This window comes from Pseudarthrobacter kochi, assembly GCF_055412805.1.
The window spans coordinates 1-56,172 of the sequence record NZ_JBVAYV010000007.1 but is presented as its reverse complement, the minus strand read 5'-3'; the positions used below and the strand labels follow the sequence as shown (position 1 = coordinate 56,172).

51 protein-coding genes, 1 pseudogene and 1 riboswitch (1 of these 53 only partly in view) are annotated in these 56,172 nt (G+C 67.1%); of the genes and pseudogenes, 30 read left to right on the top strand and 22 right to left on the bottom strand.

Going from position 1 to position 56,172, the window contains the following annotated elements; translation table 11 throughout:
• A protein-coding gene (locus ACZY0Y_RS05825; RefSeq protein WP_463957077.1) for an ABC transporter ATP-binding protein crosses the window boundary here: on the bottom strand, nt 1–878 show its 5' portion. Its footprint begins 196 nt before the window's first position; 878 of the gene's 1,074 nt are visible here — the first part of the coding sequence; it begins with the start codon at nt 876–878; its stop codon lies off the left edge, out of view.
• A 217-nt stretch (nt 879–1,095) separates the two neighbouring features.
• Between ACZY0Y_RS05825 and ACZY0Y_RS05820 the strand changes: the two genes are divergently transcribed.
• The 6 genes from ACZY0Y_RS05820 (at nt 1,096) to ACZY0Y_RS05795 (ending at nt 5,370) form a co-directional block, all read left to right on the top strand.
• Nucleotides 1,096–1,836 carry a FadR/GntR family transcriptional regulator gene (locus ACZY0Y_RS05820; protein WP_463885845.1) on the top strand — a complete coding sequence of 247 codons (741 nt, stop codon included), beginning with the start codon at nt 1,096–1,098 and terminating at the stop codon, nt 1,834–1,836.
• Between the two features lie 37 nt (nt 1,837–1,873).
• Nucleotides 1,874–2,587: a cache domain-containing protein gene (locus ACZY0Y_RS05815; protein ID WP_463957076.1), complete on the top strand. Its 714-nt coding sequence runs from the start codon at nt 1,874–1,876 to the stop codon at nt 2,585–2,587.
• A 157-nt stretch (nt 2,588–2,744) separates the two neighbouring features.
• Nucleotides 2,745–2,812, top strand: a riboswitch (guanidine-III (ykkC-III) riboswitch).
• A 9-nt stretch (nt 2,813–2,821) separates the two neighbouring features.
• The gene (locus tag ACZY0Y_RS05810) at nt 2,822–3,145 is read left to right on the top strand and encodes a DMT family transporter (protein WP_463957075.1); all 324 of its coding nucleotides are present in this window, start codon (nt 2,822–2,824) and stop codon (nt 3,143–3,145) included.
• A 2-nt stretch (nt 3,146–3,147) separates the two neighbouring features.
• Entirely contained in the window at nt 3,148–3,552 is a 405-nt protein-coding gene (locus ACZY0Y_RS05805) for a DMT family transporter (protein ID WP_463883183.1), read from the top strand.
• Between the two features lie 135 nt (nt 3,553–3,687).
• Entirely contained in the window at nt 3,688–4,698 is a 1,011-nt protein-coding gene (locus ACZY0Y_RS05800; RefSeq protein ID WP_463957074.1) for an aldo/keto reductase, read from the top strand.
• 21 nt (nt 4,699–4,719) lie between these two features.
• Entirely contained in the window at nt 4,720–5,370 is a 651-nt protein-coding gene (locus tag ACZY0Y_RS05795; protein ID WP_463957073.1) for an MBL fold metallo-hydrolase, read from the top strand.
• A 134-nt stretch (nt 5,371–5,504) separates the two neighbouring features.
• On the opposite strand, the gene ACZY0Y_RS05790 is transcribed toward ACZY0Y_RS05795, so the two are convergent.
• Both ACZY0Y_RS05790 and ACZY0Y_RS05785 read right to left on the bottom strand, forming a co-directional pair.
• The gene (locus tag ACZY0Y_RS05790) at nt 5,505–7,403 is read right to left on the bottom strand and encodes a DEAD/DEAH box helicase (protein WP_463957072.1); all 1,899 of its coding nucleotides are present in this window, start codon (nt 7,401–7,403) and stop codon (nt 5,505–5,507) included.
• Nucleotides 7,404–7,725: 322 nt separating this feature from the next.
• Complete coding sequence (locus ACZY0Y_RS05785) at nt 7,726–8,040, bottom strand: hypothetical protein (RefSeq protein ID WP_463957071.1); 315 nt, start codon at nt 8,038–8,040, stop codon at nt 7,726–7,728.
• 201 nt (nt 8,041–8,241) lie between these two features.
• On the opposite strand from ACZY0Y_RS05785, the gene ACZY0Y_RS05780 reads away from it, so the two are divergent.
• A complete protein-coding gene (locus tag ACZY0Y_RS05780) occupies nt 8,242–8,907 on the top strand; it encodes an SAM-dependent methyltransferase (RefSeq protein ID WP_463957070.1) in 666 nt (221 codons plus the stop codon).
• A 468-nt stretch (nt 8,908–9,375) separates the two neighbouring features.
• Nucleotides 9,376–10,857 carry an amino acid permease gene (locus tag ACZY0Y_RS05775; protein WP_463957069.1) on the top strand — a complete coding sequence of 494 codons (1,482 nt, stop codon included), beginning with the start codon at nt 9,376–9,378 and terminating at the stop codon, nt 10,855–10,857.
• A gap of 83 nt (nt 10,858–10,940) precedes the next feature.
• On the opposite strand, the gene ACZY0Y_RS05770 is transcribed toward ACZY0Y_RS05775, so the two are convergent.
• Nucleotides 10,941–12,380, bottom strand: coding sequence for an MFS transporter (locus tag ACZY0Y_RS05770; protein ID WP_463957068.1), 1,440 nt, complete (start codon nt 12,378–12,380; stop codon nt 10,941–10,943).
• Nucleotides 12,381–12,579: 199 nt separating this feature from the next.
• On the opposite strand from ACZY0Y_RS05770, the gene lhgD reads away from it, so the two are divergent.
• Nucleotides 12,580–13,785, top strand: coding sequence for an L-2-hydroxyglutarate dehydrogenase (gene lhgD / locus ACZY0Y_RS05765; protein ID WP_463957067.1), 1,206 nt, complete (start codon nt 12,580–12,582; stop codon nt 13,783–13,785).
• A 21-nt stretch (nt 13,786–13,806) separates the two neighbouring features.
• Here the strand turns inward: lhgD and ACZY0Y_RS05760 are convergent, their stop codons facing one another.
• Nucleotides 13,807–15,114, bottom strand: a complete 1,308-nt coding sequence (locus ACZY0Y_RS05760; RefSeq protein ID WP_463957066.1) for a CynX/NimT family MFS transporter — start codon at nt 15,112–15,114, stop codon at nt 13,807–13,809.
• 95 nt (nt 15,115–15,209) lie between these two features.
• On the opposite strand from ACZY0Y_RS05760, the gene trmB reads away from it, so the two are divergent.
• The 3 genes from trmB to ACZY0Y_RS05745 all read left to right on the top strand — a co-directional run bounded on the left by trmB (nt 15,210) and on the right by ACZY0Y_RS05745 (nt 18,342).
• Complete coding sequence (gene trmB / locus ACZY0Y_RS05755) at nt 15,210–16,133, top strand: tRNA (guanosine(46)-N7)-methyltransferase TrmB (RefSeq protein WP_463883162.1); 924 nt, start codon at nt 15,210–15,212, stop codon at nt 16,131–16,133.
• Nucleotides 16,134–16,261: 128 nt separating this feature from the next.
• Nucleotides 16,262–17,068 (top strand): DUF1206 domain-containing protein, encoded by an 807-nt coding sequence (locus tag ACZY0Y_RS05750; protein WP_463883182.1) that lies wholly within the window; start codon nt 16,262–16,264, stop codon nt 17,066–17,068.
• Nucleotides 17,068–18,342: an N-acetylglucosamine-6-phosphate deacetylase gene (locus ACZY0Y_RS05745; protein WP_463883160.1), complete on the top strand. Its 1,275-nt coding sequence runs from the start codon at nt 17,068–17,070 to the stop codon at nt 18,340–18,342. Before ACZY0Y_RS05750 ends, ACZY0Y_RS05745 begins: the two co-directional genes overlap by 1 nt.
• 19 nt (nt 18,343–18,361) lie before the next feature.
• Here the strand turns inward: ACZY0Y_RS05745 and ACZY0Y_RS05740 are convergent, their stop codons facing one another.
• Together ACZY0Y_RS05740 and ACZY0Y_RS05735 are read right to left on the bottom strand one after the other, a co-directional pair.
• Nucleotides 18,362–19,063, bottom strand: a complete 702-nt coding sequence (locus ACZY0Y_RS05740) for an anti-sigma factor family protein (protein WP_463957065.1) — start codon at nt 19,061–19,063, stop codon at nt 18,362–18,364.
• Nucleotides 19,060–19,551, bottom strand: a complete 492-nt coding sequence (locus ACZY0Y_RS05735) for a sigma-70 family RNA polymerase sigma factor (protein WP_463957064.1) — start codon at nt 19,549–19,551, stop codon at nt 19,060–19,062. The genes ACZY0Y_RS05740 and ACZY0Y_RS05735 overlap by 4 nt, the downstream gene beginning before the upstream one ends.
• A 173-nt stretch (nt 19,552–19,724) precedes the next feature.
• Here ACZY0Y_RS05735 and ACZY0Y_RS05730 point away from each other — a divergent pair, with 173 nt between their 5' ends.
• Nucleotides 19,725–20,264, top strand: coding sequence for a COG4315 family predicted lipoprotein (locus ACZY0Y_RS05730; RefSeq protein ID WP_463957063.1), 540 nt, complete (start codon nt 19,725–19,727; stop codon nt 20,262–20,264).
• A 50-nt stretch (nt 20,265–20,314) separates the two neighbouring features.
• On the opposite strand, the gene ACZY0Y_RS05725 is transcribed toward ACZY0Y_RS05730, so the two are convergent.
• Nucleotides 20,315–21,184 carry a DMP19 family protein gene (locus tag ACZY0Y_RS05725; RefSeq protein WP_463957062.1) on the bottom strand — a complete coding sequence of 290 codons (870 nt, stop codon included), beginning with the start codon at nt 21,182–21,184 and terminating at the stop codon, nt 20,315–20,317.
• Nucleotides 21,185–21,782: 598 nt separating this feature from the next.
• Here ACZY0Y_RS05725 and ACZY0Y_RS05720 point away from each other — a divergent pair.
• Together ACZY0Y_RS05720 and ACZY0Y_RS05715 are read left to right on the top strand one after the other, a co-directional pair.
• Complete coding sequence (locus ACZY0Y_RS05720; protein WP_463957061.1) at nt 21,783–22,181, top strand: DUF3846 domain-containing protein; 399 nt, start codon at nt 21,783–21,785, stop codon at nt 22,179–22,181.
• Nucleotides 22,182–22,280: 99 nt separating this feature from the next.
• Nucleotides 22,281–25,748 (top strand): DEAD/DEAH box helicase, encoded by a 3,468-nt coding sequence (locus ACZY0Y_RS05715; RefSeq protein ID WP_463957060.1) that lies wholly within the window; start codon nt 22,281–22,283, stop codon nt 25,746–25,748.
• Nucleotides 25,749–25,830: 82 nt separating this feature from the next.
• Here the strand turns inward: ACZY0Y_RS05715 and ACZY0Y_RS05710 are convergent, their stop codons facing one another.
• From ACZY0Y_RS05710 to ACZY0Y_RS05695, 4 genes are all read right to left on the bottom strand, one after another.
• Nucleotides 25,831–27,657, bottom strand: a complete 1,827-nt coding sequence (locus ACZY0Y_RS05710) for a helix-turn-helix domain-containing protein (protein WP_463957059.1) — start codon at nt 27,655–27,657, stop codon at nt 25,831–25,833.
• 158 nt (nt 27,658–27,815) lie between these two features.
• The gene (locus ACZY0Y_RS05705; RefSeq protein WP_463957058.1) at nt 27,816–29,177 is read right to left on the bottom strand and encodes an MFS transporter; all 1,362 of its coding nucleotides are present in this window, start codon (nt 29,175–29,177) and stop codon (nt 27,816–27,818) included.
• An 83-nt stretch (nt 29,178–29,260) separates the two neighbouring features.
• Nucleotides 29,261–30,640, bottom strand: a complete 1,380-nt coding sequence (locus tag ACZY0Y_RS05700) for an FAD-binding oxidoreductase (RefSeq protein WP_463957057.1) — start codon at nt 30,638–30,640, stop codon at nt 29,261–29,263.
• 549 nt (nt 30,641–31,189) lie between these two features.
• Nucleotides 31,190–33,091: an FAD-binding monooxygenase gene (locus ACZY0Y_RS05695; RefSeq protein ID WP_463957056.1), complete on the bottom strand. Its 1,902-nt coding sequence runs from the start codon at nt 33,089–33,091 to the stop codon at nt 31,190–31,192.
• Between the two features lie 237 nt (nt 33,092–33,328).
• On the opposite strand from ACZY0Y_RS05695, the gene ACZY0Y_RS05690 reads away from it, so the two are divergent.
• Genes ACZY0Y_RS05690 through ACZY0Y_RS05665 form a run of 6 tightly spaced genes read left to right on the top strand, consistent with a single transcriptional unit; the run spans nt 33,329 to nt 39,816 of the window.
• A complete protein-coding gene (locus ACZY0Y_RS05690) occupies nt 33,329–34,816 on the top strand; it encodes a fumarylacetoacetate hydrolase family protein (protein ID WP_463957055.1) in 1,488 nt (495 codons plus the stop codon).
• Nucleotides 34,809–35,525: a GntR family transcriptional regulator gene (locus tag ACZY0Y_RS05685; RefSeq protein WP_463883143.1), complete on the top strand. Its 717-nt coding sequence runs from the start codon at nt 34,809–34,811 to the stop codon at nt 35,523–35,525. The genes ACZY0Y_RS05690 and ACZY0Y_RS05685 overlap by 8 nt, the downstream gene beginning before the upstream one ends.
• A gap of 56 nt (nt 35,526–35,581) precedes the next feature.
• The gene (hpaE, locus tag ACZY0Y_RS05680) at nt 35,582–37,096 is read left to right on the top strand and encodes a 5-carboxymethyl-2-hydroxymuconate semialdehyde dehydrogenase (RefSeq protein ID WP_463957054.1); all 1,515 of its coding nucleotides are present in this window, start codon (nt 35,582–35,584) and stop codon (nt 37,094–37,096) included.
• A 37-nt stretch (nt 37,097–37,133) separates the two neighbouring features.
• Nucleotides 37,134–38,222 carry a 3,4-dihydroxyphenylacetate 2,3-dioxygenase gene (gene hpaD / locus ACZY0Y_RS05675; RefSeq protein WP_463883139.1) on the top strand — a complete coding sequence of 363 codons (1,089 nt, stop codon included), beginning with the start codon at nt 37,134–37,136 and terminating at the stop codon, nt 38,220–38,222.
• A 2-nt stretch (nt 38,223–38,224) separates the two neighbouring features.
• Nucleotides 38,225–39,010 (top strand): 2-oxo-hept-4-ene-1,7-dioate hydratase, encoded by a 786-nt coding sequence (gene hpaH, locus ACZY0Y_RS05670; RefSeq protein ID WP_463883137.1) that lies wholly within the window; start codon nt 38,225–38,227, stop codon nt 39,008–39,010.
• Nucleotides 38,995–39,816, top strand: a complete 822-nt coding sequence (locus ACZY0Y_RS05665) for an HpcH/HpaI aldolase family protein (RefSeq protein ID WP_463957053.1) — start codon at nt 38,995–38,997, stop codon at nt 39,814–39,816. The genes hpaH and ACZY0Y_RS05665 overlap by 16 nt, the downstream gene beginning before the upstream one ends.
• Before the next feature lie 96 nt (nt 39,817–39,912).
• Here the strand turns inward: ACZY0Y_RS05665 and ACZY0Y_RS05660 are convergent, their stop codons facing one another.
• Nucleotides 39,913–40,311: a hypothetical protein gene (locus tag ACZY0Y_RS05660; protein ID WP_463957052.1), complete on the bottom strand. Its 399-nt coding sequence runs from the start codon at nt 40,309–40,311 to the stop codon at nt 39,913–39,915.
• Nucleotides 40,312–40,855: 544 nt separating this feature from the next.
• Between ACZY0Y_RS05660 and ACZY0Y_RS05655 the strand changes: the two genes are divergently transcribed.
• From ACZY0Y_RS05655 to ACZY0Y_RS05640, 4 genes are all read left to right on the top strand, one after another.
• Nucleotides 40,856–41,308, top strand: a complete 453-nt coding sequence (locus ACZY0Y_RS05655) for a hypothetical protein (protein WP_024367775.1) — start codon at nt 40,856–40,858, stop codon at nt 41,306–41,308.
• A gap of 125 nt (nt 41,309–41,433) precedes the next feature.
• Nucleotides 41,434–42,267: a COG1470 family protein gene (locus ACZY0Y_RS05650; RefSeq protein WP_463957051.1), complete on the top strand. Its 834-nt coding sequence runs from the start codon at nt 41,434–41,436 to the stop codon at nt 42,265–42,267.
• A gap of 1 nt (nt 42,268) precedes the next feature.
• Nucleotides 42,269–42,778 carry a hypothetical protein gene (locus ACZY0Y_RS05645; RefSeq protein ID WP_463883128.1) on the top strand — a complete coding sequence of 170 codons (510 nt, stop codon included), beginning with the start codon at nt 42,269–42,271 and terminating at the stop codon, nt 42,776–42,778.
• Complete coding sequence (locus ACZY0Y_RS05640; protein WP_463957050.1) at nt 42,775–44,037, top strand: hypothetical protein; 1,263 nt, start codon at nt 42,775–42,777, stop codon at nt 44,035–44,037. Before ACZY0Y_RS05645 ends, ACZY0Y_RS05640 begins: the two co-directional genes overlap by 4 nt.
• A gap of 58 nt (nt 44,038–44,095) precedes the next feature.
• On the opposite strand, the gene ACZY0Y_RS05635 is transcribed toward ACZY0Y_RS05640, so the two are convergent.
• From ACZY0Y_RS05635 to ACZY0Y_RS05610, 6 genes are all read right to left on the bottom strand, one after another.
• Nucleotides 44,096–44,521 (bottom strand): heat shock protein transcriptional repressor HspR, encoded by a 426-nt coding sequence (locus ACZY0Y_RS05635; protein WP_463883124.1) that lies wholly within the window; start codon nt 44,519–44,521, stop codon nt 44,096–44,098.
• A gap of 15 nt (nt 44,522–44,536) precedes the next feature.
• The gene (locus tag ACZY0Y_RS05630) at nt 44,537–45,526 is read right to left on the bottom strand and encodes a DnaJ C-terminal domain-containing protein (RefSeq protein WP_463957049.1); all 990 of its coding nucleotides are present in this window, start codon (nt 45,524–45,526) and stop codon (nt 44,537–44,539) included.
• 94 nt (nt 45,527–45,620) lie between these two features.
• On the bottom strand, nt 45,621–46,301 hold the full coding sequence (locus ACZY0Y_RS05625) for a nucleotide exchange factor GrpE (RefSeq protein ID WP_463883120.1): 681 nt from the start codon (nt 46,299–46,301) through the stop codon (nt 45,621–45,623).
• A 2-nt stretch (nt 46,302–46,303) separates the two neighbouring features.
• Nucleotides 46,304–48,166 carry a molecular chaperone DnaK gene (gene dnaK / locus ACZY0Y_RS05620; protein ID WP_463883118.1) on the bottom strand — a complete coding sequence of 621 codons (1,863 nt, stop codon included), beginning with the start codon at nt 48,164–48,166 and terminating at the stop codon, nt 46,304–46,306.
• Between the two features lie 274 nt (nt 48,167–48,440).
• Nucleotides 48,441–48,842 (bottom strand): hypothetical protein, encoded by a 402-nt coding sequence (locus ACZY0Y_RS05615; protein WP_463957048.1) that lies wholly within the window; start codon nt 48,840–48,842, stop codon nt 48,441–48,443.
• A gap of 106 nt (nt 48,843–48,948) precedes the next feature.
• On the bottom strand, nt 48,949–49,719 hold the full coding sequence (locus ACZY0Y_RS05610) for a TetR/AcrR family transcriptional regulator (protein ID WP_463957047.1): 771 nt from the start codon (nt 49,717–49,719) through the stop codon (nt 48,949–48,951).
• A gap of 224 nt (nt 49,720–49,943) precedes the next feature.
• Between ACZY0Y_RS05610 and ACZY0Y_RS05605 the strand changes: the two genes are divergently transcribed.
• Nucleotides 49,944–50,867: an NAD-dependent epimerase/dehydratase family protein gene (locus ACZY0Y_RS05605; protein ID WP_463957114.1), complete on the top strand. Its 924-nt coding sequence runs from the start codon at nt 49,944–49,946 to the stop codon at nt 50,865–50,867.
• A 37-nt stretch (nt 50,868–50,904) separates the two neighbouring features.
• Here the strand turns inward: ACZY0Y_RS05605 and ACZY0Y_RS05600 are convergent, their stop codons facing one another.
• Complete coding sequence (locus ACZY0Y_RS05600) at nt 50,905–53,130, bottom strand: MMPL family transporter (protein WP_463883112.1); 2,226 nt, start codon at nt 53,128–53,130, stop codon at nt 50,905–50,907.
• Nucleotides 53,131–53,332: 202 nt separating this feature from the next.
• Here ACZY0Y_RS05600 and ACZY0Y_RS05595 point away from each other — a divergent pair, with 202 nt between their 5' ends.
• Both ACZY0Y_RS05595 and ACZY0Y_RS05590 read left to right on the top strand, forming a co-directional pair.
• Complete coding sequence (locus tag ACZY0Y_RS05595) at nt 53,333–53,884, top strand: MarR family winged helix-turn-helix transcriptional regulator (RefSeq protein WP_463957046.1); 552 nt, start codon at nt 53,333–53,335, stop codon at nt 53,882–53,884.
• Nucleotides 53,885–54,024: 140 nt separating this feature from the next.
• Nucleotides 54,025–54,180, top strand: a complete 156-nt coding sequence (locus ACZY0Y_RS05590; protein ID WP_463883110.1) for a hypothetical protein — start codon at nt 54,025–54,027, stop codon at nt 54,178–54,180.
• Between the two features lie 71 nt (nt 54,181–54,251).
• Here ACZY0Y_RS05590 and ACZY0Y_RS05585 read toward each other — a convergent pair whose 3' ends face one another.
• On the bottom strand, nt 54,252–54,680 hold the full coding sequence (locus tag ACZY0Y_RS05585) for a hypothetical protein (RefSeq protein ID WP_463883108.1): 429 nt from the start codon (nt 54,678–54,680) through the stop codon (nt 54,252–54,254).
• Nucleotides 54,681–55,218: 538 nt separating this feature from the next.
• Between ACZY0Y_RS05585 and ACZY0Y_RS05580 the strand changes: the two genes are divergently transcribed.
• Both ACZY0Y_RS05580 and ACZY0Y_RS05575 read left to right on the top strand, forming a co-directional pair.
• On the top strand, nt 55,219–55,647 hold the full coding sequence (locus ACZY0Y_RS05580) for a hypothetical protein (RefSeq protein WP_463957045.1): 429 nt from the start codon (nt 55,219–55,221) through the stop codon (nt 55,645–55,647).
• Nucleotides 55,648–55,708: 61 nt separating this feature from the next.
• Nucleotides 55,709–55,921 carry a hypothetical protein gene (locus ACZY0Y_RS05575; RefSeq protein ID WP_463957044.1) on the top strand — a complete coding sequence of 71 codons (213 nt, stop codon included), beginning with the start codon at nt 55,709–55,711 and terminating at the stop codon, nt 55,919–55,921.
• Between the two features lie 30 nt (nt 55,922–55,951).
• Here ACZY0Y_RS05575 and ACZY0Y_RS05570 read toward each other — a convergent pair.
• Nucleotides 55,952–56,172 (bottom strand): annotated as a pseudogene (locus tag ACZY0Y_RS05570) (IS110 family transposase); the annotation flags it as partial.

Below are 56,172 nucleotides of genomic sequence, written 5' to 3'. Positions count from 1 at the left end.
GCGGTGACGCCGGCGCGCGGTTCCGGGGCCCTAGTCCAGGACAGGCGCAGCCGTTCGGGCCGGATGCAGACCTGCTCCGCGCGGCCATAGAGCTTCTGGGCGTGGACGGCGTCGAAGATGTTGGAGGTCCCGACGAAGTTGGCCACAAACGCGCCTCCCGGGCGCTCGTAGATCTCGTGCGCGGTGCCGATCTGTTCCAGGCTGCCGTTGTTGAACACGCCGATCCGGTCGCTCATGGTCAGGGCCTCCTCCTGGTCGTGGGTGACGAAGATGAAGGTGATGCCGAGCGAGCGCTGCAGTTCCTTCAGTTCCACCTGCATCTGCTGCCGGAGTTTCAGGTCCAGCGCGCCGAGTGGCTCGTCCAGCAGCAGGACCTTGGGCTGCACCACCAGGGCCCGGGCCAGGGCCACCCGCTGGCGCTGGCCGCCGGAAAGCTGGGCCGGTTTGCGGCCGACAAACTTCCCCAGCTGTACGCGTTCCAGTGCTTCGCGGGCCCGCTCGTGGCGTTCCTTCCGGGGCATCCCCCGCACGCGCAGTCCGTAGGCAACGTTGTCGATGAGGGACATGTGCGGGAACAGTGCATAGTCCTGGAAGACGGTGTTGAGGTCACGTTCGAACGGCGCCATGCCGGTGACGTCCCTGCCCTCGAGTTCGACGCTTCCCGCGGTGGGCAGCTCGAAGCCCGCGATCAGGCGCAGGACCGTGGTTTTCCCGGATCCTGACGGGCCGAGCATGGAGAAGAATTCGCCCTGGCGGATGTCGAGGTCCACGGCGTTGACGGCGACGGTGTCCCCGAAGACCTTGGTGAGTTTGCGCAGGCGGATCGCCGGAACCGCGTCCTTTTCCGTCGGCCGGCCGGCCGCGAGCGTCTCGGTCATGGGTGCGCCTAACTCCGTTGCCGGATCATCGTAGATGCGACACAGCAGGGTGTGATCCGCGCCACAACAGGCTGCTGGGCCAAATACTATTACTCCATAGGTTTTGTGTATAGACCCCTGAAGAAGCCCGGATTAGGATGGCTGCTACCGGGCACGGGCAGCCCTCCGCGCCCTCCCCCGGATGCTGGATCGACACCGGAAATTGACAGGAGGCCCGATGCTGCTGACACCGCAGGGCGCCTCCCGGAGCCTGGCGGCCGTGTTCACGCCGATCAAGTCCCGCGGCCTGGTGGACGAGGTATGCGGCCGGATCGAACAGGCAGTGGAAACCGGGCTGCTCACGAGCGGGCAACGGCTGCCCAACGAGACGGAGCTCGCCGCCGCGCTGGGCGTCTCCGCGGTGACGGCCCGCGAGGCCCTGTCGCAACTGCGGACGTCGGGCATCATCCGCACGGCCCGGGGCCGCAGCGGCGGCAGCTTCATCGCCGACGACGTCCTGCCGTCCCGGGAACGCGCCCTGGACCAGCTGCAGGAGCTGACCAGGCTCCAGATCAGCGACCTGGGGCTGCACTACCAGGCCATGGCCGCGGCCTGCGCCAGCGTCGCGGCCCGGCGGTCCGATGCCGCGGACATGGCCACCTTGCGGTCCTTCATCCCGACGGCGGAGGCGGACCCGTTGCACTGGCGGCTGGCCCTCTCCGAGTTCCTGCTTGAGGTGGCCGCCATCGCCCGTTCGGCCCGGCTGGCGCGGGAGCTGATCCGGCTGCAGGCAGACTTGGGCACCCTCACCCTGCTGCCCTGCGCCGACTCCGGCTACCGGCTGACGACCGCCGGACTCCTCGAGGACGTCGCGGCCGCCGTCGAGGCCCACCAGCCGGCCGCCGCCGAAGCGGCGGTGAAGGCCCTGGTCACCGCCACGACGGACTGGCTGCTGAACGAGCAGTCCAAGCGCTACTGAGTATTCCCTGTTCCTTCGAGCTAAGGCAGCGACCCCGATGATTAAAGCCACCGCTTCCCCGGACACCTCCACCCTGCATGCAGCCGCGGACCTCGACGCCACCATCACCGGCATCGAGCACAGGCTCGCGGCGTGGGCGGCGGAGACGGGTAACGCCCTGGCGGCCCTCTCCACCAAGGTCACCGGCACCGCCGTGGACAAGCTCATCCGGCCGGCGGTCGAAGAACTGGTCCGGACTCCCGGCGGATACATAGCCGGCGCAGGCTTCCTTGCCAACGCCGGGCTGCTCGGGCCGGAACGCAGCTACATCGCATGGTGGCAGGGTGAGGAGCTGGAGCATGTGGACGCCCTCGCCAACTTCAGTCCCAACTCCATCAGCCGCTACGTGAAATCCGAGTGGTTCCGCGTGCCGGTGGACACCGGACAGGCCCACGTGACCGGGCCGTATGTGGATTTCCTGTGCACCGACGAATACGTCCTGACCTTCACCCACCCGGTCTTCTGCCGCGCGGACGGCCCCGTTTCGGGGATTGTGGGGATGGACGTCACCGTGCAGCGGCTGGAGCGCGGCGCCCTGCCGGCCCTGCGCCGGATCGGGGACCGGGCCACGCTGGTGAACGCCGACGGCCGTGCCATCGTTTCGGCGGCCTCGGACATCGCCGCAGGAGACCTCGCTGCCGCCGAGGTGGGCTGCAGCGTGTATCCCGTGGGCCGGAAGTTCCGGATCTGGAGCGGGGCTAGGGCGCTCTGACCCCGCCGAACCCTCATCGACTGCTCCGTAACTGCCCTTATGAACCCTCAAAACGGCCGTTACGGAGCAGTCGATGATGGGTTGATGGGGATGGGTGGTGCGCCGCCTACCCCACGGCGGAGGTTCGCCTCCCTGCGGGGGCGTTGCTAGGCTGGAATGAAGGCCGCCTTCTTCGTGGCCTCCGGACGACGGTTCAGTACCCGGCACGCGACAAGACTGGCCACAGGAGCAATCATGCCGTGGTTAATTCTCATCGTGTCCGGGTCGCTGGAGGCCGTGTGGGCCGCAGCCCTGCACCGGACCTCGCAGGCCACGGGCCGCCACCGGATTGCGCCGGCCGCCGTCTTCCTTGTCTCCGTCCTGGCGAGTACGGGCGGTCTCGCTGTCGCGATGCAGTCCATCCCGACCGGCACCGCCTACGCCGTCTGGGTGGGCGTCGGTGTGGTGCTGACCTCCGCCTACGCCATGATCACCAAAGTTGAGCCGGCTACCGCCGGACGGATCCTGTTGCTTGGCGGGATCGTGGCCTGTGTGGCCGGCCTGAAGCTGGTGGCATGAGCATGGCAGCGAAACGCACGCCAAAATCAGCAGCGAAGGCGCCCGCAACCACCCTGGCATGGCTCATCCTGCTTGCCTCCGCCGTGCTGGAGGCGGTCTGGGCCACGGCCCTGGGGCTGTCCGATGGCTTCACCCGGCCGGTGCCCACGCTCGTGTTCGCGCTGACCGCGTCCCTGAGCATGGTGGGGCTGGGCCTGGCCGTGAAGAGCATTCCGCTCGGCACCGCCTACGCCGTCTGGGTGGGGATCGGCGCGGCCCTGACGGTCGGCTGGGCGATGGCGACCGGCGTCGAACCGGCCAGCCCCATGAAACTGCTGTTGATCGCCGGCATTGTGGGCTGCGCGGCGGGCCTGAAGCTCCTGCCGGCCCGGGAACCCGCGGCATCCCGGACGCTCCCGCCCAGTTAGTGCGTGCCCCGAGGGGCTACTCCGCGCGACACGCCGTGGCTCAGGCCTGTGCGCTGGCAGCAACTGGGCGGGAGCGTTGGAATACACCGGAGCGGACACGGGTTGCGGGTAGGAAACAGCGAACGGAGACCCAAGATGAACGCAGCAACAGTCCAACTCGGCGACGGCCTCGCGGTCAGCCCCCTGGGGTTCGGCGGCATGGCCCTGACCCCGGTGTATGGGGAGGTGGATCCGGCCGAGGCCCTGCGGACCCTGCACCATGCGGTGGATGCCGGCGTCAGCTTCATCGACACGGCGGACATCTACGGCGGGGGCAGCAACGAGGAATTGATTGCCCAGTTGCTCAAGGAACGCCGCGGCGAAGTGCAGCTGGCCACCAAGTTCGGGCTCGTGGGCAGCCCGGCCAGCGGCTACTCCGACATCCGTGGCGACGCCGCTTATGTGCGGCAGGCCGTGGACCGCAGCCTGCAGCGGCTGCGCACCGACACCATTGACCTGTACTACATGCACCGCCGTGACCTCCGCGTTCCGATAGTGGAAACCGTGGAGGCCATGGCAGAGCTTGTGCAGGCCGGCAAGGTGCGGCACCTTGGCCTGTCTGAGGTGACGGCCGAGGAGCTGCGTGAAGCCAGCAGCATCCACCCGATCGCCGCAGTCCAGAGCGAGTGGTCCATCTGGAGCCGCGATGTGGAACGCAACGTTGTTCCTGCCGCGGCCGAGCTCGGGGTGGGGTTTGTGCCGTATTCGCCGCTGGGCCGGGGATTCCTCACCGGCACCGTGGACGCGTCGACGCTGGGCAGCAACGACTTCCGCCGCAACATCCCGCGTTTCGCCGAGGCGGCGCTGGACGCCAACCAGGGCGTGGTCGCCGCTGTGCAGGGAGTCGCGGCTGAACTTTCCGCCGCCGGGCAGGCTGCAACTCCTGCCCAGGTGGCTCTGGCCTGGCTGCTCGCGAAGGGCCGCAAGCTGGGACTGCCCGTGGTCCCCATCCCCGGCACCCGCCGTGCGGACCGGATCGACGAAAACCTTGGCGCGCTGGCGCTCGACTTCACCGCAGCGCAACTGTCGAAACTCGACGCCGCTGCGGACGCGGTCGTCGGCTCCCGCTCGGCGAACCCCAGCTGGGTGTCCCAGGGCCGCGAATAGCGGATCCGTAGACTGAAGCCCATGGACTCGCTCATTCACTCGTTACGTGACATCACCATCCGCCGGATTTCGGTCAGCGAGATGGACAACAACGTGTATCTGCTCACGGCCAAGGCCTCCGGCGCGCAGCTCCTGATCGATGCGGCCGATGATCTGGCCGCCATCCAGGGGCTGCTTGCCGACGCCGCCGCGGATACCTCCGCGACGCCGAAGCTGGCGCTGGTTGCCACCACCCACCAGCACTGGGACCACGTCCGTGCGCTGCCGGCCCTGGTGGCGGCCACCGGGGTGAAGACGGCAGCCGGGACGGATGACGCCCACGAGCTGCCCGTGCCGGTGGATGTGCTGCTGGATCACGGGGACGTCGGCAACTTCGACGGCTTCGATGTGACGGCGGTACACCTGCGCGGCCATACCCCCGGCTCGATCGCGCTGGTGTACCAGGACCATGAAGGCCCGGCCCACATCTTCTCGGGGGACTCGCTGTTTCCCGGCGGCGTGGGCAACACCCAGAAGGATCCCGAACGGTTCGCCCAGCTGCTCAGCGATGTCAGCGAGCGGCTGTTCGAGGTATATCCGGAGGACACCGTGGTGCACCCGGGCCACGGGAAGCCGACCACCCTTGGCGCGGAACGCCCGCACCTTGAGGAGTGGCGCGCCCGCGGCTGGTAAACGGCGCTGCGCTTTGCGATTCGCGCTGCGCTTCCTGCCTTACGCTGCGGCCAGGGCCGGTCGCTGCGGGTATACCCGTAGCGACCGGCCCTTCGCGTAGCGCGAGCTATCTTGCGTAACGAGAACCCGAAGGCTTAGCGGCTGCGGCGTTCGTTCGACGCCGGTGCGGACGCGCGGCGGGGGCCGCCGCTGCGTGCCGGACGGCCTTCGCTGGAGCGGCCATTGCCGCCGCCTGCGTAGGATCCGCCCGAGGTGCCGCCGGTGTTGGAGGACCACACCGCCGAGTTCGCGCCGGTCTTGGCGCCGGCCGCACGCTGGCCCGTTGCCGGGCGACCGCCGCGCTGGCCGCCGGTTGCGCCACCCGTACGGGGTGCGCCACCGGTGCGGGGTGCGCCACCGGTGCGGGGTGCGCCGCTGCGGGGAGCCGAAGCGCCCCGGGCGTCGCTGCGCCCTTCTGAGGCGCGTCCGTCTGAACCACGGCCGGCCGAGGCGCGGCCGCCTGCAGCCGGAACATCGTTGCGGTGAGTGCCATACGAGGTTGAGCGGGCGCGGACGCTGCGGCGCTCGGCGCGCTCGGCATCCTGCCGGTCCTCGTTGCGCTCGATGACGCGGTCTGCCGCGTTGCGCGCGGCGGCCTGGCCTTCGTAAGCCACAGCACGGCGCTCGGCGCGGGGCAGATCGGTGCGGGGAGCTTCAGCTCCGACGCGTCCGCGTCCGCCACGGCCGCCACGGCCACCCGCGGTGGGTGCAGCCTGGGTGGTGCGGCGGGCGCGCTTGCGCTCGGCGTTGGCACCGGTGGAGTTGCCGCCGCCCTGGTTGGACTTGGCGGCCAGCAGTGCGGCGCGGGTGCGCGGATCGATCTTGTCGGCCATTTCGCCCACCAGTTTCGCAACCAACGGCGAGTTGGCGGTGGCGCGCTCGAAGTTGACGTCGACGCCGGCAGCCTTCATGAGCTTCTTGACGTCGGACTGCTGCTCCGGCAGGGTCAGCGTGACCACAGTGCCGTCGGAACCGGCGCGGGCGGTGCGGCCCGAGCGGTGCAGGTACGCCTTGTGCTCCGTGGGCGGATCCACGTGGATGACGAGCTCGACGTCGTCGACGTGGACGCCGCGGGCGGCGACGTCGGTCGCGACCAGGACGCGGACCTCGCCGGAGGAGAACTCGGCCAGGTTGCGGTCACGGGCGTTCTGCGAGAGGTTGCCGTGAAGGTCGACGGCGGGAATGCCGGCGTCCGTCAGGGTCTTGGCAAGCTTGCGGGCGTGGTGCTTGGTGCGCAGGAAGAGCACCCGGCGGCCGGCACCCGAAGCGAGCTCAACGATCAGCTGCTTCTTGACGGTCTGGTCGTTGACGACGAGCACGTGGTGCTCCATCGTGGTGACCGCGGCCTGTGATTCATCCACGGCGTGGGTCAGCGGGTTGGACAGGTAACGCTGGACGATCTTGTCCACGCCGTTGTCCAGGGTGGCGGAGAACAGCATGCGCTGGCCCTGGCTGGGGGTCATGTCCATGAGCTTCTTGACCACGGGGAGGAATCCGAGGTCGGCCATGTGGTCGGCCTCGTCCAGGACGGTGATCTCGACACCTTCGAGGGTCAGGACGCGCTGGCGGATCAGGTCCTCAAGGCGGCCCGGGCAGGCGATGACGATGTCGACGCCGGCGCGCAGCGCCTTTTCCTGGCGGGCCTGGGAAATGCCGCCATAGATCACGGTCGTGTTCAGGCCCATGGCCGTGGCCATCGGCTCGATGGTCGCATTCAGCTGGGTGGCCAGCTCACGGGTCGGCGCGAGGACCAGGCCCATCGGGCGGCCGGGCTTGCGGAAATGCTTGGCTTCCCGCTCAGCGAGTCGTGCTACAAGCGGGATGGCGAAGGCAATGGTCTTGCCGGAGCCGGTGCGGCCGCGGCCCAGGACGTCGCGTCCGGCCAGCGTGTCCGGCAGGGTCTTGACCTGGATCGGGAACGGCTCCACGATCCCCTGGGCGGTGAGGGTGTCAGCGAGGGCCTTGGGCGTGCCAAGGGCAGCAAATGTAGTCATAAGTTTCAAGGTCTTTCAGGCGGTATCCGTGCGGATATCGGCCCCCGGCGCCGGTTGGCTCAGGGGTTCGCCGAAGAAAAGTCAGGTGATCAACCGGCCAGCTGCTGGAAAAGCCGGCGGCCAGGACCAAATAGAACGCGTTCATCGACGCAGGATGTGCCTCTCACATGAAAAAATCCCACTCCCTGAACGGAATCCGGAAGGAATCCAGCAGGGGAACCGGTTGATGAACCGGGCCGATCATTCAAGACCAAAGTGGGCATCACTGCACATCAAGTTCCCTTAGTCTATCATCCGGCGGAGCCGGGGCCTCTTTCCCCCGTCAGCGCACCAGGCTGGGTGCCTGGAACAGCGGGACGTGCGACGCCGGCCGCCCGGGCTCCGCAACCAGCGGCGCCGAACCGTGCGTCGCTGCCGAACCGCTCGGGGCCTCCGCGCGCAGGATGAGCAGCGCCTCGGTGTCGATCAGCCTCCGCGTCCCGGTCCGGTCATCCAGGATCCAGAACAGGTCCGTGGCCGCCACGGTCCGGATCACTTCTCCCCGGTGGAACAGTTTGCCGTTGTGCCAGGCTTCAATCCCGTCCCCCACCGACAGCTCCGCACTCGAATAAACCTGCCGCGCGTCCCCCGCGGTCATGGCCTGCTCCTTCCCCGGATCCGGATTCACTCCAGTGTCATTCCGCTTTCCGGCTCCAGCCTCCACCACCGAGGTTTCGAGGGCGTTTCCGTGCGGTGATCTTCGTGTGTCAAATTTCCGCGGACTCGGATTTACCTGTGTCCCCGGCTGCCTTCCCCTGCCATGATGTGGGAGAGGACCCCACGACCGGCGAGGACAACGATGACAGAGCACGACCACCCCGAGCCCAACAGCAACGCCAGCGCAGCCCACGTCTGGGACGAGAAGTACCGCAGCCGGGCCAGGGTCTGGAGCGGCGAGCCGAACCCGCAACTGATCGCCGAAGCCGCACCCCTTCCACCCGGAACAGCCCTGGACCTGGGCTGCGGCGAGGGCGCGGACGCCATCTGGCTCGCCAGCCGCGGCTGGAAAGTGACCGCCGTCGACGTCTCCGCCGTCGCATTGGAACGGGCCGAAGCGCACGCACAGGAACGGGGCCAGGGCGGGAACATCACGTGGGTGCGGCAGGATCTCGCCACCTGGGTGCCCGGGGAACTCTTCGATCTGGTCACGGCCCAGTTCCTGCATTCCACCGTGATGCCATGGCAGCAGGCCCTGCAGTTGGCGGCCGCAGCGGTGCGGACCGGAGGAACGCTGCTGATTGTCGGCCACCACCCCGACGGGCTGCCGCCGTGGGGCCAGCATCACAATCACGCGGCGGAGAGGTTCTACACGGCCGAGCAGCTGGGCGCCGAACTGGGCATTGAGGAGCCTGAGTGGCGGGTCGACGTCGTCGACACCCGGCACCGGAGCGCCACCGGGCCCGACGGCGAGGCCGCCGCCCTGACGGACGCCGTGCTGCGCGCCACCCGCCTCACCGCGCACTGAGCCCGGCGCCGGCAGTCCGAAGAATCCTCCGGCGATCCCGCACCTTAGCGGCGACCTCGAGGGTTTCCGGGCCGGGCACCCCCAGATGTGACAGGGGACACGGGGCGACAGCTGGGGCAAGGTTTCTCGACAAATGTCGACTGTGAGGCTGCGGGGCGGGCAATCGCGCGGCCCGGACAGGGCTGGCATCGGCAGGCCGGGACCGGCGTCGAAAATTCCCGTCGTCGCGGCGGAGCGGGCCTTCCTCCTGCCTGGCACGACCCTCTTTCAGCATCCCCGGCGAGCCTCCGGACGACCCCCGACGGCGCCGGCCGGGCGTGCTGCGGCGCCGCGGCGGCCCCCGGATCCCGCCCCTACGCTTAATCCACACGACAAAGTGTTACCTCCATCACACTCCCGATGGACCCGTGCGGGCCTCCCGCGGAATGCCCTCCGCCCATGGCCCGCCTGTAACAAGGAAGAAGCCTCATGTCTGAACGCACCACCACGGCTGCCCCGAACCTTGCACCAGAGTCCCCCAGCAGCCACGGGCAGGAACCGCACCTCGCCCGCGCCCTGGGCAACCGCCACATCCAGCTGCTGGCCATCGGCGGCGCAATTGGCACCGGGCTGTTCATGGGCTCCGGCAAGACCATCTCCCTGGCCGGCCCGTCCGTCATTTTCGTCTACATGATCATCGGCTTCATGCTGTTCTTCGTCATGAGGGCCATGGGCGAGATCCTGCTCTCCAACCTGAACTACAAGTCCTTCAGCGACTTCGCCGGCGACCTCCTGGGCCCCTGGGCCGGCTTCTTCACGGGCTGGTCCTACTGGTTCTTCTGGGTGGTGACCGGCGTGGCCGACATCGTCGCGATCGCCGGATACGTGGACAAGCTGGCACCCGGCACACCGCTGTGGATCCCGGCCCTGATCACGCCGGTGGTGCTGATTGTGCTGAACCTCCCCAGCGTCAAGGCGTTCGGCGAAGCGGAATTCTGGTTCGCTATCATCAAGGTGGTGGCCATCCTCGCCCTCATCATCACCGGCATCGTCATGATCGCCACCCACTTCACCTCCCCCAGCGGCGCGGTGGCCAGCATGTCCAACCTGTGGAACGACGGCGGCATGTTCCCGCACGGCATGTTCGGCTTCGTCCTCGGCTTCCAGATCGCCATCTTCGCCTTCGCCGGCATCGAGCTGGTGGGCACTGCAGCGGCTGAAACGAAGAACCCCGAAAAGAACCTGCCGCGCGCCATCAATTCCATCCCGATCCGGGTACTGCTGTTCTACGTTGGCGCCCTCGTCGTCATTATGGCCGTCAACCCCTGGCGCAGCATCGACCCTGCCAGCAGCCCGTTCATCGGCATGTTCACGCTGGCCGGGCTGGGGATCGCCGCGGTGGTCATCAACCTGGTGGTGCTGACCTCCGCCGCGTCCAGCGCCAACTCCGGCATCTACTCCACCTCCCGCATGGTCTATGGCCTCGCCCAGGACGGCAACGCCCCCAAGGCCTTCGGGAAGCTGAGCCCCCGGAAGGTCCCGCAGAACGCCCTCCTGTTCTCCTGCATCTTCCTGCTGGCCGGGCTGATCCTGCTCTACGCCGGCGATTCCGTCATCGGCGCCTTCACCATCGTCACCTCAGTGGCTTCCGTGCTGACCATGTTTGTCTGGTCGATGATCCTCATCAGCTACATCGTGTTCCGCCGCTGCAGGCCCGCCCTGCACGCCGCGTCGAAGTTCAAGATGCCGGGCTCAGGCTTCATGCCCTACGTCGTGCTCGCCTTCTTTGGCTTCATGCTGGTGGCACTCGGCCAGGCCGACGACACCCGGCTGGCCCTGCTGGTGACCCCGGTCTGGTTCCTGCTCCTCGGCGGCGCCTGGCACTTCAACCGCCAGTCGCCGCTGCAGCAGGCCCGGATTGCGGAATGGAAGGCCGTCCGCCGCGCCGGGGAGGTCCCGGCAGCGGGCTAGGCACCACCCGCCTCCCGGAAACCCGGGAGGGTGTCATGTACAAACGAGCTCCGACCGGATCCACCGGCCGGAGCTCGTTTGTCTTATCGGCCGGCAGCGGCGGCGGACCGGCTCTGCCGGCGGCCGGCCACCCGCGGGGCGACCACAACCGCCGCGACGCCGATCACCGTAGTCAGGGCGAAGACCCCGCCGAAGGACGCCGCCGTCGTCGGGAACGCGGCAAAAATGATGCCCGTTGTGGCGAGGGACAGCGCCCCGCCGAGCGAGTCGGAAATGGACATCGCCGAACTGTTGAAGCCCTCGTCTTCCTTGCTTGACAGGGCCAGGGTCATCACGCTCAGTCGCGCATACATCAGCCCCATGCCGCCGCCGGCGAACACCCATGCGGTGATTACGACGGCGGCCGGCCAGCTGAGGACCGTGGCCACCAGCACCAGGGCGACGGCGCCGAGGACGAGGGCCGCACCGATTTGAACCGCGCGGCGGTGATCCAGGCGTGGCCCGAGCCGGCCCTGGACCGCGGATCCCACGGCCCAGGCGACGGCGCCGCCGGTCAGGGTCAGCCCGGCGAGGGTGGGTGAGAAAACGTAGCGCTCCACCAGCAGGTACGGGAGGTAGACCTCGGCGCCGAAGAACGCGGCCGAGGCCAGCCCGCGGGTGAGAATGACGCTCGGGAGGCCGCGGCGGGCGGTCAGGGTTCCCCGCGGCACCAGCGGGCGGACGGCGATGAGGGCCACAACGACCGCCGCCACGGCCACCATTCCGCCTGCCACCGGTAGCCGGGAGGACAGGTTGAGGCCGAGCACGGCCAGCGCCGCGAGGGCGGCCCACGCCAGCCTGCCGGAGCCCGCGGACTTCCGCGGAGCAGGAGTGGGCATGTCCCCCGGTGCGGCACCAGCCGGGGTTCCGCCGTCGGGCGTGCCGCGCAACCCGCGCAGGGCCGGCACGATCATCAGCAGGGCCGGCACCACCAGCCCCACCACCCCGAGGAACACCCAGTGCCAACTGGCCAGCTGCGCCACAAGCCCGGCAGCGAAGGGGCCCACCAGCGAGGGAATCACCCAGGCTGCGGAAAACGCGGCGAAGATCTTCGGATGCAGCTCGGGCGGGTAGACCCGGGCGATCACCACGTACAGTGCCACTGTCATGGCGCCGCCGCCCAGGCCCTGGACCAGCCGGCCGGCCACAAGGGCGGGCATGGTCACGGACGTCCCGGCGATGAGCAGGCCCAGCACAAACATGGCCACGGATGCATACAGCGGCCCCACGGGGCCGCGCCGGTCGGACCAGTTGCCGGCGGCCACCATCCCGATGACGCCCGTGGCGAGCGGTCCGGCGAACGCCAGGGCGTAGAGGGATGCCCCCTCCAGCTCGCGGCTGACCAGCGGCATGATGGTGGTGACCGCGAGCGATTCGAAGGCGGCCAGGAACACGAGGGCACAGGCGCCCAGGGTGACCAGCAGATAGTCGCGGTGGAAGATGCCGGCTGATTCCAGGCTCGGAGCGGGGGCGGTGCGGGGCAAGTGGCGGCCTGATCGATAGTGATGGACGGAATCGCGAGACCCAACCGACGTCGATAGCAAGGACCGGGCGGCGGTTCCTGGCGGATCCGGGATGTTGGCTAAAGGGGAAGCATGCCACAGCAGGCGGCGGGACGCAGCCCCCGGGCATCGGCGGGGTTCTATACTCGCGGGAAGACCGCGGCGAAAAGGACCCCCTGACGTGAGTGAACGCATTGGAATCATTGGTGGCGGGATCGTGGGCATCGCGCTGGCACGCGCCATTGTGCAGCGCGGGCTGGGCGAGGTCACCGTCTTCGAGAAGGAGGACCGGCTGGCCTCGCACCAGACCGGCCACAACTCGGGCGTCGTGCACGCCGGCCTCTACTACGCTGCGGGATCGCTGAAAGCGCAGTTGTGCACCGCGGGACGGACCGCCCTGCGGGACTACTGCCTGCAGAAGAATCTCCCCTACCGGGAAGTCGGCAAGCTGGTGGTGGCCGTCGACGAGTCCGAGCTTCCTGCCCTGGCCGAAATCGAAAAGCGGTCCCGGGCGAACGGTGTGCCTGGCCTCGCCCGGATCAACGACGTCGCGCGGCTGCACGAGCTCGAACCGCACGTCGCCGGCGTGGCCGCGGTCCAATCGCCGCACACCGCCGTCGTCGATTTCGCGGCCATTACCGAAGCGATGGCGCAGGACGTCCGCACGGCCGGCGGCACCGTTCTGCTCGGACAGGAAGTGGTGACAATGGAGGTCGAGGGCGCCACCGTGCGGGTCGGCACACCTGGCTCGGAGCACCGCTTCGACCGCGTGATCGCCTGCGCCGGCCTGCAGTCCGACGTCGTTGCGCGCCTGGTGGGAGCCGACCCTTCGCCGAAAATCCTCCCCTTCCGGGGCGAATACTGGTCGCTCAACCCGGAACGGAACCACCTGGTGCAGGGGATGATCTACCCGGTGCCCGACCCGCGGTTCCCCTTCCTCGGCGTTCACTTCACCCGCGGCGTGTACGACGACGTGCACGTGGGTCCCAACGCCGTCCCGGCACTCGCCCGGGAGGGCTACGGCTGGCTCTCGGTCTCGGCGAAGGACACCTGGGAATCCCTGCGGTGGCCGGGGGCAGGTCCGCTGGCGAAAAAGCACTGGCGGATGGGTGTGGATGAGATCAGCGCCTCCCTCGTGAAGTCGCTCTACTACCGCAAGGCGCGGCGGTTCATTCCGGAACTCACCATGTCGGATCTGACGGCGAAAACGGCTTCCGGGGTGCGGGCCCAGGCCTGGGGGCGCGACGGGGCGCTGCTGGACGACTTCGCCGTGGACCAGGTGGGGCCGGTAACACTGCTGCGGAATGCGCCGTCGCCCGCGGCTACCTCGTGCCTGGCCATCGCGGACTACCTCGTCGAGCATTACCTCCAGGGCCGGCGTTCCTGAGCCGTTGCCCCATTAATCTCGTCAGCCGCCGATGAAGCGGTTCCGCCCGGCACGGTAGCCGAACACCGCGGCCAGCGATCCGACGGCGAGGAACAGCACCCCGGCCGCCGCGAAGGACCCCGTGGCCTGGTGCAGCTGGCCGACCATCAGGGTGCCGGTGGACCCGACCCCGTAGCCCACTCCCTGCATCATCCCTGACAGGTGTGCCGCGGTGTGGCCGTCACGGGTGCGGACCATGATCATGGTGAGCGCGACGGCGGTCAGGCTGCCCTGACCCAATCCCAGCAGCCCGGTCCACAGCCAGATCAGCTCGAGCGGGCCGAAGATGCTCAGCGCGAAGCCGCCACCGGTCATGAGCGCCACCACGGTGTTGATCGCGCGCTGGTCCCGGAACCTGGTGGCAAGCGCAGGGGCGAACAATGACCCCAGCATCTGCAGCACGATCGAGACGGAGACGATCACCCCGGCCGTGCCGCCGTCCACCCCTCGTTCGCGCAGTATCGGAGCCAGCCAGGCGAAAACACTGAAGGACATCATTGCCTGCAGCACCATAAAGGTGGTCACCTGCCACGCGACCGCCGAGCGCCACACATTCACGCCGCCGTGCGCGCTCTGGTGCCGGCTGTGGCGCTGCCTGATGGCCAGCGGCAGGAACAGCAGAAGTACGACGCCGGCGGGCAGCGCCCAGAACCACAGCGCTGCGGTCCACTCCCCCGTCGCGCGGAAGACGGGGTAGGTGAAACCGGCGCCAAGGGCGGCGGAGGCGCAGATCGCCGTGGTGTAGAGGCCGCCCATCAGGCCGAGCCGGTGCGGGAAGTCACGCTTCACCAGGCCGGGCAGCAACACGTTGCACAGCGAGATTGCGGCACCGCAGGCGGCAGTCCCGGCCAGAAGTGCGGGAAGGTGCCCGGCGCCTCCGGCCTCCAGGGGCCGCAGCAGCAGCCCGGCGGTGAGCACCGCCATGGCGCCCAGCAGCACCCGCTCGGCCCCGAAGCGGCGGGCCAGGACGGGAGCCAGCGGGGCGAAGACCCCCAGCAGCGTTACCGGCGCTGTGGTCAGGACGACGACGGCCCAGCCCGGCAGCCCGGCGTCGGCCGTCACTTCCGGCAGTACCGCGGCGAAGCTGGAGAAGACAGTGCGGAGGTTCAGGCCGATCAGGACCAGGCACACGCCCAGGTAGGCCAGGGTGCGGCGGCTGCCGACCCGGGTGGGGTCCGCCGCGGGTACGTCGTCGATCTCGGCGTCCACCAGCAAGACCCGGCGGTCCCCGGTCTTGAGGCCGCTGACGGTGGAGTCCTGGGGGCTCTTCGGTACAGTCACGGTCCCCATTCTGGCAGGCTCCGCGCCGCCGGCCGTGTCAACAGCGACACTGACGGCCGTCCCGTCAGCTGGGCGCCCACCGGAACTCCACTATTCTGGAAGGGATGAGCGAAACCCCAGAGTCCCCCGAAACGCCGCAGACACCGCGCCCGGTGACCCCCGGCAGCCAGGCCTCCTTCGGCACCTATGGCGGCCGGCCGGTCAGCTTTGTGCGCCGCGGCACGCGCCTGCAGGGCCGCCGGCAGGTGGCGTGGGAGGAACATTCTGACCGGTGGGCCGTCGACGTCCCCCGCCACATCGCCAACACCTCCGTGCACCCGGACTACGTCTTCGACGCCGAAGCCGAATTCGGCCGCAAGGCCCCCTTGATCGTGGAGATCGGCTCGGGGCTCGGTGATGCCGTGTGCCACGCGGCCGAGGAGAACCCGGACAAGGACTTCCTTGCCGTGGAGGTCTATACGCCGGGGCTGGCCAACACGCTGATCAAAATCAACAGCCGCGGCCTGAGCAACGTCCGCGTTGTGGAGGCGAACGCCCCCGAGGTGCTGGCCACCATGCTGCCGGCGGCTTCCGTGACGGAACTGTGGGTCTTCTTCCCGGACCCGTGGCACAAGTCCCGGCACCACAAGCGCCGCCTCATTCAGCCGGCGTTCGCCGAGCTCGCCGCCCGGGCGCTCACGCCTGGCGGCCTGTGGCGGATCGCGACGGACTGGTCCAACTATGCCGTCCACGTGCGCGAGGTCTTGGCCGGCTCCCCCGACTTCGAGAACCTGCACGACGGCGAGCGCAGCGGCGCGGAGAGCCCCCTCACCCAGGTGTGGGAATCCGGCGTCGAGTCCCTCGTCGGCGGGGCCCCCGTCAAGGAGGGCCGCGCTCCCGTGAGCACGGAACACACCGGCCCCAACGAGGGCATCGATGAGACCGGCGGCTGGGCCCCGCGGTTCGACGGCCGGGTCCTGACGAGCTTCGAAAACAAGGCGCACGAGGCGGGCCGGCTCATTTTCGACCTCAGCTACCGGCGACGCTAGGACAGCCACTCGACGGTGCTGTTCCCGGCAGGCTCCGCATGGCACGATTACGGAAGAGGCATGAACCGGGCGGAACTCACGTCCGGCAGAAGCACGGAGCCAGTTGAGGGGACAGCATCAAAAGAGAACTGAAGGACGCAGCCGACGCGGCCGAAGACATCACCAATTCCCGCCCGCTTGAGCTGGTGGCCCGCGCCGGTTTTGCCGTGAGCGGCATCCTGCATCTCCTCATCGGCGTGGTCGCGATCCGGCTCGCCATGGGCGGGGAAGGCGAGGCTGACGTCAGTGGTGCCGTGGAGCAGCTTGGGAGCCAGCCGGCCGGTCCGCTGCTGCTGTGGAGCTCCTTCGCCGCCTGCGTTGCCCTCGCGATCTGGCAAACCAGTGATGCCATCTTCGATTTTGAGCACCTGCCGGCGAAGAAGAAGGCCGCAAAGAAGGCCAAAGCGGCCCTCCAGGCTGTGGTCTACGCCGGCCTCGCCCTCACCTTGCTGTCCTTCGCCAGCGGCGCCGGCAAGGACCACACCAGCTCCACCAGCGACCTCACAGCCTCCGTGCTGAAAGCCCCGGGAGGCTACGCACTCCTGCTCGCCATCGGCGCGGGGGTTGCCGTCGCCGGAATCGTCTATGCCATCCGCGGCTTCCGGCAGTCCTTCGCCAAGCACCTCCGCCTCCCCGCCTCGCACAAGGCACGGATGGCGGTGACCGTCCTCGGCGTCGTCGGCTACGCGGCCAAGGGCATCGCCCTGCTGCTGGTGGGGCTGCTGGTCATCATCGCCACCATCAAGGTGCACCCCGAGGAGTCCACCGGACTCGACGGCGGGTTGAAAGCCCTCCGTGACCAGCCGTTCGGCATGTACATGCTGGCTGCCGTCGGAGCTGGCCTCATCTGTTACGGCATCTTCATGATGGTGCGCGCCAAACTGGCCAAGATGTAATGCCCGGCGTGCACCGACCGGACACCCACACCCCCGTCCCCGGCCCCGCCTATGTCCTGGCCGGGACACTGATTTCGGACGGCGCTGCCACGGCTGACTCCGTGGTGGCGGTGGCTGGCGGAAGAATCGCCTATGCCGGCCCCCGGAGCGGCTTCGACGTTGCGCTCTTCCGCGGCGCGGAGGAGCTCAAGCTTCCGCCGGGCAGCTCGATCCTTCCCGGACTCGTCGACCTCCACTGCCACGGCGCGGCCGGCGGCGGCTTCCCCACCGGCGACAGCCATGCGTGCCGCGACGCCGTCAGCTTCCTGCACCGCAACGGAACAACCACACTGCTGGCCAGCCTCGTCACCGCGTCAGGGCAGGAGCTCGTCAGGGGAATCGGCGTACTGAGGCCGCTCGCAGACGAGGGCCTCATCGCGGGCATCCACTCCGAAGGCCCGTTCCTCGCCGTGGCCCGCTGCGGGGCGCAGGACCCGGAATGGCTGCGGACCCCGGACCCCGATTTGCTCCGCCGGTTGCTGGACGCGGCTGGCGGCACCCTCAAGACCATGACGTATGCCCCCGAGCTGCCGGGCGCCGACGGTCTGGTCAGCATACTCGCGGCTAACGGCGTCACCCCGTCGCTGGGCCACACCGACGCCGACGCCCAAACCACCGCGGATTCCCTGACCGGCGCGGCCGCGTCCCTGCGCGCCCGCTCCGGACCATCCGGTGCCTCCGGGCCCGGAACGGGCCGGCGGCCGACGGTGACACACCTGTTCAACGGGATGCCGCCGCTCCACCACCGGAGTCCCGGCCCTGTGGCGGCGTGCCTGCGCCTCGCCGCCCAGGGCGCCGTCGCTGTGGAACTCATCGGCGACGGCGTCCATCTGGACCCCGCGACGGTCCGGATGGTCTTCGAGCTGGTCGGCGCCGGCAACGTCGTCCTGGTCACCGATTCCATGGCGGCGACCGGTCTGCCCGACGGCGACTACGTGCTCGGTCCTGCCGCCGTGGTGGTGCGCGACGGCGTGGCGGCGCTGAAGAGCAACGGCGCCCTCGCCGGCGGCACGGCGACCCTGCTGGAAGTTGTCCGCCGCACGATCGGGGCCGGGGTCAGCCCTGCCGACGCCGTGAAATCGGCGACCCTGGTCCCGGCCAGGATCCTGGGCCTTGAGGCCGAGATCGGGAGCCTGAAGGCCGGCATGCGGGCCGACATTGTGGCGGTCGACGCCGACTTCGGGCTCGCCGCGGTCCTTCGCGGCGGTCAACCCCTGGCCCGCCCCGCCTCCTGAGCCGGGGGCGTCGTCGCTGTTATCCCCGCGGCACGGCGATGAGGGCCATGGTCTGCTGCTGCCCGTTCCGCATCTCAACGCTGGCGATGTTGGCGAGCTGCAGGGGCGTGGCTCCGGTGATCCTGACCCTGCCGCTCGGCGTTGCCGTCCACGCGCAGGCGCGGTCTTCGCCGCCGTCGCTGGCCTTCACCCATAGCGACAGGGTCCCGTCCACCGGGAGGCTCCGGCCCTCGACGGCGAGCTCAGTGCCCCAGGTCTTTTTGGCCATCCCCACCGTGAACTGCAGTCCGTCGCCGGCCTGGACGGAGTAGCTGGCGTCCGGTTTGGGCGGCTGGTTGAACAGCGGCGCGGCCAGGATTCCGAGCGCCAGGCACGCCGCTGCCGCGGCGGCGAGCGCTGCGGTCCACCGGCGTCGTATTCTCCGGCGCCGTGTGGACAGTTCGTCGAGGAGCTGCCGCGGCATGATGGCAGGCGCGGCGCCCGACGGCGGCGGTTCCGGCGTCGCCGGTTCCCGCCCGGCGGTGGCGGCAGCGGCACCGAGGGCGACGGCGTCGGGCACCGGGAGCGCGTCCAGCAGCGCCGGGAGGCTGGCCAGCTCGTCCAGCTCACGCCGGCAGTCCGCGCAGCTGCCCAGGTGCTGCTCAAAGGCGGCGGCCTCGCCGGGTTCCAGCCCGCCGAGCAGGTAGGCGCCGAGCAGTTGGTGCAGGTCCGTGGCGCTCACCGCTGCACCCCCATCTCATCAAGGATCGTCCGGAGGGCCCGCACGGCGTAGAACGCGCGGGACTTCACTGTTCCGCTGGGGATATTCAAACTGACCGATGCCTCCTGCACGGTGTAGCGGCGGTAATGAAGTGCCACCAGAACGTCCCGGTGCTCCGCGCTGAGCCGCAGCAGCGCCTCTTCCATCAGTACCCGGTTGAGGAGTTCGTCCACGCGTTCCTCGCCGCCGGCCGGGTCCCGTTCTGTCGCCTCGCGGGGCCGGCGCTGGGCCTTGCGATAGTTGTCGATCATGATGTTGCGGGCCGTCCGGAACAGGTAGCTGCGCAGGCTTCCCGTGATCTGGGGGGCCTGCTGCCAGACCCGCAGCACTGTTTCCTGCACGACGTCGTCCGCCATGTGCGGATCCCGGCAGGCACTCAGGACGAAACGCCTGAGCGCCGGCCCGTGGTCGCGGTAAATCGCCGCCACCACGTCTTCGTCGAGCGACATGACCGTCCTCCCCGGGTGGGTTTGTGCGCCTGTGCCCCTAAGACGCGCGGATCGCCGGAATGGTTCATGTACGGGTTCCGGGGCGCAGTCCTGTGAACCATTCTTGCCCCGCGGGCGTCGTAACGGTTAGCGCCGGCCTGGCCAGTTGGCCGGTTCGAGTCAAGGAGCAGCACATGAAAAAGAACCTCAGCATTGGCCTGTCCGCTTTCGCCCTCGCCGCACTGCTCTCCGGCTGTGCCGGCACCAGCGGGACTGCCACGTCCACGACGCCGGTGGCCGCCACGACGCCGCCCGGCAGTGCCGCAGCGGGTTCGGCTCCGGCTTCCACCTCGGCACCGGCCGCGGCCGGCCCGGATCTCAAGGTCGCGGATTCCACCGCCGGCAGGATCGTCGTCGACGGCAAAGGCATGAGCGTCTACTACTACACAAAGGACGTCAAAGACTCCGGGACGAGCACCTGCACCGGCGGGTGCATCGCCGCATGGCCTCCGGCCCTCGCTGCCGGTGACACGCCAACGGTAGACGGCGTCACCGGCACCGTGGGCACCATCGCCACCCCGGAGGGCAAGAAGCAGCTGACCATCAACGGGATGCCCGTGTACTACTACGCCAAGGATCTGGCGGCCGGGGACATCCGGGGCCAGGGCGTGGGCAGCGTCTGGTACCTCGTCGCCCCCTCAGGTGACATGATCACCGGCACCTCCGGGTACTAACTGCCGGCCACCGCTGTGCGCCGGCCATGGCCGGCGGCAGTTGTTCGGGCTCAGTCGTCCTCGACCTCGAACTCGACGGCGGCCAGAATCTCCTTGGTCTCCGGGTGGATCATGACCGCTTCGCGTTCGTCCTCGAGCATGAGGAACTCGCCCTGGTCCGTGGTGAAATGCCAGGCCAGGGTGGTCTGGCCGTCGTGGTCATAGTTGGGGTCGCCCATGGTGATCTTCAGGAGGGCGTGGCCTGCCACGTCGCAGAGCTCGCGGATGATCATCTCGAATTCCGGCATGTCGAGCAGATCATCTTCGGCGGCCTCGGCCTGGCGCTCCGCCAGGTTCGGGATCCGGGACACACGCTCGGCGATGTGGCGGTCGAGCTCCTCCTCGTCCAGGACCAGGAGGTCTGCCAGGCCCCGGAGCCACGCGGCGTTCAGCGCGATGATGTCTTCGGTCTCCAGCAGGGTTTCGAACTCGCTGTCGAGCTCTTCCAGGAGTCCAACCACGTCCGGGACGCCGTCCGCGCCGCCGTCCAGATCCGCATCCCCATCAAGATACGCGTCTGCTTCCTCCTCGGAGAGGGAATCGAAGGCAGCCACGGTGCGGTTGAAAAGGTCCCGGTGAGCGGCGGCCCCCATGCTTTCGAGCCCGGCCCGGATGTAGGCGTCGATGTCCTGGCGTTCGGGCGCGGTAAAAACGTACTGGGCGAACCCGCCGCCCAGCGACTGCGTCAGGTAGAAGTCGACGTAGTAGCTGCGCAGGGCGTTCGGCGCGATTTCCTCGATGTCGAGCAACTCCGCGTACATGGCATTGACCACGTCCACGTTTGCGTCAACGACGTCCGCGTCGCTGCCTTTGATGGCCGCCCGCGGCAGGACCGTCGCGTAACCGGTGGCGGGCAGGGTGGTGGAAAGGCCGTTGCTCATGGAAAATCCTCACTGCTTAAGGCGGGTGGTGCTCCGATCCCTTTCACGGTACGTGGCACCGCCGGCGCTGCGGTTGAGCCGCAGCTGAACGTCCGGCGAAGTTTGGGTGACCCGGCCACCGCTCTTCACGTTGCGCCTTCGTTCGGACGTTTAAATCCCGGGCTCTTTTGCGTCCCAGCACGGTCCATAATCCGCCCTAAACACGTGGACTGGCATTTAAAATATAAGTAGGTATGGTGATGGGTAGATAGCGTTTAGAAAGGCGTGATTTCATTGTCAGGAAAGTCTCCCAGAAATATCAATGCCAAGAAAACGGGAAAGTCGATTCTCGAAAAGAGAGCCGAGAAAAAGGCAAAAAACGAAACCAGCGAAATTCTGTTCGCAAAGCCGCGCAAAAGCCAGAGGTGACACCTAAGCCCTGATGCACCAGCGGCAGGCAGGTCACGGCGACCGGCGGAGACGCAAGCCACCAAGTGCGTCGGTCCAAGTTCGCGCTCAACGGCAAAATGCACGCCAAACGGACGATACCGGGCGTTACACAATGCTTCGACCGGGCACCGGGTGATTTCCGGTTGGGCCGCGTTTCAGGCCTGTGGAAATGTCGATTGTTCAAACACAGAAAGACCCAGTCATGCGCCAGACTCGTATCGCCTTGATTATCCCGGCCCGCCTTAGCCACCCCATTCGCGTCGAGGAGATCGACACGTCTCTGGCCACACGGCAGACCCTGGTTGAAGGGAACGTCGGAGCAATCAGTTGCGTGGATTGGCACGCCTATCTGAACGACGAGGCAGACTTCATCCCCCTGCCCCTGAACGCCCGGGCCGAAGTGCTGATCCGCGAAGCAGGTCTGCATCTCGAGGAGACCGTCAGCGGGACGGTTGTGTTCCTCGGCCACAAAAACAACGGCGACGAAGCAGATGCACCTGCACACCTGCTCCGGCTGGCCGCGCGCCTCTTCGACACAGCGCGCCCGGCACCGGTCATGGTCCAGTAGACGAAGCACTCACTGTGGTCCCTTGTCCCGCGGGTTCGGGGAGTCCCGCCAGACTCGCTAAGATGGATCAGATGACCAACTGCTGAAAGTAGTGCGCACATGCCATCCCATCCGGACGAGAGTGCGGCACTGGCAATACAGACTCCCGCGATCAACGACCGCTCCCTGGCGGCCGGGCTTGCCTACGCCATGGGGAGCCGCGTGTCGGGTATTTCCTTCGACGCCGCCACCGGGCTCATGCTCGGCAAGGTGCGTGGCGGCTCCGATGTGCCGTATTCGACGACGGCGAAGCTGGTCCGCAAGGCGGGCGGCTGGAGTTGCACCGTGGGGGTGTGCAGCTGCCCGGTCCGGAAGGACTGCAAGCATGTTGCCGCCCTGTTGTTCGCGGCCGAGGACAACCCTGCGATCCGTGTCCAGCTGCTGGCCCCCGCCGACGTCAGCCGGCGGTCCCGGCCGGCCCCGGTGCTTGACGTGCCGGACTGGGAACAGGCGCTCAGCCCGCTGATTGCCCAGCCGGGAATCACACAATCCACCAATGGCATCCCGCTGGCACTCCAGTTCGAAATTGAAGAACCCGCCCCGCACTTCTCCTACACCGGGCGCCGCGACCCGCTGCGCAGCGTCCGCCAGCTGAAGGCCCGTCCGGTGATCATGGGCGCGAAGGGAAAATGGATCCGCGGCGACGTCTCCTGGAACACCCTGAGCTACCTGAGCTACCGGCGCGAGTGCAATGAGGCCCACGTCGAGTGGATGCAGGAGTTCCTCGCATCACACACCGCCCTGGCGAACCGCCAGCACGCGGGGACGGGGCTGTGGCTGGGCCTGAACACCTACGCCGGCAAGAACCTGTGGAGCCTGCTGTCCCAGGCCCGGAAGATCGGCGTCGCCCTCGTCCACAGCCGGGGTTCGGAACCCGTGCGGCTCGTCGAGCAGCCCGCCGCCGTCGGGCTCAACCTGGCCCGTTTCGGGACCGCGCCGGTCCCCGCCGAGGCGGACGGCACCGTTGTGCTGCCGGCTGCCGGCGGCGCGGACGACGGCGGACTGTCGCTCGCCCCCACCATCACCGTTGAGGGGGAGGTGGTCGATCCGGCCTCCGTCGGGACCATCGGACGCCCCGCCCACGGGATCTTCCTGACCTCCGGCCCGGACGCACTGCCCGGCGCCGCACCGACGGACTCCCTCATTACGCTCGCCCCGCTGGAAGGCGGCCTCAGTGAGGAACTCCTGACCTTCGTCACGGCCGGAACCACGCTGCACATTCCGGCCCGGGACGAGAGCCGTTTCCTGACCGGCTTCTATCCCAAGCTCAAGCAGAGCGCCCGGGTCACAGCCTCCGACGAGTCCGTGGAGCTGCCCCAGCTGGCCGCACCAACCCTGTCGCTGCTGGCCAACTACGGCGCCGACCACCGGGTCCGGCTGCACTGGGAATGGCATTACAAGTCAGGCAAGCTCGTCACGGCCCAGCCGCTGTGGCGCCACCCCGGCGATCACGGCTACCGCGACGACCCTGCCGAGGCCCGCATCCTGGAGGCCGTCGGGCAGCCCTGGGATGTGGTTCCAGCCTTAGGCGAGTCGGCCACGGGTGGCTGGGGAACGCCGCGGCTGACAGCCTCGGCGGAACTCAGCGGCCTGGACACCCTGGCGTTCACCGAGGAGCTGCTCCCGGGGCTCCGCGAGGTCCCCGGCGTTTCGGTGGACACGGCCGGCGAAATCGCCGACTACCGGGAGGCCGAAGAGGCGCCGGTCGTGTCCATCTCCACGAAGGCCACCGAGCAGCGGGACTGGTTCGACCTGGGCATCCAGATTTCCCTGGAGGGCCAGCCGGTGTCCTTCGCGGCCGTTTTCTCCGCGTTGGCGGCCGGCCAGACCAAGATGCTGCTCCCCAGCGGGGCCTATTTCTCCCTGGACCTGCCCGAACTCCACCAGCTCCGGGCCCTGATTGAAGAGGCCCGGGAGCTGCAGGACAACAAGGACGCCCCGCTGCAGATCAGCCGATTCCAGGCCGGGCTCTGGGACGAGCTGGCGCAACTCGGCATTGTGGACCAGCAGGCCGCGGCCTGGCGCGAGGCTGTCGGCGGGCTGCTGGAAGGCGGCGTGAAGGGCCTGCCGTTGCCGGCGACCCTCAATGCCGAGCTTCGCCCGTACCAGCTGGAGGGCTTCAACTGGCTCAGTTTCCTCTACCGACACGGACTCGGCGGGGTACTGGCCGATGACATGGGCCTGGGCAAGACCGTGCAGGCGCTGGCGCTGATCTGCGCCGCCAAGGTCGCGGCAGTTGCACCCGCTGCAGCCGCCGACGGCGGCGCTGCCGCCACGGCGCCTGGCGCTGCGCCTTTTCTGGTGGTGGCCCCCACAAGTGTCGTGGGCAACTGGGAGGCCGAGACCGCGCGGTTCGCGCCCGGTCTCACCGTGCGCGCCATCAGCGAAACCTTCGCCAAGAGTGGCTCCAGCCCCACGGAGGCGATGGCCGGTGCGGACATCGTCATCACCTCCTACGCCCTGTTCCGGATCGACTACGAGGCCTACGCCTCCAAGGAGTGGGCCGGGCTGGTCCTGGACGAGGCCCAGTTCGTCAAGAACCACCAGTCCAAGGCCTACCAGTGTGCCCGGAAGCTTCCGGCGGTGTTCAAACTCGCGATCACCGGTACCCCGCTGGAGAACAACCTGATGGAGTTCTGGGCGCTCACCTCGATCGTGGCGCCGGGGCTCTTCTCCAGCCCGAAGCGGTTCGCCGAGTCCTACCAGAAGCCGGTCGAAAAGAACGGCGACAAGGCCCAGCTGGACAAGCTCCGGCGTCGGGTCCGCCCGCTGATGATGCGGCGCACCAAGGAACAGGTCATCCACGACCTTCCGCCCAAGCAGGAGCAGATCCTCGAGGTCGTGCTGAACCCGCGGCACCAGAAGGTCTACCAGACGCACCTGCAGCGCGAACGCCAGAAGATCCTGGGACTGATCGACGACGTCAACAAGAACCGCTTCACCATCTTCCAGTCCCTCACGCTGCTGCGGCAGCTCAGCCTGGATCCCTCGCTGATCGATCCCTCGCTCTCGGGAGTCCGGTCCAGCAAGCTCGACGTACTCTTCGAACAGCTGGAGGACCTGGTGGCGGAAGGGCACCGCGCCCTCATCTTCAGCCAGTTCACCGGCTTCCTGGGCAAGGTCCGCGAGCGGCTCGTCGAGGAGAACATCGAGTTCTGCTATCTCGACGGCAGCACCCGCAACCGCACCGACGTCGTCAATGAGTTCAAGAACGGCGCCGCCCCGGTGTTCCTGATCAGCCTCAAGGCCGGCGGCTTCGGCCTGAACCTCACGGAGGCGGACTACGTGTTCCTGCTGGACCCGTGGTGGAACCCTGCCTCGGAGGCGCAGGCAGTGGACCGCACCCACCGGATCGGGCAGGCCCGCAACGTCATGGTGTACCGGCTCGTCGCCAAGGACACCATCGAGGAAAAGGTCATGGCCCTCAAGGCCCGCAAGTCCCAGCTGTTCGCCGACGTCATGGAAGGCGACGCGCTTTCCGGCGGGGCGCTCACGGCCGACGATCTGGCCGGGCTGTTCAACGACTGACCCGTTGTTTCCGCCGGTCAGCGCAGGCTGCTCCCCGGATACCTAAGAATTCGCCAGCGGCCAGAGTGCTCGATCGGTCGCTTCAGGCGTCTTCCGCTGGCCGGGACGCCTCCTCGGCAATTTTATCCCTGTTTGCGGGAGGTATCCGGGTTATCGAATTCATCAAACCGTGCAAACGCAACGCGAGTTGAACGTCGAGGCTGAGGGCTGGGTCCTTCCATCCGGGCCCGATGAGCGCGGTGATTCGTTCGAGCCGCTGGTAGAGCGTGTTCGCGTGGATATGCAGTGCCGCACACGTGCGGGCGTGGTGTTGCGAGAGTTCCAGATATGTCGACAGCGTCGTGGCCAGGCTTCGCCCATAGTCATGGTCGTGGCTGAGCAGCGGGCCAAGTGTCTGTCGGACGAAGACTGCGAGCTGGTTTCGACCTGCTTGACTGAACACCGAGCGATAGATGCCGAGCTCTGATACTTCTGCGATGTCGCGCGAACGTCCAAGTGCGTTGAGCACTTCCGTGGTCTGCTGGGCTGCCTCGTGGGCTGACCGCACAGCGCGAACGCCACTCCCGCTTGGCGCAATGCCTATCGCACCGGGATAGCGCCCGTCCGCGAGGCGTTGCAGGCACTCCTTCACCGCCTCCACCGGTGCCCCGGGCAGGAGAATAACGATATGTTCGGCGTGCTGTCCGGACCAGCCGTCGAATTCTTGGGCCAGACGGAAGGCCAGGCGGCGGGCCTCCTCTGCGTCGCCCGTTCCGGGGTCGGCCGACACCACCACTACTGCTGACACTTTGCCGATATCGATGCCCACGGATGCCCCGTGCCGGGCCACACTTTCTTCATCCGCCTGGCTCCAAAGCAATGTGTTGATGAACTCGCTGCGGGTGCGAAGTTCGACTTCGGCGAGCGAGCGCTCGGAGGCAACCATGATGGCGACGGCGGTTGAGCCGATTGAGAGCAGCCGAATGGCCTCTTCGTCGAGCGGTACCTGGCTTTCAGCAACAAGGCAACCGCCGTATCCGGCCGACAACAGGACAGGCACTGCGACCCGGTGTGTTGCTTTTAAGCTGGCGCCGAGCGGAACAACGGACGTTGAATTGGAAAAGAGAGATGAAAACTCGGGATTCTCGGCATTCTCGAACCTCACTTGCACACCGACGGCATGTTCAAGGTCGCGGAGTATGTCTGTGAGCCGGCCGCCGCTGATCACGATCCCGTTGAGCCTCTCCCGCAGGTCGAATGCGCGCTGGCGCGTGTCATCTGTTTTCTTCAGGGCCGCAATGGCACCACGCAGGGCTTCGGCGGAGCGCTGTTGCTGCTCGAACAGCGTGGCATTGCGAATTGCAACAGATGCATGCGCGGCGAGGGCCGCCAGGAGCTCGATCTCACGTTCCGTGAATTTGCGGGGGCTGCGGTTTGCGGCCAACAACACCCCTAGGGCCTCGTTGCCGACCATCAAGGGAACGCCGAGAATGCCGCCGAGATGTTCACTGGATGCGGCGTCGTCTACATGTCGAATGTGGTCGATCCCGCGGTCCTTCAGGTAATCCTCCGTCCAAAGAGGCTTCCCGGCACGCAAAACTTCGCCGCCCAGTCCCTGTCCGGGGCCGATTTCAATGCCCCCCAGCACAGATCCCATTGAGCCGTCCGAGACCTCGATGCGCAGGTTGTCCCCCTCATGACGAAGCATAAGGTAGGCAACGTCGGTAGCCAGAAGGCGCCGGGCCTGCATAGCGACTTCCAGCAGGACCTCACGTGGTTCGCGCAGGGTGGCAAGCCTGCGGGCGAGGGCATTGAGCACGGTGAGTTCATCGGCGTGCTGCCGGCGCTCCGAAAGCCGCTTCATGATGGCCAATACCTTCCCGGTTTGGCGCTCAATCTCCTCATGCATGGACTCCGGGGATTCGTCCAAGAGCCGCTTCCGGTAGCTCTCTGCCTCGGACAGCTGTCCATCACCGGAAAGGAGGTCGAGCCACCCCCCTAAGTTCGGTGGATGGCTCGTTCTCCTCAGTCCGGCGGAAACGTCGTTCGCATCGATTGGGGGCACGTTTCAGTATCGCACGATGCGTTTTACTCGCTCCGGGTCGGCTCCAGCGCTTCTGCGGAGTCCTGCTTCAGCGTGGATTTCATTGCGATGACTACCAGCCCGGCCAGGACCATGACGGCGCCGACCACCCACATGCCCGCCTGCTGAGACCCTGTCAGCTCCGCCAGCTGGCCGGTGATGTAGGGGCCCACAAAGCCGGACAGATTGCCAACAGAGTTGATGAGCGCAATGCCCGCGGCCGCTGCGGCCCCGGAGAGGTAAAGGGATGGCAGCGGCCAGAAGGTGGGTAGGGCCGCGCAAATTCCCATGGTGCAAACGGTGATGGCGGCCATGGCAGCAAACGGTGAATCGAGGTAGAGCGCTATCGGGATCGCAATTCCGCCGATGATGGTCGGGATGGCAACATGCCAGATTCGCTCACCCGTCTTGTCTCCGTGCTTGGCCCAGAAATACATGGAGAAACAGCCAAACACGAACGGAATTGCGACAATAAAGCCCTGCTGGATGACCGAAAAATCGGTGTTGAACTCCTTCTTGAACCCCGCGACAATCGTTGGCAGGAAGAAACTGATGGCATACAAGCCATAGACGATGCCGAAATAGACGAACGCCAGCGCCCAGATGCGTCCCTGAGTTAGGGCCTGCTTGATGGATACGTGGGGGCGAGCCGCGGTGTGTGCGGAATCCGCGTCCATCTCCTGTTCCAGCCAGGCCCGTTCGTCATTGGCTAGCCATTTGGCGTCGGCGGGCCGCTCAGTCAGATAGAACCAGCAGACCACGCCCAGAACGACGGCCGGCAGGCCTTCGATCAGGAACATGAACCGCCAGCCGTCCAGACCAAACATGATCTGGTCGCCGGCGGTAATCAGCCAGGACGACACCGGCGAGCCAATCGCGGCGGACAACGGTACAGCAAGTATGAACAGGGCTACGGCTTTGGCCCGCTCACGCTTGGGGAACCAGTAGGTGAGGTAAAAGATGATGCCGGGGAAAAACCCCGCCTCGGCGACACCAAGCAGAAAACGCAATAGATACAGGGTTTCCGCGTTCGGGACGAAAGCCATAATGGTGGCGATAATTCCCCAGCTGACCATAATCCTGGCTATCCAGCGGCGGGCCCCAAACTTGTGGAGAGCCAGGTTGCTGGGAACTTCCAGAATAAGATATCCGATGAAAAACAGCCCGGAAGCCAAACCAAAGGTCGTGGCCGTCAGCCCCAGTGCTGCGTTCATGCCGTGGGGTGCTGCGAAGGCTAGATTGGTCCGGTCCAGATAGTTTATGAAATACAGCAAGCCAAGAAATGGGGACAGCCGAAAGGCCACCTTGCGCAGCACGCGTTTGCGCATCGCCGGATCCGCGGCCTGCTGCCGGTTTATCGTCTTCATGGGGCTCCTCATTGAGTTGGATGAGTACAGGGCGGCGCATTGGCACCATTGCCCCCGTCGCTGCGTTTGGCGGCAGCGCCGGGTTATCCGGCGTCAGCGCGATGGCCTACGACATCGTCGTGTGGAAATGCCTTGCCGGGATTCAGCGTCCCGCGGGGATCGAGCGCGGCCTTAACAGACTGGTGCATTCTTATTACCCTTGGTTCCAGTTCGTCAGCGGCGCCGGAGAGCTTAAGCAGGCCGACGCCGTGTTCGCCGGTTACCGTACCGCCCAGGGCGCGGCAATCCTCGACTATCTCGTCGAAGGCGGCCTTCGCCCGAGCTTTTGCCGGAATGTCGTCCACGGGCGCAATTATGAGTGGGTGCAGGTTGCCATCGCCGGCGTGGGCAATATTGGCAATGACAACGTCGTGCCTCGCCGCTGACGCCTGAATCCGGGAGAGCATCTCAGGAACGGCCGAGCGCGGTACGCAGACGTCCTCCGTCAGAACCGGGCCGAGGCGTTCGAGCGCCGGGTAGGCCATGCGCCGGGCTAGAAACAGCCGGGCGACGTCTGCGGGCTCGACGGCTTGCTCGACGTTAGATCCGCCTGAATCCCTGAAGATTACTGCCACGCGGTCAGCCAACTCGAGGCCAGCCGTTCCTTGTTCATCGATCTTGGCCAGCAAGAGCGCGTCGACGTCTGCGGGAAGACCGAGATCCAGCCACTCGTCTACCGCTCGCAGGCAGGTACGGTCAATGAGTTCCAAGGCCGCAGGGACGATCCCTTCAGACGTGATTGCAGCCACGGCGACGCCCGCTGCCCGCAAAGACGGGAAGTATCCAACAATGCCCTGTTCCTCACGCCCTGCCAGCGGCAGGAGCTTGACGATCACCTCCGTGATGATGCCCAAGGTTCCTTCCGAGCCGACCATCAGGCCGGTCAGGTCGTAGCCGGTGACGCCCTTTGCGGTGCGGTGGCCGAGGTGGACAATCTCCCCGTCGGCGAGGACCACGGTCATGCCGAGCACGTAGTCGCGTGTAACGCCGTACTTGACGCAGCATATGCCGCCCGCGTTGGTGGCTGCATTGCCGCCGATCGTGGAAATGCCTGAGCTTGCCGGGTCCGGCGGGTACCAGAGCCCGACGGCGGCCGCAGCGTCCCGGAGGGCTTCATTGATGACGCCGGCCTGTGCGACGGCAAATCGCTCATCGGCGTTGATCTCAACGACATCATTCATGAGCTCCAGCGAGAGGATGATGCAATTTTCCACACTGTTCGCACCACCAGAGAGCCCGGTTCCCGCACCCCGGGGAACTACGTGGATTCCGTGTTCATCGGCAAAGCGGACGACGTTCGCCACTTCTGATGTGGTGCCAGCCAGCACTACTGCGAGGGGTGTCTCGAACGGCGCCCATTCAGCGTCGTCATGGCTGTAAGCCTGAAGGGACTGGTCGTCGGTGAGGACCTTCCCGATTTCCACCAACGAAGCCAAATCTTCCGCTAAATGGTTGGAAATCACTGCCGTCCTTATCATTCTGTTAATCCTTTACCGTCTGTCCTCTGACTAGTGAGAATTAGCCCAGAGACAACGGTAACGCGAGACGCAGGTCACAACAATGCAGAATATGTCCATAAAACTGCGTCGGTTACGGATATTTAGTCCATGGGCACGCGAGCTTGCCCCAAACTGGACATTCTGCGGTCCACTGCCGGTCCGCCGCCACCAAAAAGCCGATCGGAATCTATGTGGCGGTCGCAGTCCCGCAGCGGTTCTCTCGCGTCAGCACCATCGCCGTGATAACCCTTGGCCATGTCGTCCCTGGCGCTTTTGCGCACGGCGCGGGCAGCGCCGTCGACGCCGGCCCACTCCCCCACCGACGTGCTGCAACTCACCGAGATCTCCGAGGTCCTCGGCGAAGCAACCGCCGACAGACCCGAGCCCCAGGCACAAATCCGCTTCTCACCGGCGCCCGCGCCCGGGCGGTCTAAAGACTCGCGGGCACGTCATCGTCGACCCGTTTGTTGGGAGTCACACCCCAGCGGGCCGCCCTGCCTGCAGGAGCGGCGCGAAGAACGCGCCGAGCTCCGCCGTCGCCGTCAGGGGCAGGACGTTGGCCACATACTGGTCCGGGCGGACCACCACCACGACGCCGCCGCGGTCCAGGCCGCGAAGCTCGAAGATGTCCGCCTTCGGATCGGTGGCGTAGACCTTCTCGTAGTCCGTGAGCTGGAACGGGCCCACCAGCGGCTTGAACACTGGGGGGACCGCCCCGATGTCGACGCCCGTGTGGTCCTGCTGGTAGATGACTTTCACGTCGAACCACGCGTCGAGGTCGGCCCCCTTGGGGGTGGCGGCGAGCGGAGAGTCCGGCGCGGTCGCGATCCAGTCGGCGAAGTCCATGGTGGGTGACGGGGCACCGGCCGCTGCTGCGTCGGCAAAGACGTAGATGCGCCACCGCCCGTCCGCCGTGGCGTGGTGCCCGAGGTGGATCGGGTTGGTGTCGCAGACCCGCACAACGGACGCGGATTTGAAGCGCTTGCCGATGGTGAAGCCGGCGGCCAGGTCCTGGTGGTCGGCCTCGCCGATGAGCATGGACGGGGCGTACTGGGTCATGAATCCGGCCGGGAACTCGGCGGTGCTCACGTAGAAGTCCTCGAGCTCCGAGGGGCTTTCGAATTCCTCGGGCTTCTTCGCCATGAGCGTCGACCACTCCTTGTCGAAGTCGATGAGGTTCTTCGCGATGACCTGGCGCTCGGCCGAATACGTGGACAGCAGGCTTTCCGGGCTGCGGCCCTCGAGCACGTGCCCGAGCTTCCAGCCCAGGTTGAAGCCGTCCTGCATGGAAACGTTCATGCCCTGGCCGGCCTTGGCGCTGTGCGTGTGGCATGCGTCGCCGGTGATGAACACGCGCGGCGTGCGCGTGCCGAGCTGGTCCGGCAGGACGTCGTCGAACCGGTCCGTGAGGCGGTGGGCGACCTCGTACACGCTGTGCCAGGCAACATTGCGGACGTCGAGGGTATAGGGGTGGAGGATCTCATTCGCCTGGGCGATGATCTGCTCGATGGTGGTGCTGCGCACGGCGCCTTTGTCGTTCTCGTCGACTTCGCCAAGATCGACATACATGCGGAAGAGGTAGCCGCCTTCGCGCGGGATCAGCAGGATGCTGCCGCCGGTGCCGGACTGGATCGCGCACTTCGTGCGGATGTCCGGGAAGTCCGTGACGGCGAGGACGTCCATGACGCCCCAGGCATGGTTGGCCTGGTCGCCCGCGAGTGTGCAGCCGATCGAGTCCCGGACCTTGCTCCTGGCGCCATCCGCGCCGACGACGTACTTCGCCCGGACAATGCGCTCCCGGCCCTCATCGGGGCCGGCAGTGTGGACGAGGGTGACGGTGACGGGATACTCGCCTGCGTCGGAGACCTCGAGGCTCCGGAACTCCAGGCCGTAGTCAGGCGCCATGCGGGTGGGCGCGTTCGCCATGAACTCGCCGAAGTAATCCAGGACGCGGGCCTGGTTGACGATGAGGTGCGGGAACTCGCTGATGCCGGTCGTGTCGTCCACGGCGCGGGCGGACCGGACGATCCGTGACGGGTCCGCGGGGTCCGGCTTCCAGAAGGCCATCTCGGTGATGCGGTAGGCCTCGGCGATGATCCGCTCGGCGAAGCCGAAGGCCTGGAAGGTCTCCACACTCCGGGCCTGGATGCCGTCGGCCTGCCCGATGGGGAGCCGCCCGGCGCGGCGCTCCACGATCCGGGTGGTGATGCCCGGGAACTGGGACAGCTGCGCGGCGGTGACAACGCCCGCCGGTCCGGTGCCCACAATGAGCACGTCGACCTCGTCAGGAAGCTCTGTGGGCCGATCGATGCCGACGCCGGCAGCTGGCTGGACTCGCGGGTCACCGGATACGTAACCGTGGTGGTGGAACTGCACGGGCTTTCCTCACTTCGCTGTGTGGCACTTCGTGGTGTGGCGGACTGTCGCCGTCGGGGTGTTCGATATTAGAACTTGACGTTCGATAATAGAACTCATATCTCCAGGCAAAACTGTACGGCAGATATGACGCGGGTTACAAGTACCCGGAAAACTCCCGCAGGCAAGGGGTTGACGTCCCACGATTCCTGGGCAATAGTTTTCGTATACGATTTCGTACTCGATGAGGAGTAATTCTTGGAACAGGTCACCGACCACCTCCTGGCCGCCGCGCGCAAGGTCATCGCGGTCCACATCAACTACCCCAGCCGGGCAGCGCAGCGGGGCCGGACACCCGGGCAGCCGTCGTATTTCCTGAAGCCATCCTCCTCCCTGGCGCTCAGCGGCTCAACGGTGGAACGTCCCGCCGGCTGCGAACTCCTCGGTTACGAAGGCGAGATCGCCCTGATCATCGGCAAGCCGGCCCGGCGTGTGGCCATCGAGGACGCCTGGAACCACGTCGGGTGGATCACGGCCAGTAACGACCTCGGCGTCTACGACCTCCGCTACGCCGACAAGGGCTCCAACCTCCGGTCCAAGGGCGGCGACGGTTTCACGCCGGTGGGCCCGGGACTGATCGCCGCGGACGCCGTCGACCCGGCACAACTGCGGATCCGCACCTGGCACAACGGCGACCTGGTCCAGGACGATACCACCGGTGACCTGCTCTTCCCGTTTGCCCGCCTGGTCGCTGATCTCTCCCAGCTGCTCACCCTCGAGGAAGGCGACATCATCCTCACCGGCACCCCCGCCGGGGCCTCCGTGGCCAAGCCGGGCGACGTCGTCGAAGTTGAAGTCAGCACGGAAAGTACGACGGCGGGCGCCGCCGCTGCCGGCTTCTCCACGGGCCGTCTGGTCACCCGGGTGGCGGATGGCACGACGCCGTTCGAGGACTTCGGCGCGCAGCCCAGGACCGATGACCTCCAGCGGGAGGAAGCCTACGGCTCGCGTGAAGCGGCCGGACTCGCCGCCGTCGGACATGTCCTGTCGCCGGAGCTGAAGGCGAAGCTCGAAAGCGTCTGCACGGCCACCCTGTCCTCCCAGTTGCGCAAGCGCGGCCTGAACAACGTCAGCATCGACGGCCTGACCTCGACCCGCCCGGACAGGCGGATCGTGGGCCTGGCCCGGACCCTGCGCTACGTGCCCAACCGCGAGGACCTCTTCAAGACCCACGGCGGCGGCTTCAACGCCCAGAAGAAGGCCATCGACTCGGTCAACGAGGGCGAAATCCTGGTGATGGAGGCCCGCGGCGAGAAGGGCACCGGCACCATCGGCGACATCCTGGCCCTCCGCGCCCAGGTGCGAGGCGCCGCCGCCGTCATCACCGACGGCGGTGTCCGTGACTTCTCCGCGGTGGCTGCGATGGACATGCCCACCTATTACGCCAACCCGCACCCGGCCGTCCTGGGGCGCCGGCACATCCCATGGGACACGGACATCACGATCGCGTGCGGCGGCGCCACCGTGCAGCCCGGGGACATCATCGTGGCCGACGCGGACGGCATCCTGGTGATCCCGCCGGCGCTGGCCGAGGAGCTCGCCGACGATTCCATCGCCCAGGAACGCGAAGAGGTCTTCATCGCCGAGATGGTGACACAGGGTCACAGCGTGGACGGCCTCTACCCGCTGAACACCGCATGGCGCGCCAAGTACGAGGAATGGGAAGCAGGCAAAGCCAATGACTGACACAGCGACTGCCACAGGCACAAACACAGGTACTCACCCCGCCGCGCACACAGTCAGCAAGTCCGAGCAGGCCTACGCGGCCGTCAAGGCCCGGATCGTGGACGGGGCCTACTCCCCCGGCTACCGGCTGGTGCTGGCGAAGATCGCCGAGGATCTGGGCGTCAGTGTGGTGCCGGTCCGCGAAGCCATCCGCCGGCTCGAGGCCGAAGGGCTGGTGACATTCGAGCGGAACGTCGGTGCCACCGTCGCCGGGATCGACCCCACCGAGTACCTCTACACGATGCAGACCCTCAGCATCGTGGAAGGTGCCGCCACGGCCCTTTCTGCTCCCCTGATCGGGCCGGCGGACGTAGCCCGTGCCCGCGCCGTCAACGCCGAGATGCGCGCATGCCTGGAGCACTTCGACCCCGTCCGGTTCACCCGGCTGAACCAGGACTTCCACAGCATCCTGTTCGAGCACTGCCCCAATCCCCACATCCTGGACCTCGTCCACCGGGGCTGGAACCGGCTGGCCTCGCTGCGCTCCTCCACGTTCCGCTTCGTCCCCCGCCGCGCCCACGAATCGGTCGACGAACACGAGGCACTCCTGAAACTCATCGAGTCGGGCGCCACTTCCGACGAGATCGAAAAGGCCGCCCGCCTGCACCGCTCCGCCACCCTGGACGCCTACCTCGCCCAAAGCAACGCGGGGTCACATAGCGCCCATTAATCGGCCCCGCATGGGCCGTAGTTGACCCCGCGTTGCAATACCAGACAGGAAAAACAATGACCTTCACCGCCGAAGAAGCTTCAACCCATTACGTCCCGCAGGACCTTCCCACCCACATCCAGCACTACATCAACGGCGAATTCGTCGATTCCGTCAGCGGCAAGACCTTCGACGTCCTGGATCCGGTGTCCAACACCAACTACGCCACCGCCGCCGCCGGGCAGAAAGAGGACATCGACCTCGCTGTCGCGGCCGCCCGGAAGGCCTTCACCACCGGGCCGTGGCCGCGGATGAAGCCGCGGGAACGCGCCCGGGTCCTGAACAGGATCGCCGACGCCGTCGAAGCCCAGGAGGCACGGCTCGCCGAGCTCGAAACCTTCGACACCGGTCTGCCGATCACCCAGGCCAAGGGCCAGGCGCTGCGCGCGGCCGAGAACTTCCGGTTCTTCGCGGACCTGATCGTGGCCCAGTTCGACGACGCCATGAAGGTCCCCGGCGCCCAGATCAACTACGTCAACCGCAAGCCGATCGGCGTCGCCGGGCTCATCACCCCGTGGAACACCCCGTTCATGCTGGAATCCTGGAAACTCGCCCCGGCCCTGGCCACCGGCAACTGCGTGGTGCTCAAACCGGCCGAATTCACCCCGCTGTCCGCCTCGCTGTGGGCGCAGATCCTCAAGGACGCCGGCCTCCCCGACGGCGTCTTCAACCTCGTCAACGGCCTCGGCGAGGAAGCCGGCGACGCGCTCGTGAAGCACCCGGACGTCCCGCTGATCTCCTTCACCGGGGAAACCACCACCGGCCAGACGATCTTCCGCAACGCCGCGGCGAACCTCAAGGGCCTCTCCATGGAGCTCGGCGGCAAGAGCCCGGCGGTCATCTTCGCCGACGCGGACCTCGACGCCGCGATCGACTCCACGCTGTTCGGGGTCTTCTCCCTCAACGGGGAACGCTGCACCGCCGGCTCCCGCATCCTGGTGGAACGCGGCATCTATGACGAATTCTGCGGGAAGTACGCCGCCCGGGCGAAGAACATCGTGGTCGGCGACCCGCACGACCCCAAGACCGAGGTCGGCGCCCTGGTCCACCCCGAGCACTACGCCAAGGTCGCCTCCTACGTGGAAATCGGCAAAACCGAAGGCCGGCTGCTCGCCGGCGGCGGCCGCCCGGAGGGGTTTCCGACCGGCAACTACATCGCCCCCACAGTCTTCGCCGACGTCGCCCCGGACGCCCGGATCTTCCAGGAGGAAATCTTCGGCCCGGTCGTGGCGATCACCCCGTTCGACACCGACGACGAAGCCCTCGCCCTCGCGAACAACACCAGGTACGGGCTCGCGGCCTACATCTGGACCCAGAACCTGACCCGCGCGCACAACTTCTCCCAAAACGTCGAAGCCGGCATGGTCTGGCTCAACAGCCACAACGTCCGCGACCTCCGCACCCCCTTCGGCGGCGTCAAAGCCTCCGGACTCGGCCACGAGGGCGGCTACCGCTCCATCGACTTCTACACCGACCAGCAAGCCGTCCACATCACCCTCGGCCCCGTCCACACCCCCAAATTCGGCGCCTGACCCGCGTCCCGCCCCTCCTCAACGAAGAGAGAACACCATGAGCAACATCATCCCCAAGCCCTCGGTCCCCGCCCCGGACATCGTCCGCTGCGCCTACATGGAAATCGTCGTCACCGACCTCGCCAAGTCCCGCGAGTTCTACGTTGACCTCCTGGGCCTGCACGTCACCGAGGAAGACGAGAACAACATCTACCTGCGCTCCCTCGAGGAGTTCATCCACCACAACCTGGTGCTGCGCAAGGGACCCATCGCCGCCGTCGCCGCGTTCGCCTACCGGGTGAAGTCCCCCGCCGAGGTCGACGCCGCCGAGGCCTACTACAAGGAACTCGGCTGCCGCACCGAACGCCGCAAGGACGGTTTCACCAGGGGCATCGGCGACTCCGTCCGCGTCGAGGACCCGCTGGGCTTCCCTTACGAGTTCTTCTACGACGTGGAGCACGTCGAACGCCTCACCCAGCGCTACGACCTCTACTCCGCCGGCGAGCTCGTCCGGCTGGACCACTTCAACCAGGTCACCCCGGACGTCCCGCGCGGCCGGAAGTACCTCGAGGACCTCGGCTTCCGGGTCTCGGAGGACATCCAGGATTCCGACGGCGTCACCTACGCCGTCTGGATGCACCGCAAGCAGACCGTGCACGACACCGCCCTGACCGGGGGCAACGGCCCGCGCATGCACCACGTCGCGTTCGCCACCCACGAGAAGCACAACATCATCCAGATCTGCGACAAAATGGGCGCGCTGCGCATCTCCGACCGGATCGAGCGCGGCCCGGGCCGGCACGGCGTCTCCAACGCCTTCTACCTGTACATCCTGGACCCGGACGGCCACCGCATCGAGATCTACACCCAGGACTACTACACCGGCGACCCGGACAACCCCGTCATCACCTGGGACGTGCACGACAACCAGCGCCGCGACTGGTGGGGCAACCCCGTCGTCCCGTCCTGGTACACCGAGGCCTCCCTGGTCCTGGACCTCGACGGCAACCCCCAGCCCGTCATCATCCGCGAGGAAAAGAGCGAAATGGCAGTGACCGTGGGTGCCGACGGCTTCTCCTACACCCGCAAGGAAGAGGACGGCCATGCCGGCGAGAAAACCGGGTTCAAGCTCGGGGCGCAGCTGTAGCCATGCTGGATGCCACAACGATCGAGGCCATCGCCGATGAACTGCTCGAAGCCGGCCGCAACCGGAAGCCTGTTCCACGACTGACTGCCCGCTACCCGGAGATGACGGTGGAGGACTCCTACGCGGTCCAGCAGTTGTGGCGGCGCCGCAACGAGGAAGCCGGCCGGACCCTGGTGGGCCGGAAGATCGGCCTCACGTCGAGGGCCATGCAGGCTGCCACCGGCATCACCGAGCCGGACTACGGCGCCATCTTCGATGACATGGTGCTGGAGACCGGCTGCTCGGTGGAGTGGGACAAGTACACCCATCCGCGGGTGGAGGTGGAGCTGGCGTTTGTCCTCAAAGACGCGCTCAAAGGCCCCGGCTGCACCATCTTTGATGTCCTGAGGGCCACCGACTACGTGGTTCCGGCCCTTGAGATCCTGGACTCCCGGATCGAGATGGAGGGCCGGACCATCGTGGACACCATCTCGGACAACGCCGCGATGGGGGCCATGGTGATCGGCGGCAACCCGGTGAAGCCGGACGCCGTGGACCTCCGCTGGGTCTCCGCCATCCTGTACAAGAACCAGACCGTGGAGGAGACCGGTGTTGCCGCCGGGGTCCTTGACCACCCGGCCAACGGGGTGCACTGGCTGGCCAACAAGATCGCCGCGCACGGGGACAGCATGAAGGCGGGCGACATCATCCTGGCCGGCTCCTTCACCCGGCCGATGTGGGTGTCCAAGGGCGACACCGTCCACGCCGACTACGGACCACTGGGAGTTGTGACATGCCGCTTCGAATAGAACCTCAGAACACCTTCCGGGATGCCCTGCGCAACCAAACCGGCCCTGCCGGCCGCCCGCTGGCCGGGATGTGGGTGTGCTCGGGCAGCCCGCTGGTGGCCGAACTCTGCGCCGGGTCCGGCCTGGACTGGCTGTTAGTGGATGCCGAACACAGCCCCAACGGGCTCGAATCCATCCTCGCCCAGCTCCAGGCCATCCACGGCTACCCCATCCACACCCTGGTCCGGCCCCCGGTGAACGACACCGTGGTGATCAAGCAGTACCTGGACCTCGGCGTGCAGAACCTGCTGATCCCCATGGTCAACTCGGCAGCCGAGGCGGAAGCCGCGGTGGCGGCCACCCGCTACCCGCCCCACGGGGTGCGCGGTGTGGGCTCTGCCCTGGCGCGCGCCGCACGCTGGAACCGCACCCCGGACTACCTCGCCCGGGCCGGTGAAACCATCAGCGTCACCGTCCAGATCGAATCAACCGCCGCTGTCGACGCGGTCGAGGACATCCTGACGGTCGACGGCGTGGACGCCATCTTCCTGGGGCCCTCCGACCTCGCCGCGTCCATGGGTCTACTGGGCCAGCAGGAGCACCCCCGGGTGCGGGCCGCCGTCGAACATTGCCTCGCCGCCGCCACAGCGGCTGGCAGGCCGGCGGGCGTGAACGCCTTTAACCCCGACACCGCCCGCCGCTATCTGGCCGCCGGTGCCTCGTTTGTGCTGGTAGGAGCCGACGTGGCACTGCTGGCCCGCGGCTCCGAAGCACTCGCGGCCGAATACATCCGGTCCTCCGACGGCGGCACCCCGGCCAGTTACTGAAGATCCCCGCTGTTTCCACAGCCCACAGCAACGTGGGGTCACTTCGCGCCCATCCCGAGGGGATTTACCGGCGCGAAGTGACCCCGCGTTGTTGGGCTAGGCCGCGGCGGATGCAGCCACGGACCGGGAAGCGGTCTGGTTGCGGAACCAGGTGGCCAGTTTCTTTCCTTTGCCCTTCCACCAGCTGTCCTCATCGCCGCCGTTGCGCCACCGGAAGATCACCATGACCATCACAAAGACTCCACCCGCGACGTCCTGCCAGGTCCCGCTGGCGGCATCGATGAGCACAGTGACCGCGCTGATCAGGATCGAGGGCCAGGCCAGCGTCGTGAAGACCGTGTTCGCCACGTAGCGGCGGTGGGACCGCGGCACCGAGAGCGCACGGACCATGTCGAAGCAGACACACACGACGACGACGGTCTGGCCGAGGGACAACAGGATTGAGCCGGGCAGGGATCCGGCGATGAGGGCCAGCGAACTGAGTCCGGAGTTCATGGCCTGCCCACGATCAGGGCGGGTCCAGGCGCCGACTTTCCCGGCCACATGGGATCAAACGTGAAGTGCTTCAACATGCGGTGCCCCCCGGCATCTACCACTGTCCGACTTGCCGGCTCGACTGGCCGGCAACCCCAATTCAACAGGGTGGCCGTCCGCGGGGTCCCGCGAGGAAGGTACGCGACTTTCGAGCGCGAGGCTACGTGGCTTACTTGAAGGTGTACTCACTTCAGTGCGCCGAAACACTTGGTGGCCGAACCCAGGGGCCACTTTTGCGTCCTGGCAAGCTTTCTCCTGCCGCGCCCCGGGCCGGGATTGCGCGTACGTCCTTTCGCGACCACCCGGTGTCCGGAATTCCAGTAATTCTGCGTGGAGGCAGGTAGTCGGAGTGACAAAAGACAGGTACCGCTACCTGTTGTGGCGCCCCAATTTCGAGGCAACGATGAGGCCATTCGATTCAGCGATGGCAACCGCAGGATTGGGGGGAAGCGGCTCTTGCCTGTTGACTCCTCTGTCCGGGTGCCCCACAGAAGGAGTCTCACAAATGCGCAAGCTCACCAAGAAGAGCAAGGTCATCGCCGTTGCAGCCTCGGTTGCCCTCGTGGCAGTCGGCGGCGGCACGGCCTACGCCTACTGGACCACCACGGGCACCGGCACCGGCACCGGCACCAACTCCACCGGCGGCGGTACCGTGACCCTGCATGCCAGCTTCGCAGCCGGCCTGGCCCCGGGCAACTCGGTGCCCGTCACGTACACGGCCGACAACAGCTCCAACACCGGCACGGTCGTCGGCGCTCTCACCGCGAGCGTGACCACGAGTGTGCCCGAATGCCTGCCGGCTTGGTTCACGGTCACCGCCACTACCTCGAACTCATCTGTCCTGGCGAACAGCACGGGCACCCAGGTGGGGTCAGGAACATTGGCGTTCCTCAATGACGCCGCCAACCAGGATGCCTGCAAGTCTGCCGTCGTCACGGTTACTGTCGGCAGCGTGTAGCTGACGTCCCCGGCGGGCCGGACACCCGGCCCGCCGGGCGGCCTTCAGGCCACCGCCCAGCAACCCATCAGTCACCGCCGACACCCACGACCCGCGCAACGCGCCCGGTCGAAGGAGGATAGGGAATGCAGCATCCACTGCGGTTCTTCCGGCTCGCCAAGGAACACGCGGGCCTCGCCGGCCGCGCCCTCATCATTGGCCTGCTGGCCATCTTCCTGCCCGCGGGCACACTCTACGCCGCCGGGCAGCAGTCGGCCCCGCCAAAGCCCGGGATCCTGCTGCAGGTCACGCCGTCCAGCCGGAACGTGGACCAGGGACAGGCCACGAGCTATTCCGCAACGGTCAGTTCCACCGGCGGATTTGCCGGCACAGTGTTGCTGGGAGTCACCGGCCTCCCCGCCGGGGCAGCGGCGAGCTTCTCGCCGTCGTCCGTCAAGCTGACGGCTGGGAGCACAGCCCAGCTCAGCGTGAACGTATCCACGGCATCCACGACAGCCGCCGGGGACTACGATCTGACACTGACGGGCCAGAGCGGATCCATCCTGTCGGCTGCCGTCAAGACCCAGTTGCGGATCAAGGCACCCCTGCGCGTCTTCGGGCTCGCCGGCGATGTGTCGGGCCTTCTCGCGCCCGGCACGAACCGGTCCCTGGACCTCGGATTCAACAACCCGGATAAAGGCATCGACGTCGGCAATCTGTCCGTCTCGATCACGGGTGTGGTCCGCACGCCGAAGGCGATCGCGGCCAACCTGCCCTGCACTGCACAGGACTATGCCGTGGCGCAGTACAGCGGGCGCTACCCCCTGACGGTCCCGTCCGGCAACAGCTCGCTCTCACAGCTCGGCGTTCCCCCGACCCAATGGCCCCGGATCGCCATGCTCGACACTCCACGCCTCCAGGACGGCTGCAAAGGCGCAGTCCTCCAGCTGGCGTACTCGGGATCAGGGCAGGGAATCTGACATGCGATCCACACGATCCCTGGTGCACGGCACCAAACTCGCTGGAACTGCCTCGGCCGGTGCCGCCGCGCTCTGCCTGCTGGCGGGCGGTGGCACTGCCTACGCGTACTGGGCCAGCACGGGCTCGGGTACCGGCGCCGCAGCGGCCGCCGCAATGCAGACCGTCACCGTCGACGCGTTAGTGGCAGGCGACTCGAACAGCACGAGCCTGGTCCCGGGCGGCACCGCTGACGTCATCCTCCGGACCAGCAACCCCAACGGCTTCGCGGTTCAGCTGTACGCGGTCGCCGCCAGCGGGGAGGTCACGGCCGATGCCGCCCATCCCGGCTGCACCACCACCGGGGTTTCCTTCACGGCCCCGGCCACCCCGCTCGCACCCGCCGTCACCATCCCGGCGAACTCTTCCCGGCTGGTCACCCTGCCGGGCGCGGCGAGCATGTCCGTGCTGTCGCAGTCCGCCTGTCAGGGCGCGACCTTCAAAATTCCCGTCACCGTGGAGGCACGACGATGAGCCGTCGCAACAGCCGCGAGGCACGCTCGCGCGCCCGGAGCCGCATTGCCGTCATCCTTGCCGGCGCTGCCCTCCTCTCGTGGGCCGGTCCGGGAGCCAACGCCTACTGGAAGGCGGTCTCGAACGGGGGTTCCGCGTCGTCCGCCGCAGACGCTGTGGCCGCCGGCGCAACGCCGGCGGCCACCGTGTCTGCCGGAAATGTCATGCTGGGATGGAAAGCCACCGCCACCCTCGCCGGTCGGCCTGTCAGCGGATACACCGTGGCGCGCTATGCCTCCGCATCGGGCGGCACGAAAGTAGCCGCCGGCGGCACTTGCGCGGGCACGGTCACTACGGGACTGGGTTGCACCGACCAGGGCGTCCCGACCGGCACCTGGTATTACACCGTCACTCCGGTGCTTGCGCAGTGGCAGGGAACCGAAAGCGTCCGGAGCAGCGCCGCCGCCGTGGACACCACGCCGCCGGCCGCCCCTTCGGTGGCTGCCCCCGCCTATGTCAACATCGGCAACGTCTCTGCAGTGCCGGTCAGCGGCACCACCGAACCCGGGGCGTCCATTGCCCTGGCTGTCACGGACGCCGGCGCGGCGCACACCGTCAACGCCACCGCCACCGCCACCGCGAACGGCTCCGGGGCCTGGAACATCACCGTTAACCTGTCGTCCCTGAACGCCGGAACGATCACCTACCGCGCGGTCGCGACCGACACCGCGGGCAACCAGGGTAACCCCGCGACGCCGGGCACCGCGGCCTCCGTCAAGGACGTCACTGCCCCGACAGTGAGCGGAGTTTTGCTGGCAGACGGCGGAGGCAGGAACGGCAAGCTCGACCCCAATGACAAAGCGACCATCACATTCTCCGAACGCCTGGACGCATCCACGATCTGCAGCAATTGGGCCGCCGATCCCAGCGGAACGCTGACATTGAGCGCGGACCAAGCCACGGTCAACATCAGCTCCGGCAATATCCTCAGCGTGGCCGTGGATAGCTTGGTCTGCCCGACATCGAGTATCGGCACCGTGTCATTGGGTGGCAGCTACTACGGCTCGGGAACGCTCAGCTACAAAGGAATCATCAGCTGGGATCGGTCCGCTAATACGCTCACCATCACGATGGGGGCCCTGATCTCGGGCAGCGTGGGTAACGGGACGGAACAGTCTGCTTTCCCGTCGTACACGCCGGCAACCGGGATGCGGGACCTCGCGGGCAACCCCTTCGCCAACACGTCCCCGGTCCCGGGCAGCACCAAGTCCCGGTTCTAACGCAAAGAGTGCCCGGGACCCTCAGGGGTCCCGGGCACTCTTTGGGTTAAGAATTGGCTCAGTCTTCGATCCCGCGCGGCCGCCACACCACCAGCGCCTGGGACCGTGCCCGCGGGCGCTTGCCGCGGGCCAGGCTCACGACGTCGCCCGCGGCTCCGGCGGCAAAGATGCGGGAGTCAAGGGCGCGGGGCCGGCGTTCGAGTTCTTCACTCAGCTCGGTGACCCGCCGTTGCAGGGCTGCCACATGGTTCTCCAGCTGGAGGATCCGCTTGATGCCCTCGAGGGAGACGCCCTCCTGCGAGAGCCGCTGGACCTCGCGGAGCATGCTGATGTCCCGCTGAGAGTACCGCCGCGACTTGCCGGGGGCCCGGCTGGGTGAGACGATGCCCAGCCGGTCATACTGCCGGAGCGTCTGGGGGTGCATGTCCGCCAGTTCCGCGGCAACGGAGATGACGAAGATCGGCTGCTCGTACTCGATAACCATGGCAGGCGTCCGTTCCTAGAGCCGCGCCTTGGCTGCCAGTTCGGCGCGGACATCCTCACCGGCCGTGGCCGCGGCGAAGGACTTGACGGCCTCCTCGGCTTCCTTGTTCAGCTTCCGCGGGACGGCGACGTCAATGGTCACCAGCAGATCCCCGGTGGCCTTGGTATGCTTCACGCCGCGTCCCTTGACACGGAGGGTACGGCCCGACGGCGTGCCGGCGGGCACGCGCACCTTGACCTTGTCGCCGTCGATGGTGGGAACCTCGATGTCGGCGCCCAGGGCTGCCTCCGGGAAGGTGACCGGAACGTGGATGCGCAGGTTGTCGCCGTCGCGGACGTAGAAATCGTGCGGCTTCACTGAGACGGTGACCATAAGATCCCCGTAGCCGGCCGGACCGTACTGGCCCTTGCCCCGGACGCGCACCTTCTGGCCGTCCTTGATGCCGGCCGGGATGCGGACATCGATGACCTCGCCGTCCGGTTCACGCAGGCCGATGGTGGTGCCCCGGATGGAACCGGCGAAGGAAATGGAGGTGGACGCCGTTCGGTCGGCACCCTTCTGCGGTGCACGCTGGAAGGACTGGCCCCCGCCGCCGAAGCCGCCGCCACCGCCGCCGAAGAGGTCGGCGAACTCGGGGGGAATGCCGCCGGCCGTGCTGTAACTGCCGGAGTGCCGTCCCCCGCCGCCGGTGAAGAGCCCGCCGAAGAGGTCTTCGAACCCGGCCCCGCCGGCAGCCCCGCCGGCGCCGCCGGGGGCGAAGCGTGCGCCGCCGCCCATGGCCCGGATGGCGTCGTACTGCTGGCGCTCGTCGGCATCGGAAAGCACGGAGTAGGCCTCGGAGATGTCCTTGAACTTCTTCTCCGAAGCGGCATTCCCCGCGTTGGTGTCCGGGTGGTGCTGCCGCGCGAGCTTCCGGTAGGCCTTTTTGATGTCGGCGTCGGAAGCGTCCTTGGCGACTCCAAGGATCTTGTAAAAGTCCTTGTCCACCCAGTCCTGGCTAGCCAATGGCGTTTCCTTTCAAATCTGTGTGCCGAGGTGACAGTTCGCGCCAATGTTTGGTCGAAACACGGGCGCGAACTGTCACTTCGATGGCGTACTGCTAGGCCGGGACGGCCACGATGACCTGGGCTGCCCGCAGGACCCTGTCGCCGGTTTTGTACCCGGAACGCAGGACCTGGCTGACGGTGTCGATTTCGACATCCGTGCCCGGCTGCTGGATGAGGGCCTCGTGGATCGTCGGGTCGAACTCCACGCCGGTCTCATCGATGCGCACCAGGCCGTACGTCTTCAGCGCGTTCTCCAGCTTGGCGGCGATCGCGGCGAACGGTCCGTCCGTGAGGTCACCATGCTGGCGGGCGGCGTCGACGTCGTCCAGTACCGGCAGCAGGGAGTTCAGGACGCCGATGACGGCCATCTCCCCTGCCACGGCACGGTCGCGTTCGACGCGCTTGCGGTAGTTGACGTACTCGGCCTGCAGGCGGCGGAGGTCATTCCTGAGCTCCTCCGCCTCCGCGCCGTCAGCACCCTGGGCCACGGAATCCGCGGCCGGAACGTCCACACTGTTGAGGATGTCCTCGGCCTGGGACAGGGCGTCCCCGGAACCGGAGTCGGAGTCTGCCGCGGCGGCGCGCTCCTGGTCGGGGTGGCGGGCCTGGCCGGTCTTCGGATCAACCTTGCGGTTGTCGTGGATGATCGGCTTCTGCGGCTCGTTTTCCCGCTGTTCGGCGTCGCGACGGCTCTCGGAAGAACCGTGCTCTTCTTCGTTACCGTGATGCGGCATGATTACTTCTTCTCGTCTTCGTCAACGATCTCGGCGTCGACGATGTCCTCGTCGGCTCCCGCGGCAGGCTCGCCGGCGGGGGCACCCTGGGCGCCGGTGGCGCCGTCCGGGGATCCTGCCTGGGCGTAGATGGCTTCGCCGAGCTTGGTCTGGGAAGCCTGCAGCTTCTCGAACGCGGTCTTGACGGCCGCGTCATCGGTGCCTTCGAGCGCTGCCTTGAGGGCGTCGACGTCGGCCTGGACTTCGGTCTTGACCTCTTCCGGCAGTTTGTCGGCGTTGTCGGCGATGAGCTTGTCCACGGAGTAGGCAAGCTGCTCGGCAGTGTTGCGGGTGTCGGCTGCCTCGCGGCGGGCCTTGTCCTCTGCTGCGTGCTCCTCGGCGTCCTTGACCATCCGGTCAATGTCTTCCTTGGAGAGGCTGGAACCGCCCGTGATGGTCATGGACTGTTCCTTGCCGGTGCCCTTGTCCTTCGCCGAGACGTGCACGATGCCGTTGGCGTCGATGTCGAAGGTGACCTCAACCTGCGGGACGCCGCGCGGGGCCGGCGCGATGCCGGTCAGCTCGAACGTGCCCAGCGGCTTGTTGTCGCGGGTGAACTCGCGCTCGCCCTGGAAGACCTGGATGGCCACGGACGGCTGATTGTCGTCCGCCGTGGTGAAGGTCTCGGAGCGCTTGGTCGGGATGGCCGTGTTGCGCTCGATCAGGTGCGTCATGATGCCGCCCTTGGTCTCGATGCCGAGGGAGAGCGGGGTGACGTCGATCAGGAGGACGTCCTTGCGCTCACCCTTCAGGACACCGGCCTGCAGTGCGGCGCCGACGGCGACGACCTCATCCGGGTTGACGCCCTTGTTCGGCTCCTTGCCGCCGGCGAGGTCCTTGACCAGGTCGTAGACGGCAGGCATGCGGGTGGAACCGCCGACCAGCACGATGTGGTCGATCTGGGACAGCTGGATGCCGGCTTCCTTGATGACATCGTGGAACGGCTTCTTGGTGCGCTCGAGCAGGTCCTTGGTGAGGTCCTGGAACTTGGCGCGGGTCAGCTGCTCGTCCAGGTGCACGGGGCCGTCGGGGGTGACGGAGAGGTACTGGAGGGAGACGTTGGTGCTCGAGGAGGAGGAGAGTTCCTTCTTGGCCTGCTCCGCCGCCTCACGCAGGCGCTGCAGGGCAATCTTGTCCTTGGACAGGTCAATGCCCTTGACCTTGAGCTGGTTCAGCAGGTAGTCGACAACGCGCTGGTCCCAGTCGTCGCCGCCGAGGCGGTTGTCGCCTGCGGTGGAGCGGACCTGGATGGTGGAGAAGTTGTCTTCGTCCTTGCCAACCTCGAGGAGGGAGACGTCGAACGTGCCGCCGCCGAGGTCGAAGACGAGGATGAGTTCGTCTTCCTTGCCTTTGTCCAGGCCGTAGGCCAGGGCGGCCGCGGTGGGCTCGTTGACGATGCGCAGGACCTTGAGGCCCGCGATTTCGCCGGCTTCCTTGGTGGCCTGTCGTTCGGCGTCATTGAAGTACGCGGGGACCGTGATCACGGCGTCCGTGACCTTCTCGCCGAGGTAGGACTCGGCGTCGTTCTTGAGCTTCATGAGGATACGGGCGGAGATTTCCTGCGCCGTGTACTTCTTGTCGTCAATGGCGACGGACCAGTCGGTGCCCATGTGGCGCTTGACGGAAGCAATGGTGCGGTCAATGTTGTTGACGGCCTGGCGCTTGGCGATTTCGCCAACCAGCACTTCGCCGGACTTGGAGAATGCAACAACCGACGGCGTGGTGCGGCCACCCTCGGCGTTGGCAATGACGGTGGGCTCGCCACCTTCGAGAACGGAGACGACGGAGTTGGTTGTTCCGAGGTCAATACCTACTGCACGTGACATGTGTTGCGTCCTTACTTTCCGTGGAAACTCGCCGGGATGGCTGCGGACCGCAATGCCTCTATCGGCAAGGGATCCGACCGTGATTGAGCGATCTGCACTCAACTCTACTCAGACCCCGATTAAAGTCAATCCAAAGTTGAGCGTCCTGCGCTCAACTTTGGATTTTGGACGGCGCGGCCCGCTCGTTGGAAGTCGCTCTCCCCCGGAATCCGGGGAGTACCCGGCCAACAGCGCGGCCAGCCGCCGGGTATTTCGCTGTGCGCGAAGTCCGCCTTCAGCGCTCTCCGCGGTCAGCTTCGTCGGCGTCTGCGTTCCGCTCCACTGCGTTCCGCGCGGGCACCTCATCAGCGCCCCGCCCAGCGGCGCGCGAGGCGCCGGCGGTTCCGTAGTCGCCTTCGGGATATTCGCCTTCCTCGGCGTCAGCCGGCGTCGCGGCGGTGCCGCCCGCCGCGCCGTAATCGCCTTCGGGGTAATCGCCTTCCTCCGCGCCGACGGCGGTGGCGCCGCTGGTGCCGGCCGCCCCGTAGTCGCCGGTGGGGTATTCGCCCTCTTTGGCCTCGGGCGGGTTCTCCCCGGCGGTGCCGGCCGTGCCGTAGTCCCCCTCGACATACTGGCCTTCTGCGGCCTGCTCTTCGGGTTCCGCTGCTGTTCGATCAAACTCGCTGTTTTCGGACATGGTTGGATCCTTCCTGGAAGCCTCGGCGCGCCCGGGCAGGCGCAGGGGCAGTCTATCGAGCGCCACCGGGAGACAACAGGGGGCAAGGAAAACCCCGGGGCATCGGCTATTCCGGGTGATCGGCGGCTTGCCGGCCGGTCTGGGTCGCCGGCTGTTCAATGCCTGCGAGGTCCGCCAGCACGGTCAGATGGTGGGCGAAGAGTTCATCCGGGGCGCTAAAGGTGTCCGCGCCGTACTGGCCAAAAACCTCGAAGCTGATGGCTCCGAACAGGGACGTCCAGACGAGCGCGCCGCGCGCCAGCAGCCCGTCGGGCACCGCGAGTCCCATCCCGCTGCGGATCCGCTCCAGGTCGGCGGAAAGTGGGGGGACGACGACGGTCTGACCGTCAGGCGCCGCCAGTCGCCCGGCCCGGTAGGCGCCGTCCAGCAGTGCCATCAGGGCGTAGATCACCCGGGTGCCCGGCACCATGGTCCGCTCGGCCGGCGCCTGGTATCCGGGCACAGGGCTGCCGAAGAGGAGCCCATAGCGGGCCGGCTCGCGCAGCGCCCAGCGCCGCACAGCGGACCCCAGGGCGCTGAACCGCCCGGCAAAGTCGGTCACGGGCAGGGCAGCGACGGCGCTGTCGACTTCGTCTCCGAGTTCGTTGTACGCGTCGATGAGCAGCAGGGTCAGCAGCTCTTCGCGGTTTTCCACGTACCGGTAGACCGCCGAGGAGACCACGCCGAGATCCCGCGCCACGGCGCGAAGGGAGAGTGCGGCAGCCCCGTGCACCGCCAGATGCTCCCGGCCGAGGCGCACAATGTCCTCGATGGTCCGTGCCCGGGCACGCTCGCGGGGAGTGGGCGGCTTCACGGCCAGGTCGGTGGTCTGCGGCATGGCTCCAGCATTCCATAAAGCAGAGCAGTGTCAACAAATGTGAGCACTGCTCTTGACTTTCGCCCCAGCCGGATCCATCCTGAATTCAGAGAGCAGTGCTCTCAGGTTCAGGTTGCGGCCTGGCTAATCCAGCCCCGGCCCGGGCCGCCGCAGCCCGATGCGACCACAACGAAAGCGAGAACACCGTGTCCCAGCCCGTATCCCCCGAGGCCCCGGCCACTGCCCTGTTTGTCGTCACGGGCGCCGGCCCCGTCGGCTGGACGGTGGCCGAACAGCTCGCGGCAGCGGGCCACCGGGTGCGGGTGCTCACCCGCTCCGGCACCGGACCGGACAACCCGCTGATCGAAAAGACGGCCGTCGATGTGTCCGACCCTGCGCGGCTCGGCGAGCTGTTCCGGGGCGCCAAAGCCGTGTTCCACTGCATCCACGGATCGCAGTACAGCGCAAAGGTCTGGGCGGAGGAACTGCCCGGCGCCGAGGAGGTGGTGCTTGCCGCGGCGGGCGAGGCCGGCGCCGTCGTCGTGTTTCCGGAAAGCCTGTACTCCTACAGCGAGCCGGAACGGCCGATGACCGAGGAGGGCCCGCGGAATGCCCGCGACGGCAAACGGGGTATCCGCACCGCACTGCTCGCGGCCCGTGCGGCGTCCGCAACGGACACAGTGAGTGTGGTGGCGGGCGATTTCTTCGGTCCCAGGGTCCGCGGCGCGCATGCCGGCGAGCGCATGGTGAAGCCGGTCCTGGCGGAAAAGCCCCTGATGGTAATTGGCAACGCGGGGCTGCCGCATTCCTTCACGTATGTGCCGGATCTGGCTGCCGCCATGATCAGGGCAGCTCAGGATCCTGCGCTGTGGAACAGGGTGTGGCACGCGCCGACCGGCCCCGCGCTCAGCCAGCGGAAGATTGCTGCAGCGTTCGCCGCCGCGGCCGGCGTCCGGGCGCCGCGGGTGGCCGCCGTCCCCGGGTGGGCGCTGCGAACGGTGGGCATATTCTCCGCCGGAACGCGGGAACTGGCCGAAACCCTGTACCAGTTCGACCACCCCTTCGTGATGGACTCGAGCGCCAGCGAAGAGGCCCTGGGGCTGCAGCCCACGCCGCTCACGGAAGCAGCCGCCGCCACCGTTGCCTGGTGGGGGGACCAGGAACAGTGACGGCGGCTGCGGCTGCGGGGGCAGGTGCGGCCTCGGGCTAGCGGATTCCCGCCTCCGCGGATTCCGCCTCCGGGGCAGCCGGGCGGACGCTCGCGGCGGCATCCTTCTCCGTGCGCCCCAGCTTGCTCGGCCACCAGATCCGGGGGCCGATGTCGTAGGCCAGGGCCGGAACGAGCAGTGAGCGGACCAGGACGGTGTCCAGCAGAACCCCGAAGGCCACAATGAAGGCCAGCTGCACGAGGAACATGATGGGGATGACGCCCAGGGCCGCGAAGGTGGCCGCGAGGACCACTCCGGCGGAGGTGATCACGCCGCCCGTGACGCCCAGGCCACGCAGGATGCCGGGCCGGGTGCCGTGCTTGATGGACTCTTCCCGGACCCGGCTCATCAGGAAGATGTTGTAGTCCACCCCCAGCGCCACAAGGAAGACGAAGCCAAAGAGCGGGACGGTGGCATCGGCTCCCGGGAATCCAAAGATGTTGTTGAACACGAAGGCGGAGACTCCCATGGCGGCGGCGTAGGACAGCACCACCGAGGCAACCAGCAGCACCGGCGCCAGCACGGAGCGCAGCAGCAGCATCAGGATCACCAGGATCACCGCGAGGACCACAGGGATGATGGTGACGAGGTCACGCTGGGCAGTGGTGTTCGTGTCCAGGGCCGTGGCGGTCACTCCGCCGACCAGGGCGCCGTCGTCGATTTTCTTCAGTTCCTGGCGGAGGGCCACCACGACGTTTTCAGCCTCGTTGGAGTCCGCGGCGAAGTTCAGCGTCGCGTTGATCTGGACCTTGCCGCCCCTGACCGCAGGAGCCGTGGGAGAAGCCGGGGCGCCGGGGGCGGCCGGAGCGCCGGGGACGATCGGAACGCTGCCTTCGGCCAGCAGGTAGGCGGCCCCGACGCCGTCGGTCGCTTTGGTCCTGGCCAGCACGTCCTGCGCCTTCGCCTCGTCAGCGACGATCACGGCAGGACTGCCGGAGCCGGCGTCGAAGTGCCGGGCCAGGGCGTCCTGGCCGTCGACGGCGTTGGACGCAGTGAGGATCACGTCGGTCTGCGGCACACCGTTGGCCTTGAGCTGGAGCACGCCGGCGGAGGCCACCAGGAGCAGCAGCACGGAGGCGATCCAGACAGTCCGCGGCCGGCGGGACACGAGGGACCCGGTGGCGCGCCACAACCCCTTCTGGCCCTCGAGGCCGGTCACGAGTTCGGGCTCGCGCTCAGTCTCCGGGAGCAGCTTGGGGCGGAACGGCCAGAACGCGGCGCGGCCCAGCAGCGCCATCAGCGCGGGCAGCAGGGTCAGGGCCGCGAAGAGGGAACACAGGATGCCTGCGGCCGCCACGGGGCCGAGTGCCTTGTTCGAGTTGAGGTCGGACAAGAGCAGGCACAGCAGCGCGATGATGACGGTGGCGCCGGAGGCCAGGATCGGCTCCCAGGCCGCCTTCCACGCGGTGAGCGCGGCGGCCGTCCGGTTGGTCGTGTGCGTCAGCGCCTCACGGAACCGCGCCACATAGAGCAGCGCGTAGTCCGTGGCGGCACCGATCACCAGGATGGACAGGATGCCCTGACTCTGGCCGTTGAGCTGGATCCAGCCGAGCTTGGCCATCCCGAAAACCAGCAGGATGGCGGCGCAGAGCGCGAAGACCGAAGTGAACAGCACAGCGATCGGCAGCAGCAGCGAGCGGTAGACGATCAGCAGGATCAGGAAAACCGCGGCAAGGGCCACCAGCAGCAGGATACCGTCGATGCCCGCGAAGGCGCTGACGAGGTCGGCGGCAAGCCCGGCCGGACCGGTTACGAAGGTCTGCATTCCCGCCGGAGCGGATGCCTGCACCTCCGCGCGGAGTTCCTTGACGACTTCCTTCACTTCGCCGGCCGAATCGATCGGGACTACAAACTGCACGGCCTTGGCGTCCTCGGACGGGATGGGGCCGACTACGGTGCTGCCGGCGCCCAGCGCCTCCAGCTTGCCCCTGAGGGCTGCCACCTCGCCGAGCTGGGCCGTGGTGAAGGCCGAGTCGCTCTCTATCACAATGACGGCTGGGACCTCATTGGTGTCCCGGAACTTGGCCTGCCAGTCCCGGACCTCCGTGGCCTCGGCTCCCGTCGGCAGGAAGGACGCCTGGTCATTGGAGGAGACCTCGCTCAGCCGGCCAAAGGTAGGCCCGCCGATCCCGGCGATGGCCAGCCAGGTGACGACGAGCAGGACGGGAATCAGCCAGCGCAGCCAGAAAGGGACGCGGGCACTGCCGTGTGGTGTCTTGTTCATGGTTCCTTCTGGTGCATGCCTGGGAGGAGTAGAATTGAGTCCATAGTAGACTATCTCCACAATAGAGATAAACCGGTGGGGTCCAATTCTTGGGAAATATTTCGACGCCGGGCCGGTCCGATGCCGAGGTCCGCTGAAGTAAACTCCGGAGGGCGCCTGCTGCGGAGCAGTGGGCAAGGCAGAGGAGAGAGGAAGGTTCGCCGTGACAGTTGATCCGCCGGGACGCCGCGAATCTTCCGGACCGCCTACCGGACCGCCTAATGGCCCGCCTAATGGCCCGCCGCCGCTGGTCCGCTTGCTTCAGGAATTCAGCCTCGAGGCCAACCGCTACGTGGATTCCGCCGGCGGCCGCAACGACATGCACCGGACGGACCTCAATGCCCTGGCCGTGATCATGCGGCACACCGCGAGGAACCAGATCGTCACGCCCGGCGTGCTCCGCAAGGAACTCCACCTGAGCTCACCCGCCACCACGGCACTGATCGACCGGCTGCACAGCTCCGGCCACGTGATTCGCGAGCGGGAGGGCCCGGACCGCCGCCAGGTCCAGCTCCGCATGACCCCCAAGGCCTACCGCGACGGCGGGGCCATGTTCCAGCCGCTGGCCCGGCATATGGCGGCCGCGATGGCCGAATTCACTCCGGAGGAACTGGGCATCGCGACGCGGTTCATGTCCTCGATGATCGAGGCGACGGTCAGGGCCGGGCAGGAGGCGGCGCAGCAGCCGGCACCGGCTCCCGCTGACCCGCACTAGTTGGCGTTTTCGCGCGCCCCAACGGCCATACCCGTGCGCCCGGCCGGCCAGCCAAGATGGCGGCCACGGCCAGCCCGAGCAGGACCACGAGTGCCCATCCGCTGAAGAGCAGCACGGCCAGCATCACAGCAGCAGCCATTATGACTCCGAACCAGGCCGGCGTCCGGGTGGGCAGCAAACGGATCCCGGCGAGCAGGCCAAACGCCGTCACTGCGGTGAAACAGGCCGACGCCGCCCCGATCTGGAGCTGCATGTCAACCAGCCCGGCTGCCGCCGCCCCGAAGGAATCTCAATGATGTTGTCAACGGATATTGGCGTGCCTATCGGGTGTCCCGGCCGGTTCACGGCCGGGACACCCGGGGTGTGTCTAGTTCGTCCAGCCGGGGTAGGGTTTACGGTCCCGCTCCGGCAGTTCTGCGGCGGTGGCGGGGAGGTTCTCCGGACCGTCGGACTGGCCGGAGGCCCAGTGGAAGAACACCTCGGCGGGGATCGCTTCGAAGCAGGCGTCCTGGGACCGGAACCAGTGCGTGGCGGTGTCTCCTTCGACGTAGGTTCCGTAGGCGAACAGTTCGCCGTTCCGATCGCGGGTGCGGGCGACGGCGAAGATGATGTAGGGCCAGGACCCGGCGTCCCAGCCCTCGCTGCCCCAGTTCGGCAGCACGGACCAGGCGGTGCCCTCGAGGGTGTCCATCCAGTCGTACCCGTCCCCTGCAACGTCATCGGCAGGAGGGACCGGGGCGGTGACCGTTTCGGCCGTGTCGGTCGTGACTGCGCGGGCCTGAGTTTGTGTGCTCATGCGGTGATGCTCCGTTTCGCTCGGGCGGGGCGGGTGCCTGACTTACCGGTTTCCCTCTCCCCCACCATGTTTTTTGCCTGCTGGCGGAGCATCGCGTAGCTGTGCCCGACGGCGCCGGGGCAACCCGAAGCAGCGGATGGATTGGGTGAGGAAATAAGCGCAGCGCCGAACGTAATCCGTCGGGTGTGCGGCCGTCCGCAGGACGGTTGAGCCGGTGGAGCGGGCGCGTAGGATCCAACGGACAGCAGCAAAAAGGAAAGAATAAATGCTTGTGCTGCCCGAGCGCAGCGAGGCCCCTTTCGCTCCTGTCGTGGAACCCTAAGCCGACAGCTTTACGTACCTTGCCCTCTTGGGCGGCGCCGGACCTGTGAATCACAGCGATAAATGGCGGCATTTCCGCAGCGCTAATTGGCACCTTTGGTTCGTCAAGCTGATGCAGCACGGCCTCTCGCCACTGTCAGAAGATCGCTGTCTGCTCCCTCGACGAGTGCACGTGAGAAGAGCCGCGACGGAATGGCGGTTTGGGACCCCTTGTGCAATGGCGGAACGTCATGCAAGAGTGCACCATCAGTTGACGGCGGCTTACACCGAAACCCCGTCCGGATGCTCAGGGGAAGCATTGAAAACTCGAAGACTCGGCGCGATCGGCGTCGTTGCTGCATTGGCATTGGCAATGGCACCCGCGATGCCCGCGCAGGCGGCCGTCACGGGCGCCAACGGCTATCTCAGCTGTCCCGCGGGTCAGGTCGTGTGGGTATTCGTGACGACACAGTACAGCGCACAGGTCAAGTTCTACTCCGGCACCGCCCTGCGCTACACGAGCCCGTACACCTATAGCGCTGTCAACAACTACGGAACCAGTTCAGTCAACTGGAGGGTGGAAACCACTGGAAACCTCCTGACGGTGAGCGACGAATGCCGCGCTAACTACAACCTGGTGACACCGACGAGCCCGCCAAGTGAATGAATCCATCCAGGCTGGGATCGTACGCACCCTCAGCACAATTCCAGTTCGTGTGTCTCGCCAAATGACCGGCACCGAGTATCAGGTGCGCGTGGCCGAGGTCCTCAACCTTTTTGACATCGAAGCGGTGGGCGACGAGACGGGAATTCGTTACGGGGGCGAGGGCGTTGAGCTGGAAGATCAGCCCCTGGAAGCGGCCATCCGCGTACTCATTGGGAAGCGGTTCGGCATCCCGGAATTCACAAATGAAAGCGAGCCAGGCAGGAGGCCCGCGTAGCGTTCCCCAAACGTACACCGTCCATTCTCGTCAGGCGGCCATGGATGGCGTCCCTGCCATAACGCGAATGAAGGTGGTGCCGTCGCGGAGCATGGCCCAGAGGACGTTCAGGCGGCGCCGGGCCAGGGACAGCATTGCCAGGATGTGGGTTTTGCCTTCGCCGCGTTTGCGGTCGTAGTAGGCCCGTGAGGCGGGGCAGCTCTTTAGGGCCGAGAGGCCGGAGAGGTAGAAGACGCGCAGGAGCCGGCGGT

Bases quoted from the DNA above. Each gene is read 5' to 3' on its own strand.
- ACZY0Y_RS05820 (WP_463885845.1), top strand. From the start codon at position 1,096: ATGCTGCTGACACCGCAGGGCGCCTCCCGGAGCCTGGCGGCCGTGTTC.
- ACZY0Y_RS05815 (WP_463957076.1), top strand. From the start codon at position 1,874: ATGATTAAAGCCACCGCTTCCCCGGACACCTCCACCCTGCATGCAGCC.
- ACZY0Y_RS05810 (WP_463957075.1), top strand. From the start codon at position 2,822: ATGCCGTGGTTAATTCTCATCGTGTCCGGGTCGCTGGAGGCCGTGTGG.
- ACZY0Y_RS05805 (WP_463883183.1), top strand. From the start codon at position 3,148: ATGGCAGCGAAACGCACGCCAAAATCAGCAGCGAAGGCGCCCGCAACC.
- ACZY0Y_RS05800 (WP_463957074.1), top strand. From the start codon at position 3,688: ATGAACGCAGCAACAGTCCAACTCGGCGACGGCCTCGCGGTCAGCCCC.
- ACZY0Y_RS05795 (WP_463957073.1), top strand. From the start codon at position 4,720: ATGGACTCGCTCATTCACTCGTTACGTGACATCACCATCCGCCGGATT.
- ACZY0Y_RS05790 (WP_463957072.1), bottom strand. From the start codon at position 7,403: ATGACTACATTTGCTGCCCTTGGCACGCCCAAGGCCCTCGCTGACACC.
- ACZY0Y_RS05785 (WP_463957071.1), bottom strand. From the start codon at position 8,040: ATGACCGCGGGGGACGCGCGGCAGGTTTATTCGAGTGCGGAGCTGTCG.
- ACZY0Y_RS05780 (WP_463957070.1), top strand. From the start codon at position 8,242: ATGACAGAGCACGACCACCCCGAGCCCAACAGCAACGCCAGCGCAGCC.
- ACZY0Y_RS05775 (WP_463957069.1), top strand. From the start codon at position 9,376: ATGTCTGAACGCACCACCACGGCTGCCCCGAACCTTGCACCAGAGTCC.
- ACZY0Y_RS05760 (WP_463957066.1), bottom strand. From the start codon at position 15,114: ATGGGGACCGTGACTGTACCGAAGAGCCCCCAGGACTCCACCGTCAGC.
- trmB (WP_463883162.1), top strand. From the start codon at position 15,210: ATGAGCGAAACCCCAGAGTCCCCCGAAACGCCGCAGACACCGCGCCCG.
- ACZY0Y_RS05745 (WP_463883160.1), top strand. From the start codon at position 17,068: ATGCCCGGCGTGCACCGACCGGACACCCACACCCCCGTCCCCGGCCCC.
- ACZY0Y_RS05735 (WP_463957064.1), bottom strand. From the start codon at position 19,551: ATGTCGCTCGACGAAGACGTGGTGGCGGCGATTTACCGCGACCACGGG.
- ACZY0Y_RS05730 (WP_463957063.1), top strand. From the start codon at position 19,725: ATGAAAAAGAACCTCAGCATTGGCCTGTCCGCTTTCGCCCTCGCCGCA.
- ACZY0Y_RS05725 (WP_463957062.1), bottom strand. From the start codon at position 21,184: ATGAGCAACGGCCTTTCCACCACCCTGCCCGCCACCGGTTACGCGACG.
- ACZY0Y_RS05720 (WP_463957061.1), top strand. From the start codon at position 21,783: ATGTCGATTGTTCAAACACAGAAAGACCCAGTCATGCGCCAGACTCGT.
- ACZY0Y_RS05715 (WP_463957060.1), top strand. From the start codon at position 22,281: ATGCCATCCCATCCGGACGAGAGTGCGGCACTGGCAATACAGACTCCC.
- ACZY0Y_RS05705 (WP_463957058.1), bottom strand. From the start codon at position 29,177: ATGAAGACGATAAACCGGCAGCAGGCCGCGGATCCGGCGATGCGCAAA.
- ACZY0Y_RS05685 (WP_463883143.1), top strand. From the start codon at position 34,809: ATGACTGACACAGCGACTGCCACAGGCACAAACACAGGTACTCACCCC.
- hpaE (WP_463957054.1), top strand. From the start codon at position 35,582: ATGACCTTCACCGCCGAAGAAGCTTCAACCCATTACGTCCCGCAGGAC.
- hpaD (WP_463883139.1), top strand. From the start codon at position 37,134: ATGAGCAACATCATCCCCAAGCCCTCGGTCCCCGCCCCGGACATCGTC.
- hpaH (WP_463883137.1), top strand. From the start codon at position 38,225: ATGCTGGATGCCACAACGATCGAGGCCATCGCCGATGAACTGCTCGAA.
- ACZY0Y_RS05665 (WP_463957053.1), top strand. From the start codon at position 38,995: ATGCCGCTTCGAATAGAACCTCAGAACACCTTCCGGGATGCCCTGCGC.
- ACZY0Y_RS05660 (WP_463957052.1), bottom strand. From the start codon at position 40,311: ATGAACTCCGGACTCAGTTCGCTGGCCCTCATCGCCGGATCCCTGCCC.
- ACZY0Y_RS05655 (WP_024367775.1), top strand. From the start codon at position 40,856: ATGCGCAAGCTCACCAAGAAGAGCAAGGTCATCGCCGTTGCAGCCTCG.
- ACZY0Y_RS05650 (WP_463957051.1), top strand. From the start codon at position 41,434: ATGCAGCATCCACTGCGGTTCTTCCGGCTCGCCAAGGAACACGCGGGC.
- ACZY0Y_RS05645 (WP_463883128.1), top strand. From the start codon at position 42,269: ATGCGATCCACACGATCCCTGGTGCACGGCACCAAACTCGCTGGAACT.
- ACZY0Y_RS05640 (WP_463957050.1), top strand. From the start codon at position 42,775: ATGAGCCGTCGCAACAGCCGCGAGGCACGCTCGCGCGCCCGGAGCCGC.
- ACZY0Y_RS05635 (WP_463883124.1), bottom strand. From the start codon at position 44,521: ATGGTTATCGAGTACGAGCAGCCGATCTTCGTCATCTCCGTTGCCGCG.
- ACZY0Y_RS05625 (WP_463883120.1), bottom strand. From the start codon at position 46,301: ATGCCGCATCACGGTAACGAAGAAGAGCACGGTTCTTCCGAGAGCCGT.
- dnaK (WP_463883118.1), bottom strand. From the start codon at position 48,166: ATGTCACGTGCAGTAGGTATTGACCTCGGAACAACCAACTCCGTCGTC.
- ACZY0Y_RS05615 (WP_463957048.1), bottom strand. From the start codon at position 48,842: ATGTCCGAAAACAGCGAGTTTGATCGAACAGCAGCGGAACCCGAAGAG.
- ACZY0Y_RS05610 (WP_463957047.1), bottom strand. From the start codon at position 49,719: ATGCCGCAGACCACCGACCTGGCCGTGAAGCCGCCCACTCCCCGCGAG.
- ACZY0Y_RS05600 (WP_463883112.1), bottom strand. From the start codon at position 53,130: ATGAACAAGACACCACACGGCAGTGCCCGCGTCCCTTTCTGGCTGCGC.
- ACZY0Y_RS05590 (WP_463883110.1), top strand. From the start codon at position 54,025: ATGACTCCGAACCAGGCCGGCGTCCGGGTGGGCAGCAAACGGATCCCG.
- ACZY0Y_RS05585 (WP_463883108.1), bottom strand. From the start codon at position 54,680: ATGAGCACACAAACTCAGGCCCGCGCAGTCACGACCGACACGGCCGAA.
- ACZY0Y_RS05580 (WP_463957045.1), top strand. From the start codon at position 55,219: ATGGCGGAACGTCATGCAAGAGTGCACCATCAGTTGACGGCGGCTTAC.
- ACZY0Y_RS05575 (WP_463957044.1), top strand. From the start codon at position 55,709: ATGACCGGCACCGAGTATCAGGTGCGCGTGGCCGAGGTCCTCAACCTT.